Here is a 57,671-nt window from a genome sequence, read left to right on the forward strand (position 1 = left end):
ATGGTTTGGGATGCATTAACAGTTGGGGAGCAAAACCAATGGAGAAATATCGTCTCCACTATGCAGACCGTGAATTTACCTTTAAAGTAAAAGCTAAATAGGAAACACATTTGGCATAAAACAGGACATTAGTATTGGAATTTTAGGTTTATTTTTAGGGTAAAACCGCTTGACCCATCCGCTAAGGACCAGTCAAGCGGTTCTTCTTTTTCCATTGTTATCTTTCTACGTATCCTATTTCTTCCGAATCATGATTTGCCTTGTTGCTATTTGACAATAAAACTAATAAATTTCCAGTACAATACGCTGAAGGAGACACACTATCATTTCTGTTTCCATAAGGGCATACAGCTCCGAATATCACATTTTGGCAATTCTCTGTATTACAAAGCGTTATTGTCACATTCAACGATTCATATTCGGGTTTACCAAGCACCTTTCAAGCATCTTTCAAACACCCAACAATCGTGAGGCATACGTCCACACGTTGTAAACGAATATTATTTTCAGGTTTTTTCAAACCGCTGACAAAAGTATTATCCAACGTTTGATAAAAGTATTATCCAACGTTTGATAAAAGTATTATCCAACGTTTGATAAAAGTATTATCCAACGTTTGATAAGAGTGTTGTCAAACGTTAGACAAGAGCCTTTTCAACGTTAGAAACAAGTGTTGTCAGCTATTGGAAAAGGGTATTATCAAATATTGGGAGCAAGTATTTTATGATATTGGGAAGGGGTGTTATCAAGCGTCAACAACTTCATTTCATGCATCGGTTTCTATCGGGTTTGTAGTTTTGGAATGTTGTCAACAAATAATTTTGGGTGGTCGATGGGTGGTCGAAATCGCCAATACAACACCATCGACCACCCGCCTAAAAACATTGTGCCTCAACATTTTATACCACACCGGTGGTCGAGTGGTCGATTTTTTGCAACATCGCGTGCGCATGCGCGTGAGAGGAATGCACCAAAGCCAACTGATATTTCATTTGGTTATATAATGACTTCAGGCATCTTCGTGTGTTGCAAAATCATTTTCAATTAATGCTTTTGCTGCGTATCCGGCTTTTGTTTGCACGTACCGTATTATAAGAAATGCCCATCGTCTTTGCCACACTTTCATCATTATAGCCAAGACGATAAAGGGTTTCAAAGAACTGGAGCTTTACCGAGAGGCGGTTATAATCAGTTTCGAGATGCAACACAAAGTCTGGATCCTGACTACGATAGTACTCCATAAAATTTTGGAAATCTTTCTTGTCCCACATCACCACGGTATCGCCACGTTTGATATGTTCGTAACAACGGCGTCCGTCAACCATTATCTGGCTGTGCTTATGATGGAGATCGGAAATATTTCGAGTCAGTCTCTTTACTTCTTTCTTCGATTTGATTTCATTCTTTGCCATGACCGTCGCCCGCTCATGCATCTTTTTCATATGCCATTTGCTACGTCGGACTATGACAAAAGAGAGCAACGAAACGGAGATAAGTCCCATCGTTACGGCAATAATGATAAAGAGCAAACGTATCTGTTCATCTACCGAATTCATCAGAGCAAGGTCATTGTCTGCCTTATACTCGGCAGCTTCCGCAAGCGAATGTCTCGACAATTTAGTCAAACTATCATTCAAGGTGATGATCTTAGAAGCCAATTGGTCGGCCAATACCATATTGTTGTCTTGCTGTGCATACTGTCGCAAGGCTTTTTGTATCGTCACTTGCTGTTGCAGGGTGGCATTGTTCTGTGCCTGATGCCATTCTGCCACAGCCTGTTGGGTGTAACCTTGCCTCTCATAGAGTTGTGCCAGAAGAATACGACAACGGGGACTGGATTTGATTTGCAAAGCTCGCCGATAACATTGCACAGCCTGGTCGGGCTTTCCTTCAGAGAGCATTCCCTGCGTGGTCCATAGCAAGGCACGATGCTCATCATCCATTATTTTCTGCTTAGTTTGCGCTCTTTTCTGATAGTATGCAGCACTATCGTTCTTGTGAAGCACAGCATAATTGGCTGCCATACGAGTAAATGTGTGCGCCACCCATTGTGGATTATTCACCTGTTGAGTAAGCATAAGCCGGCTATAATCGTAGGTCAACGAGGTTTTACTATTATCGTTTTCGAAGTGGAAAAGGCTTAATGCAGTCAGTATGCGATATTTCAATCTGTCATCACCAGTATGTCTTGCAAAGTCTTCTGCTATCCTTTCATCACATATAGCATTAAACACATATCCTTTATTATACTGTGCCAAAGCCTCATAATGGTAGGCATAAGCCATAAGACGCTCGTTGGACAACAACAATGTCATTCGGTCACTCAATTGTCTATCATCACATCCTCGTCCTGTTTCGACAGCAGCCGCCACCGTCAACAGTTCATAATATGCAGAGTCTTGGCTACGTTGTATATCACCGATTTTCATCGTAGAAAGCATTGCAACGGCAGAGTCTGTCATACCTTCATCCAATAGGCAATCGACAGCCACAAGTTGTCGATGTTCACTACTCAGACAGCCAACAAGGGTGCCAAACAATGTCAATATACATAGTAACAATTTCATTTATGCTTGCCTATTGTTATTGTTATTTCGGCATCAAAGTTAAGCTTTTTCCGTTAAAATCACAAGGGAATATTACTTCTACATGTTGCAATTTTCGCATATAGTCTTTTCTATTATTCGCTGCAACCACCTCATATTCTGACTTTTACAAACAGATAGCAGATGCAACATTTGATATATTAATATATGTTAAATGCTTTTTCGCTAAAAAAAACACTTATAATTTTGCCACAGCAAGAACATTATTATCGCTTATTTACAAATAAATGATGTACACATCAATAATAATTAACTTAAAACAATAAAAAGAAAATGAAAAAAACATGCTTAATTATGTTAGCAACAATGATAGGTATCATTTTTGCGTGCAAACCTTTTGCAGAGAACATCTCACAGTTTGATCAAAACAAGGTATATCAAAAAGAGCTCAAGTCATTTTATGAAAAACAATGTTCATTATGGAACAAATTCAACACCAAATCCTTCACTAGGACAGGAGACTTAAATAGTGTCATTGGTTATGACGAATTTGAAAATGACGAACTGTTCCAGCAAATCAAAATTGATTTGATAGCATTTTGTAAGGAACACCAAGATATTTTGAACTATAATTTAGAAGAGGAACAACAATATCAGAATATTAACGAACTTACAATTGATGAACGTAATTCTTTATTAAATCAAAGTGCCTCACACGAGTTTTGTCATACTATTCAAAATATAGAAAATAGTGACTATTCAGTTATTGATATTGAGAGCATACTAGCCAATCCGTCGTTAAGCCCTAAAGAGCAATTATGTTTGATTTATATGTCTGCTGTCATTAATAGTAGTACTGACAAGGATATTTTATCTTTTAATTCTAGCAAGGATTGTTTAGGAGTTTTTAATAAAGGTAGAAGGGTTTGTTTAAGAGATTATCTCGTAGGTTGTGCACTGTCATTTTTTGGCACTCCATTCTTGGCTACACTTCAAATTGCATACTCTACATATCAATATATTGAATGTGATAAGACAGGAAAGGCCTTATACAAAGCATGCACCCATAGTTATAGCAATCAAGAAACAGATAGCATAAAAAAAACAGAAAACTAAATCATATAACTAACAGGTTATAATATGAAAATAAATCATTTATCAAAACGGGCGGTATGGTCGTATTTCCTTATATGTTGGATGCTCTTAGGGGTATTGGTAACATCCCACAATATCGACGATAAAGTATTCATCTATACGCTCAATATAGTGTCCGCCCTATTTTTCATCGTGTTCTGCATGTATCTTATGAGCGATATTAAAGAAAAGAAATCATGGTATATATCGGCACTATACTGCATTGCGATGATCCTTGCCTACATCGTAGCAAAGGGGTGGATACGATATTATTGAGCAAATTACAGGATTGGAGCGCTATAAACTACAGACTAAAACTGGAGATTATATCGCTCCTCCCTACCGATAGAAGTCATCGTCGAAATCGATGACGATGGGTTGGTCGGGAGAAGAGGACGGCATGGGAAGCTGATCTTCATCGGCATCATCATCGGTTTCACGGTCGGCAGACTGCTCAACGATTGTTTCGGGACTGTTGAGCAACGGATGGGAATCGGTCTTGACGGGAGCAAGCGTTTCTTGGAAGAAACGGTCGTAGTCGTCGTAACTATACTGTGTGCCGAGCAACGGCAGGTTGTCTTCACTAATGATGATGCGACGACATCCCTTCAACCGAACTGTCATCTGTGGGGTTTCATAAAGATGGCGGGCATACTGCAAAGCCTCATCGTAGGAACGGAAACCGCTAACGGTGAGTCGATGAACGGGATCCTCACTATTGACAGCAATCTCGAAATTGCGCACCAAATAGGAGGTAAAATTATAACGTGCCAATTCATAGAGCAGTTGGTTTTGGTTCACACTATCGGGATGGAACGCTAAAACAAAAGCAAAACGCACATCGCGACGAAGGCTGAGCGTATCAACGACCGTACTGTCTGAAGATTCTGCCAAGGCATGTTGTCGCCAGATATCGTCCTTGGGGCGCATGGCACCCTGTGGTCGGCGGCCCTGCTGAAGTCCACGGAGAATGTGACCAGCCATTGGGCCGACCTCACTATCAGGATAATCCTCTACTACTCGTTTCAGTTGTTGCGCCGACTTATCTACCCTACCCTCGTTGAGCAGGCTCAAAGCTTCTACGAACAAGAACTTGGAACGATGGGCACCATGGGAGAAACGCTGGGCAGAGAGTTGCACATTGGCTGCCACTTCTTGGTAACGTTCCTGACAGAAAGCCTCATAAGTAGCAGCATAGAGCGAGTCTTCTAAATGTTGACCGAAACGCTGGTTGTCGGCATAATAAGGATTGGAGAGCAGTTGGGTCCACTCGCTTTGCGGATACTGACATTGTAATCGCACAAGAGCAGAATCGGCATCAGCCATCCGTCCCTCACGTGCATTCATCAGATAGAGATGATACCATGCCAAATCGTTGAGTGAATCGGTGGGCCATCGATCTACAAGATAGGTAAACATGCGACGGGCCAAGGCGAGATTTTCCACCTTATCTTTCATGATGACCGCAGCAGGCAATAGTGCTTCGCGCATCTTGCGATCGCTCTCAGCTTTTTGTTCGGCGGTGAAAGGCAGCTGTGCCAAATGGTATTCGCGAGTAAAAGGATTGAGCTGGGTGGTATCGCTCTCGGTATCTGTTGCAGAAACTGTCGTTTTTGCAGAATCGGCATCAACCTCTGTTTCATGATCAGCCTCACCATTCAACGATGGTACGACGGAACGATTACTGCGTTGCCAATCGTCTTCGTTGGGGCGTTTGCCCCAAAGTTGTTCAAAACGAATGCGACCTTGACTGACAAGTTGCGGATTGTAGAAATACCAAGTGGAGGCTTTTGTATCATTACCGACAGCCGACATACCATTATTTTTGGGGTTTTGCGTCTCCCATTGACTTTGCATTTCGGCATCCTGCTGTGCGCGTTTGGCCTCTCGTTCGGCATTTTTCAATTCCGCTATATGGCGGTCTATCACCTTGAGGCGATCTGCTTCAGGCATGGCAACCAAGCGTTGCAACGAGTCTTCCAGATGGACAGCATCGGTCAGGGGAACCAACTGGTCAAGAATTTCCGACCTGCGATTCACTTCCTTATAGTATGGGAGGTCGGTATCGATAAGTCCCACAGCCTCACTATAGCATCGGCGTGCATCGGCATAGGCTTCACGCTGCCAATAGAGTTGCGCCAATTGGAGGAGTAAAGCTCCCTTCTCGGTGCCATTTCTGGTAGATCGACGTGCACCTTCTTCGTATGATGCAATGGCTTGCAACGTATCGCGCTGGGCTAAACGAATATTGCCGATGGCATAATGGATTTGGTCGAGATAGTCTTTATTATTGTCTGACGCAGCCATTCGTTGCAACTTACGTATCATACCCTTAGCATCGGCAGAGGCCATCACCTCGGTTTGTGAGATGCGTGCATTAAACTCCAATTCGTAAGGCGGTTGCAGACGAACCACATGGCGATAAGCCTCGAATGCCTGTTGGGAATGACCTTGATGTTGTTCAATCTGTCCCACAATATACCAGAGACGGGCTTTGCGTTGGCGGCGACGCTCATGACGTATGCAACGCATGAGATAACGCGTGGCATCGGCATATTGTCCGGTGCGAAGATAATGGTCGGCAAGGGTAAAATCCCAATCTGCCACAGCCTGACGGGGTATGCTGTCGCGGCGCTGATTGGTGATGAGATCTTCGGTTTCGTAGCGCCATCCCATCTCCGCATAGCATTTGGCTTGCCATGCCCGAGCACGGGCAAGGATGATGGGTTGCGTTTTGTATAACCGTGCCATATAACCAAAGGTGGCAGCAGACTCTTCAAAATTTCCTGCATGAAACTGTGCTTTGCCCAAAAGAAGCCAAGCACGCCAGAGAAACGGATTGTATTCATGGCGATTGAGCCACTCTATATCGGCTTTAGTCTTGCGTCGTTGCTTGTTCCATTCGGGGCGCCGCTTGATGCTATGACGGCGAATGGCTTTCTCCGACTTCTCTATCGTACAGTCAAAATGACTTGTTCCGATACTGCGGCTCTGCTTGTTGCCCACCGCATAGATTGGCAACAACTGGGTATAGTCGTCTCGATTGCCGCGTTCCTGTTCGTCGCATCCTTCGATAAAGGCTTGCGATGCATTGAAATAGGTATTGTAGCGAGCATTGAACGCATGCCACATTCGTGTCTGACTGTTATTTCGCTGTGTAGAACACGAGGCGGCAACGAGTATGGCGAGCAGCAGTATGATGGGAGTAAGTGGCAGACGATCTGTGGCCGAAGGCCTATCGTCTGACGCGTCATCTGTATCCTCGTCTGACTCGTCGCTATGAACATCGGTCACGCAATTGCCGTCATCGCCATCATCTCCATCGGTATCAGCAGATGCAGCGACACGTGCTTTTTCCTCTTTTCGCCGACGAGACTCCTCCATCATACAGGCTATCTTACACGAACCGTCATCGTGGCTTGTGCAGGAAGCGCAGTCGTGATCGCCACGTACCACGGGGCTATCGCTGTCGCCAATAGACAGCAAGGCCGCCAAAAGGCCGAGGGCTCCGATGGCAATGAGGGCGAAGAGGAGAAAGTTCATAGCATATAGCGATTAAGAATTATCGTTGTTGGATTTGGAAACCACAATGGCGAAGGTCGTCCCAATAGTGGGGATACGACTTGGTGACCACCTCTGGATGGTTGATACGCAGACTGGGGAAACGCAATGCGGCAGGTGCAAAGGCCAACGCCATGCGATGGTCTTCGTAGGTATCGATACCGTCGGCATAGTCTGGCTCGCAACGTTCACCGTCCCATACGAGTTCGCTGTCGTTGATATCATAGATGACAAATCCCAATTTGCGCATTTCTGTCTTCAATGCCGATATGCGGTCGGTCTCCTTAATCTTAAGGGTGGCAAGTCCACGGAAATGGAATGGCACACCAAGCAAAGCGCAAGTGACCACAAAGGTCTGGGTCAAATCGGGCGAATTGACAAAGTCGTATTCCAAACGGGGTACGCAACGGCCTGAATGGCGAAGGGTCACCTTGGTGGGAATGTCCTGTTCGGTTGTGGCAAACTGTGTTTTCACACCGAGCAAGCTGAAGATATATCGCACCGAGGAATCGCCTTGTTTGGAGGCATCCATCAGTCCGTTGAGGATCACCTCGTCGTCATCGCCAGTTGCCAGAGCCATCATCTCATACCAATAGGATGCGCCGCTCCAATCATTCTCAATACGGTAGGCACGGTCATGGTATGGTTGGGACTTCACCGTAATAGTCTCATAGTCTGACCATTCGGCATCGGCACCAAACTCGCGCATGGTCCATAGGGTCAGATCGATATAGGGTCGTGAGATAATATCACCTTTCAAGCGGAGCGTCAGGCCTTGTTGCAAGGTCGGACCTATCATCAACAGGGCGGAAATAAACTGTGAACTGATATTGCCTGGCACTTCGAGCAGACCGCCATCAAGGCGGTGACCCTTGACAAGCAGAGGCGGAAAGCCTTCTTCTCCCACATAGGTGATGTCAGCACCAAGGTAGCGCAGCGCATCAACAAGCACATGAATAGGGCGATGTTTCATGCGTTCAGTACCAGTCAGCACGTGTTCCTCGCCTTCTTTCACCGAAAGCAGGGCTGTCATGAAGCGCATGGCAGTACCTGCAGCCTTGATATTGATCTCATAAGGATTATCGCGCAAAGCGGAAATTATCACTTCGGTATCGTCACAATCCGATAGGTTTTCGGGTAAGATAGAGCCTCCAGCCAGCGCATGAATAACGAGCGCACGGTTGGAAATACTCTTCGATGCAGGTAGGATTGCTGTATGTTTTAATTCCTTTGGAGCTGTTATTTCGTATTGCATATATTATAATTAGGTTTGTTTAGAGATACAAAGGTAGTGTTTTTGGGGATAAATACAAAAAAAAGTGAAACAAAAATTTGGATATTACAAATTATAGCTGTACCTTTGCACTCGCTTATCGGGATTTAGCGCAGTTGGTAGCGCACACGTCTGGGGGGCGCGAGGTCGCTGGTTCGAGTCCAGTAATCCCGACTAAGACAAGAGCTGTATCTCTTATGGGATGCGGCTCTTTTTTGTTTTCCGCCATTATTCAAAGCTCCCTCAACCTGCCGTTGACTCATATCGACAAGCCAATAAAAAGAATCTCCCGACACATTACGCAGACATTTCGAATGTACAACAAATGCTATCCCAAAAGCATCAAGAAGATACTCCCAAGGCAATACGAAGACAGTCCCAAGTAAATACGCAGATACTCCCAAGTAAATACGCAGACAGTCCCAAGATTTTCAAAACGAATCCCGAACACATCCCGAAGTCATCCCGAAGGAAGGTGGTGGATTATGACATGATGATTTTATATGGCGCAATTGAATTCAATAGACATACTATTATAAAAGAAATGGCACGTATCCCTACGCACCATTTCTAAAAACCAATTAATCATGATTTTCCTTAAAAACCATAATATCTCCGTTTCGTAGCTCTGGTGGAACACCAGTCAATTAGCTTTAAAAACTATCATTTCTTTTTTTTACCCTAAATAATATTACCAAACTACTAAAACTAATAACTACGATGCAAAGATACGACGTTATTTCGATATACTCTTTGTCGTAAGTACCCTAAACTTTAGTAATACTAAATCAAGTCGCAAAAAGTTTATTTCTTGTAACTTTTTCGACTTTCAGACAAAAAAATGGCCATTTCAACCCACTTTAACGATTATTTTATGTAATTTTGCACCATATTACATAACTAAGACGAAATGCTAAGAACCATTTTTACACTTATCATCAGCCTGTTTCTGATGCCGATGAGTGCACAGATAGGAAAACTATTCGATACAGACAACCAATTGTCGAGCAACTTTGCCAACCAAGTATTACAAGATAAACGCGGTTTTATTTGGATTGCTACACGAAACGGACTCAACCGCTACGACGGCTACAACTTCACCGTGATGAATAGTACCGACAAGAACGGACACAACATCAACAACTACGTGAACTGCATGGGACAGGATCATGAAGGTAACATCTACCTTGGAACCAACAACAATCTGTTCATCTACGACGGTTATGAGTTTAGAAAAATACCTATGCTGGTAAACGGAAAAGAGATTACCACCTATATCCAATATATCTATACACGCAACAATGGCGATGTGCTCGTATGCACTTCTGGCTTTGGTTTGCTGCGTGTAATTGACAAAAACAAGGCGGAAAGCATAGGTGGAGTCATCGACCAATATAAATATATAAATTTTACTTTCGAAGATCATAACGACAGGCTATGGATGGTTTGTTCCGATGGAGACGTACTCAGACAGGAAACCAGTGGAAAAGTGACCATCCATGTACCAGGAACTGCTGGTTTGCAGATACGCGAGATAGCCGAAGACCGACAAGGCAACATCTACGTAGCCACCTTGCGACAAGGGCTATTTGTCATGGCACCACAGACAGACCGATTCACCCATGTGGCTGGTACGGCAGGCTTAGCCATCAACAACATCTATATTGCACGCAATGACAACATCTACATTGGGTGCAACGGCGAAGGACTCTACGTCTATGAACCTGCTACAGGAAAACTGACCAACAATCCGTTTTTCTGCAACCGCATCAATCTGAGTAAAACAAAAGTGACAAGCATCATCGAAGATGCAGAAGGAAACATCTGGATGAGTATGTTTCAGAAAGGTGTATTCATGCAACCCACCAGACCCTACGAGTTCGGATATATGGGATTCCGCTTAGGCTCTCGAAACATGATAGGCGAGAACAGTGTGACAAGCGTGCTACGAAGCGAAGACGGATCAGTATGGGTAGGAACCGACAAAGACGGACTTTACCGACTGCATTTCGGCACCTCAATGCCAATATCTTCAACCCATGTAGTGAAACAACCGTTGGCCATCCTTTCACTCTGCGAAGACTTACATGGCAATATCTGGGTAGGAAACTATGAAGACGGATGCGGATACGTAGATCCATCTGGCAACTACCACAACTTTGATTTGCCTTTAGGAAAAAACTCCAGCGTCTTTGACATAAAAGCAGACCGCAACGGGAATATCTGGATAGGCACTATGGGAAGTGGACTGATATGTCGCCGGCCCGACGGCAGCCTGAAAATATTCAGGCAATTACCAAAAGCCGACAGCGACAGACATATCAATAGTATTCCCAACGACTATATCATGAAACTTGCGCTGTCGCCCGACCATAAATATATCTACGTTGCCACATCGGTAGGTTTGGCGTGCATGGATATTGCCACAAACAACTGGGTAAGCAAATTCTCCACAAACTGCGTCAATTACGGATCGTTCTCACATTGTGTTTTTGCAGACAGCAGAGGCAACGTGTGGTATGGAACAGAAAATGGAGTATATTGCTATTCTAACGGAAGTACAGAAGCAAAGCTCTACAATACAGACAACGGACTGCCCGACAACAGCATTGCCTTTGTGACGGAAGATGCACGTGGCGATATTTGGATCGGCACCATACATGGCTTATGCCGATTGCATGTGAAAACGGGAAAAACCAACAACTATTTCTTAGAAAGCGGACTGCAAAGCAATGAGTTTAGCGACGGAGCAGTTTTTGCCGCTGATGGCGGTCGATTGCTACTGCTCGGAGGAACCGGAGGTCTCAACTGGTTTGATCCACTCAAGCTAAAACTACACTCTTGGAAAGCAAACGTATGTATATCACGCCTCATCGTAGGCAACCGCACCGTATATCCCGGCATGGAATCGGGCAGCTATACCATTACGGAAGAACGCGTATTCTACTCTAAGAAATTTGATTTGGCACACGATGACAACTCTTTCACCCTACAGTTTTCTGCCCTCACCTATAATAATACGGAGCAAATTGCCTATGCCTACAGCATCAACGGAGAAGACTGGCACTTCATGCAACCAGGTATCAACGAGGTGACATTCTCACACTTGCCAGCAGGCACATACAACTTCCGTGTCAAAGCCATCAACAATCAGCAAGAAACTCCCATACGCGAATTTACAGTAGAAATACATCCAGCATGGTATGCCAGCGTTTTGGCACGATTCATCTACTTCATCATTGCCATGTTGCTATTATGGACATACAGGAAGCATCGACGCAAACTGGAGCAGGACCGCATGCTACTACAAAACCACATCCATGCCGAAGAAATGGGCGAAGCCAAACTACGTTTCTTTATGAACATCAGCCATGAGATACGCACACCGCTGACACTCATCATCACTCCGTTGCTCTCACTTATCAAAGACGACAAAGACCCGCAACGGCAAGGTATCTACGAGATTATCAGGAAAAACTCTGAGCGCATCCTACACCTCATCAATCAAATGATGGACCTGCGAAAGATTGACAAGGGACAAATGACCATGCACATGAGTCAGACAGACCTCGTGGCTTTCATCAACGATGAATACAAACTCTTCCTACAACAAGCCACCAACAAAAACATCACCTTCGAGTTTGAACACGACTCGGAAACACTCCCAGTATGGATTGACCGCAACAATTTCGACAAAGTAATCATGAATGTACTGTCGAATGCTTTCAAGTTTACACCCACCGGAGGTCATATTATCATCCGACTTACACATACCGAACACCATGCCTATATTTCTGTAAAAGACAATGGTATAGGCATACCAAAAGATAAAATAGAAACCATATTCCAGCGTTTCTATCAAAGTCCGACCAATCCCAACGACCGCAATATCGGCACAGGAATCGGATTGGACCTTACCCGTTCACTTGTAGAACTTCACTATGGCACCATCGTGGCAAGAAACAACGAAGAGTCAGAGGGATCCGACTTCACCCATGGTAGCGAGTTTACTATCCGTATTCCATTAGGTAATGCACACCTCAAGCCAGAGGAGAAGGTCAACGAAGAAGACATAAAAGACGAGCCTACCCTATTGCAAGAGATGGAACTGGAAAACAATCGGGCAATGACTATGGAGACCAACCCCCAGACGGAGGCAGAAGAACTAACAAATAACACCAAAGGAGGAAAAGCCACACTGGCTATCGTCGAAGACGAAGACGATATCCGAGACTTTCTATGCACACAATTTGCCGATGATTTCAAGGTACTAACCTATCATAACGGCAAGGAAGCGCTACTCGAAATAGTTAAATTGCAACCCGATTTGATTATATCAGATGTGATGATGCCGGAAATGGACGGTATGACGCTCTGCTCAAAAATCAAAGCCAATGTCAATACCAACCACATCCCCGTCATCCTGCTTACAGCAAAAAGCCGAGAAGAAGATCAGTTGGAAGGCCTTGAAACCGGTGCAGATGCCTATATTCTGAAACCTTTCAATATGGACATCTTGCGTCGCACAGTCATCAATCTACTGACTACACGACGCACACTCCGCAATAAATTCAATGGCAACGAAAGTCAGGAATCACGCATCGAAGAGGTTACGGTACAGACACCAGACGAAGCTTTGATGGAACGCATCATGCAAGTAATCAACGAGAACCTCAGCGATTCAGACCTCAGCGTAGATATTATAGCACAGAAAGTTGGTATCAGTCGTGTACACCTGCACCGCAAAATGAAGGAGCTGACCAACCAAACACCACACAGCTTTGTGCGTAACATCCGACTGAAACAGGCTGCTAAGATGCTGCGCACCTCCAAGCGCAACATTACCGAAGTGATGTATCTCTGCGGATTCTCTAATGCTGCAAGCTTCAGCACAATGTTTAAAAACCTATATGGTTGTTCACCACGAGAATACATGAATAATGGAAATGAACAATAGCATAAACTTTTCGTAACAAGGAGTATATGCTAAAAAACAAAAATGGGCAATAGCACAAACTTTCCGTAACAAGGAAAAATGCCTGTGTGCAATGAAATGTGTAACTTTGCAGCATCGATAACTTAATGCTAACAGTTAAACAATATCATAGCACATGAGACGAAACATTATCGCCACCATCGCCATGGCAATAGCCACAACGGCATCGGCACAAACGGCACAGTTTTCCAACTTCCGTTACACCGGCAACGACAGCCGGTTTAGTGAGTCTATTGACCGTACACACCAGTATTACAACCCTATTCTGGCAGGTTTCTATCCAGACCCGTCAATATGCCGTGTAGGAGACACTTACTATCTGGTCAACTCTTCATTCACTTTCTTCCCTGGTGTTCCTCTATCTACCAGTAAGGATCTCGTTAATTGGACACCTGCCGGACACGTACTCGACCGCCCATCGCAGGTTCCTCTGAAAGGACAGAATGTATCAGGCGGTATCTTTGCACCTGCCATCAGTTACAACAAGAAGAATAAGACGTTCTATATGATTACCACTAATGTAGGAGCCGGCAACTTCTTTGTCAAGACCAAAAATCCAGCTGCCGGATGGAGCGAACCTATCTACCTGCCAAAGATTGACGGTATTGACCCATCATTCTTCTTTGATGACAACGGCAAGGGATATATCGTACACAACGGTCCTGTAGTTGGCGGTGCCGACTATGAAGGACAACGGTCAATCCGAATGTTCGAATTTGACGTGAAAGGCGACAGTATCAAAGGTGACTTCAAAGAGATATTGCGCGGAGGAACACATGTAGAAGAACGTCCTATTTGGATTGAAGGTCCACACCTCTTTAAATATAAGAAATACTATTATCTGATGTGCGCAGAAGGCGGCACAGGCCCCTGGCACAGCGAGGTAATTCTCAGAGCCAAAAATCCTAATGGTCCTTGGGAAGAATGTCCACACAACCCCATCCTCACACAGCGCACAGGCCTGAAGGCTGACCGTCAGAACCCTGTTTCAAGTGCCGGACATGCTGATCTTGTTGAGGATGAAAAGGGAAATTGGTGGGCTGTATTCCTTGGCTGCCGCCCCTACGAGCAGGACATGTACAACACAGGACGCGACACATACCTGTTACCTGTAACATGGAAAGACGGATGGCCTACCATTCTTGAACCCAACAAAGCCATAAGCCCTGTGGGAGAAAAAGCAGGTTTGAAACCTACTGAAAACAATTATTTCAGTGGCAACTTTACTTACGAAGACCATTTCGACAAGGCTACTCTCGACAGCAGATGGATGCGCCTGAGAAACTCAGAAGGTTTCTGGAAAACTGGCGACGGACATCTCACATTGACTCTGATGCCGGGCAATATCTACCAGCGTGAACCACTTTCTGCCGTTTGGGCACGTCAGCAACATGGCACATTTACTGCAGAAACTACGCTCGACTTCACTCCTCGCAACGATAAGGACATTGCAGGTATTGCTTTGTTACAGAAAGAAGACCACAACATCGTATTCGGTAAGACACTAGTTGGTGGTAAAACTATGATCACCTTGACACGCAGTGAGCGATTCACCATGCCCATTGCATCAGCTTACATCGGAAACGGGACATTGAAATTGAAAGTGGAAGCCCACGACCGCTACTATGATTTCTTCTATGCTGAAGGCAATGGCGAATGGATGATACTGGCACGCGGTGTTGACGGTTCTAACCTTAGCACCCAGAAGAGTGGCGGATTTATCGGAGCATGCATAGGCCTCTATGCCTCATCGGACAAAGACATGAAGCCAAAAGCCAAGCGCCCGTTCTAAAAAGGACTCATACTCAATCAATAATCAGAAATCAATCATCAGTCATCACTTTTTTCAGTTGTGGAACAAACATCATTATTGACACCATTACGAGAACTACCATTCCCCAGTTGATGATACCGAGGTTGATCACTCCGAAGTTTACGAAGTCGAGGCTGCTCATGCTGACACCAGCCGATGAAGAGCATGACGACATGGTTAGTCCTGCCAGCAGAGTTGTTAAGATAGTGCAGATGGCATTGATGATGGTGCGCCATTGTGAAGGTTGAATTTTGCTCATAATACTTGATTTTTTTAATCGGTGGGAATTTATAGAACCCACCTTAATGGTTAAACAATCTGTGTTTTATTATTAGGAGGTGCGGCATGATGCCGCACCCCCAGCCGTTAGAGAATAGTGCCGCCGCTATCCTGATCGGTGTTAGTGCCATCACCCTCGCTGCCATCTACCATGTTGATGAGACCGTTGAATTTCACCAACTGCACCTTGTCGGGCATGATATGATACTTGCGAGCACCGTTGATAACGGTAAATGATGGAGTGAACTTAGGCACCATACCTTTCACCATGGTGGCATTAGCCTTATCGGAGGTATCAACCAACTTACCTTTGATAAATCGGATTGACAGACGACCGAAACCAAGCAACTCGATGGCATAGCCTTTGGCCAGGTTCTGCTTCACATAGAAGGCATAGCGGTCCAACACGTTCTTGACATCGCCAGGAGTGGCAGACGACTCGGCTGCTATCTGCTCTGCCACCTCGGCAGTGGTCAGAAGACCATAATTCACTGGCACTACGGTGTAACCCTCAATTGGACGAGAAGGGTCAAACATCACCTAACGCTTTACTACTTTGTACGCTTTTGACATAGTTCTAAAATTTTTAGTTAAACAATAATTGATTTAAACGCTGCGCTACTCTGGGGAAGACCCGGGCCCTCATATCTCCCACTTTTCACACTGCAAAGATACGAAATCACAAAAGGGCAAAGTGTCCAAGAGTGTCCAAGAGTGTCCAAGACTGCGAATTTTTTTTCAAAACGTGTCTAAACGCACCTCCATTTCCACACTTTTTGCATAAAAACCCTAACACAATCAAAATAATTGCCTTACCTTTGCACTACAAGAACCCACAATCTCGCGCTTTGATAGCCGAACGATGTGCACCGAATTCCCAGAACTTTGTCGATTACCAGACCCACAAAACGGAAAAAAAACTCACTCACGTGAAATTTTCCCCCAAAAGTAATGATTATCTCAAATTTTTACTTATCTTTGCCATGTCATTGATGATTTTTGCTTGTCTTGAAAAGTTAAACTAAAGTATTATTGAAATTATGAAAAAAAGATTTACTGCATGTTTGACAACGCTTATTCTCTGCGTGTTATTCTCAATTTCGGCATCTGCAGATGTTGTTGTGGTGAATGGTATTTCCTATGACATTTCTGGAACAACCGCCACAGTAAAGTCCTGCGACGTAAACTATTCAGGTGGCTTAGTGATTCCCGAATCTATTACTTTTGAAAATTCAACTTATTCTGTGACAAGTATTGGAGTTGGGGCTTTCTATGGATGCAGCAGCCTCACCTCCGTCACGATTCCTAATTCTGTGACAAGTATTGGAAATCAGGCTTTCTATGGATGCAGCAGCCTCACCTCCGTCACGATTCCTAATTCTGTGACAAGTATTGGAAATAGAGCTTTCTGTAGATGCCACAGCCTCACCTCCGTCACGATACCTAATTCTGTGACAAGTATTGGAAATGCTGCTTTCTCTGGTTGCAGCAGCCTCACCTCCGTCACGATTCCTAATTCTGTGACAAGTATTGGAAATAGTGCTTTCTCTGAATGCAGTAGCCTCACCTCCGTCACGATACCTAATTCTGTGACAAGTATTGGAAATAGTGCTTTCTATAGATGCAGCAGCCTCACCTCCGTCACGATACCTAATTCTGTGACAAGTATTGGAAATGGTGCTTTCTCTGGTTGCAGTAGCCTCACACATCCAATTATTGTAAATGATATGTTTGTCTTTTTACCAACGGGATATGAAGGTCATTATTCTATACCTGAAAATATCTCAACAATAATTGGAGGCGCTTTCTATGGATGCAGCAGCCTCACCTCCGTCACGATTCCTAATTCTGTGACAAGTATTAAAAATAGTACTTTCTATGAATGCAGCAGCCTCACCTCCGTCACGATTCCTAATTCTGTGACAAGTATTGAAAGTTGGGCTTTCTATGGATGCAGCAGCCTCACCTCCGTCACGATTCCTAATTCTGTGACAAGTATTGGAGTTGGGGCTTTCTATGGATGCAGCAGCCTCACCTCCGTCACGATACCTAATTCTGTGACAAGTATTGGAAATAGTGCTTTCTATGGATGCAGCAGCCTCACCTCCGTCACGATTCCTAATTCTGTGACAAGTATTGGAAATGGTGCTTTCAAAAATTGTGGAAATATAGAAAACTTCTTTTGTTACGCAGAGGAAGTTCCATCAGCCAGTTATAATGCTTTCGATGGTTTTAGTAATGATGCTACTCTTTACGTCCCTGCATCTGCAATCGAGGCTTATAAAACAACAGAACCTTGGAGCGAATTTGGAACTATTAAAGCTATCGATACAACCGAAGGTGTTGAATCAGTGAAAGACCGCGTCATCTCCATCCAATCTGCCAGTGGTTTCGTCAACATCTCCGGTCTCAACAACAACGAGACAGTCAGCTTCTATGCTCTTGACGGAAAGGCTCTCGGCACTGCAAAATCGATAGATGGCAACGTTTCGTTCTCTGCCAAGCAAGGCACCATCGTAGTAGCCAGGATTGGTAAAGAGAGTGTAAAAATCGCAGTGGAATAGCATGGTATGACCCGACCCTACAAAAGAAATGAAGATGGATGATACCATCTTCATTTCTTTCACCTCTCTTTATACTCTCGTGTTGCATCGAAGCATGGACATAGTTTGGGTGTTGCTCCGAGCAAGTCTCTATGCCCAACCACCATAGCATTGGGAAAGAGTTTTCGCATCATTATCACCAGTTCCTCCATTCTCTCTTTCTGCTTTGGTGTGCGAGTATCTCTGAATCGTCCCTGTTCATCCCGTCCGCCCTCGTAGCAGATGCCAATAGAGCATCTATTATACGGTTTAGCGTGAGCCCCCACCTCCAAGAGTTTACGATGTTGGGTGGTAGTGCCATCACGTCTGATATAGAAGTGATAACCTATGGTTCGGAATCCCCTATCCAAGTGGTCTCTCATTAGGTGATCCACAGTATAGTCATTTGTCACCTTAGTACCGGTGCAGTGAATAACTATATACCTCACACTCTCAGGCGATTGCATCAAAGTTCCCGACTCATAATACTTTGCCATCTCCATCTCATTAGCAATGGTATGCCCATCGAGATACATCGGAAATTTATCATTTGAACAAATCATAATCAATAATCAATAATCAGTAATCAATAATCAATAATCACTTGCTTTAGTTTGATGAGCTTGCGAATAATAATCAGAAATCAATAATCAATCATCAGTCATCAATTATACACGTTTGACAGGCGACAAATCCAAGAGATACAGGTTTTGCCGCCTGTTTTTTTTACAACTATCAAGATATCCAAATATCAAAGCTATTTAATAAAACCTTTAGGTGAGTTTTCGGTCGTCTGGAGATGATAACTAAAGGTAAGCGTCTCTTCAAGCATTAAACAACATGTTTTCAATCGAAAACGGTCGCGGAAAAGCACGTATATCAAATGAAAACAGCGAATACTTTTGGTCATTAGCACATTTTGTTGTAATTTTGTAGCGAATTGTGTATAGTAACGAAGAATGACAGTAACAGAGTATATCAAACAAAATAACGGAGAGCGCGGATTCTCCTTCGAAGTGCTTCCACCGTTGAAAGGCAACGGCACCGAAGCACTGTTCAGAACAATAGACAAATTGGCGGTATTCAACCCCGGTTTCATCAACATCACAACACATCACAGCGAATATATTTACAGGGAATTGAAAAATGGGCAATTTGAGCGACTTCGCGTCCGCAGACGCCCAGGCACAGTGGCCATTGCAGCTGCCATACAGCAACGCTACAACATTCCTGTAGTACCACACGTGATATGTAGCGGTATGACCATTGAGGACATTGAATATGAACTGCTCGATCTACAATTCCTTGGCATACAAAACCTCATGCTCCTCAGAGGTGACAAAGCAAAAGAAGACAGCCGATTCACCCCCACTCCAGGAGGACATGCGCACACCACTGACCTCATAGAACAAGTGGTACGATTCAACAATGGCACTTTTGCAGACGGCACTACCATCAAACACCCAGGCACCAAATTTGAATTTGGAGTGGCAAGCTATCCTGAGAAACATGAAGAAGCGCCAAACTTGGAACGCGACATGGAGTATCTCAAGCAAAAGCAGGAGCTGGGCGCACAATATGCAGTAACACAGCTATTCTACGACAATGAGAAATATTTCGACTTTGTAGAGAAGGCAAGACAAATGGGAATCACCATTCCCATCATACCAGGTATCAAGCCAATGGCTAAACTCAGCCAGTTGACCGTAGTACCCAAAACATTCCATTGCGACATTCCCGAGGCACTTGCCAAAGAGATTGTCAAATGTAAAACAGACGAACAGGCCCGACAATTGGGTATCGAATGGACTACCGCACAGTGTCAGGAGCTCTACGCTCACGGCATTCAGAATATCCACTTCTATACTGTATCGGCCGTTGACTCGGTGGTAGAGATAACTAAGCGACTGTTATGACAGGATTTGAACAGGTGATAGGACAGCAAGAAGCACAACAGCGACTGCTACAACTGGTGGACGAACAACGCCTGCCGCATGCCATCATGCTCTGCGGACCGATGGGATGTGGAAAAATGGCATTAGCTATGGCTTTTGCCGCACACCTGCTCAGACGCAATGCCAACGATGCTGCCATGTTGGCAAAATGGGAGCATCCCGACTTGCACTTTACCTTTCCTACCATCAAATTGCCATCTATGAGCGCAGACCACAAACCAGTGTCTGACGATTTCATACGACAATGGCACGATATGATTAAAGGCGGACCTTACTTCACCATGACCGAATGGATGGAACACATGGGCGCAGCCAACCAACAAGCCATCATCACCGCAGGAGAAAGCGATGCTCTGTCGCATAAACTCTCGTTAAAATCGAGTCAAGGCGGCTACAAAGTAAGCCTTATCTGGCTACCGGAACGAATGAACATAGAATGTGCCAACAAAATACTGAAACTGCTCGAAGAACCACCGCAACAGACCGTTTTCCTGCTCGTTTGCGAAGCTCCAGACCGTTTGTTGGAAACTATTCGTAGCCGCGTACAACGTATCGACGTGAAACGCATTGCCGACAAAGACATAACAGATGCTCTCATAGAACAGCGTGGACTCATGACCGATAAGGCAGAACGAGTGGCACACATGGCAGGAGGCAGTTGGCTGAAAGCCTTGGAAGCACTAAAGGCTGACTCAGAAAACGAGTTCTTCCTGGATATGTTTCAAACCTTGATGCGTATGGCATACGCTAGACGGGTAAAGGACATGAAAACATGGAGCGAACGAATGGCAACAGCAGGACGAGAGAAACAGAAGCGATTCCTTGAATATGCCCTGCGATTGGTACGCGAAAACTTCATGTACAACTTTGGCGAACGCGACCTCTGCTATATGACAGAGCGCGAAGAAGACTTCGCAAAAAAATTCGCACGATACATTAACGAAGCCAATGTGATAGAAATCAGCGATCTCATCACACTCGCCATACGCGACATCGGACAAAATGCAAATGCAAAAATCGTATTCTTCCATCTCGCCATACAAATGATTGTGCTACTCATACAGAAATAACTATCCGCTCGGAAAAGAACACCAACATATCATCAAGCAACAATAACAAAAGCATTAGCATACATTCAATACATCATATAAAGCATGGAAAAAGCAAAAGACCTCGAAATAAAAACAGGTTGCACACGCGGACTCTGTCACCAGGCTGTGGGGCGTCAAGACCGACAGTTGAATACCTACGACTGGCTCGCTGACGTACCGGGCAATATCGATACTACCGACTTGGTAGAAGTGCAATTCAAGCACACACGTAAGGGATATTACCACAACGTCAACAAATTGGAGCTTAAGAAAGGCGACGTTGTGGCAGTAGAAGCCAATCCTGGACACGACATCGGCGTGGTAACACTAACAGGAAGACTGGTAAAATTGCAGGTGCAGAAGGCACATCTGAAAAGTGCAGATGACATCAAGCGTATCTACAGAATAGCACGCCCGGTGGACATGGATAAATTTAAAGAAGCCAAAAGCCGCGAACACGCCACCATGATTGAGAGTCGTCAGATAGCCAAAAACCTTGGGTTGAAGATGAAAATCGGTGACGTAGAGTATCAAGGCGACTGCAACAAGGCCATCTTCTACTATATCGCTGACGAGCGAGTAGATTTCAGACAGCTTATCAAAGACCTCGCAGCCACCTTCCACGTACGTATCGAGATGAAACAGATCGGTGCACGACAGGAGGCTGGACGCATCGGTGGAACAGGACCATGCGGCAGAGAACTCTGTTGCGCCACTTGGATGAAGAACTTTGTAAGCGTTGGTACCAGTGCAGCACGCTTCCAAGACATCTCACTCAATCCCCAAAAACTGGCTGGTATGTGCGCCAAACTCAAATGTTGCCTTAACTATGAAGTCGATGACTACGTAGAGGCAAGTAGAAAACTGCCTTCAAAAGACATCGTGTTGATTACTCAGGACGCTGAATATCACCTCTTCAAAACCGATATTTTGGCAGGCCTCGTCACCTACTCGACCGACAAAAACTTGGCAGCAAACTTGGAAACCATCACCGCAGAACGTGCCAAACAAATCATAGAAATGAACCGCAAGGGCGAAAAGCCATTGTCTCTCGTAGAAGGCGAACAGAAGCAAAACGATAAAAGATCGCTCGACCTGGCTACTCAGGAGAACATCAATCGCTTCGATAAGAGCAAGAAAAAGAAGAAAAAACCAGCTAAGAAATCTGCTGACAACAGCGCACTTCGGCAGCAAGACCATGCAGGACAACAACCCAACAACAACCAGCGCCCACAAAACGACAACCGACGCGGGCAAGGTAATGTTCCTAAGCCACAAAGCGAAGGTCCACGCCAGCCTAACGGCGAGCAACGCGGCCCTCGCCCTAACCGCCAACAAGGTAACGGCCAACAGCGCCGCAACAAGCAGCAACAGCCTCAACAGCGCAAGCCAAGACCTCAGGACAACAACGAAAATGCGTAAATTGATACGATACACTATGACCCTATCCACCATATTGTTGGTTGCTGCTTGCAACCTCAATATGGTGTATAGTCATTATGAACATGTACCAACAAAAGGATGGGAACGTAACGACACTATTTCGTTTGATGTTTCTCCCCTTGAAATAAGTGGCAATTATCAGGAAAAAGTAGGATTGCGCATCACCGGAGAATACCCGTTTATGGGACTCACACTCATTGTAGATCAAACAGCAGTAAAATCGGGAAAAAACTATAGAGACACACTCAACTGCAAACTTATAGACCATAACGGTAATGTCAAAGGACAAGGCGTGAGCCATTACCAATACGAGTTCAAACTCGCCACAATACCATTAGAAGCAGAAGACTCACTTCACATCACCATACGGCACGATATGAAGCGTGAAATGCTACCTGGCATTACCGACATTGGGGTCACCCTAATACGCCAATAACCAAACACAGAAGTTGTCTATTTGATTTCAATTAGCATCATATGGTTATGAGCGAATGAGATTTCTTCCGGCATCAAGGCGCAGGAAGATAAATAGTAATATGGTAAATCCCCATAGTGAAGAACCACCATAACTGAAGAACGGAAGTGGAATACCGATAACTGGTGTCAGTCCCAATACCATGCCTACATTGATAAAGACATGGAATAGGAATATGCTCAACACGCAATAACCATAAATACGACCAAATCGAAACGGTTGACGCTCAGCCAATTTTATAAGTCGCAAAACAAGTGCAAGAAACAGCAACAAAACTCCTGCAGATCCCAAGAAACCTTCCTCTTCACCTACAGTACAGAAAATAAAATCGGTATCCTGCTCTGGCACAAACTTCAATTTTGTTTGCGTACCATTCAGAAAGCCCTTGCCTTCAAGGCCACCAGAACCGATGGCTATCTCACTCTGATGCACATTATAGCCAGCACCCTTAAGGTCTTCCTCCAATCCCAATAGCACATTGATGCGTGTTCGTTGGTGTGGCTCCATCACATTGTTAAGGATAAAGCTGGCACCATAAAAGAAAAAGACGGAGCCCAAGGTAAAGAGAGCTATGAAATAATAGTTGCGTAAACGTGTGCCCAATGCCTCCCAAACAAGATAACCAACAAGTATGAAGGTCATTATCAACTGGATATAGACAATATCGAAAGGCAAACGTAGCAACATGAGAGAGCAAAGAGTAATGCCAAGACTTATCCATCCAATGCGCCATGCCAATCGTCTGTTATTGCCATAGACCCATACCAAGCCGGCTGTAAACAGTTGGATAAGCAATAACACCACAAACTTTCCGACACTGGTCGGTGAGCCTGCAAGGTAAACGTCTGCATAACGAATGCCTACTACGAAATAGATAACGGCGGCAACACCAGTAAACAGAATAGAACCGGGCATTCCTTCACGATAGAACATCAGGAAGAAAGCAAGATAAACCAATGCTGATCCTGTCTCACGTTGAAGCACGATAAACATCATAGGCAACAGGATGATTGCTAATGTAGCAGCAAAATGTTTCCATTGATGAATGTTGTAACCATAGGTTGACATAAACTTCGACAAAGCCAAAGCCGTGGCAAACTTTGCAAATTCCGCAGGTTGTAAGCGTAGTGGACCTAATACCAACCACGATCGAGAACCTTTAATCTGATGGGGATTGAATATAGTAGCAAAGAGCAACAACAACAATAGCGCATAGATGACATAGGCAAAAGTGTCGTAGAACCTGTCATCGGACATCAATATGACGAAGCCCAACGTAATAGAAGTGCCTATCCAGATAATCTGCATACCCGAACGAGTGCTCAGACTGAAGATGTCTGTGTCACCATAATCATAGCTGGCTCCACATACGCTAATCCAGCCAAACGACAGGAGAGCGATATATATCAATATCGTCCACCAGTCGATGGAACGCAACACACTATTGCCTTGTCTTCTACCTGCCGATGTTGCCATAAGCTATATGTCTATGTTGGAACTCTTCAGCACGCTTCATCGAAGCTTCTGAGAGTTTGCCGTGAATATACTGTTCCATTATCAAGCCACCGATAGGTACACCATATGTGGCTCCCCATCCACCGTTCTCTACATAGACGGCAACGGCAATCTTTGGATTGTCCATTGGGGCGAAACCCATAAATACCGAGTGGTCATGACCTCGGTTCTGTGCCGTACCTGTCTTTCCGCATGCATTAATATCGTAACGTGAGAGCTCACGACATGTTCCACCAACAGCCGATGACCGCATTCCTGCCACTACATAGTCGTAGGCTTGGCGTTTGGCCATGGTATAATGGCGGCGTCTATAGAGTGTGTCAAGAGGTTCGTCTTGTACCTTCCGCACTACATGGGGCACATAGAAGTATCCTCTATTGGCTATTGTAGCACCGAGATTGGCTATTTGTAATGGTGTGGCATTAACCTCACCTTGGCCAATGGATATAGAAATAATAGTCAGTCCGTTCCACGATCCACGATAGGCGTTGTCATAGAAATCTGCATTAGGTATTAGTCCTCGTTTCTCACCTGGCAGGTCGATACCGAGACGGTAGCCAAATCCCATGCTCACCATATAGTCGCGCCAACGGTTCATAGCATTCTGTACAGATCCATATTTACTCTTGGCTCCCATCATATAATAGAGTCCCCAACAGAAGTAGGCATTACAAGATGTGGAGAGTGCAGGAACAAGGCTTAGGGGTGAAGCATGGCCGTGACATCCCACATGAAGTCCTTTGAAGTTGAAGCCATGAGAACAAGGGAATGCGGTATGGGCAGGACTAATAATACCCTCCGAAGCGAAGGTTAGTCCTTGTGTGGTTTTAAAAGTAGAACCTGGCGGATACTGTCCCATAATGCTTCGGTTTAGCAATGGTTTAAGTGGGCTTGCGGTCAAGATTCGATGATTTTTTGAACGTTGACGTCCTACCATGCTTCTTGGATCATAAGATGGCGAAGACACCATGCAGAGCACTTCACCTGTAGAGGGTTCGATGGCAACGATACTTCCTATTTTTCCTTCCATTAGTCGCTCGCCCAAAGCCTGCAAGTCTGCATCAATAGAAAGGGTAAGGTTCTTTCCCGGAACGGGGCGCCTATCGAGTGCGCCATTCTGATAACGTCCTTGTATTCTGCCATGAGCATCGCGAAGCAGGATTTTCATCCCCTTCTCACCTCGCAATTGTTTTTCGTATTTTCTCTCTACTCCCAATTTTCCGATGTAGTCACCTGGGATATAGTAATTGTCTTCTTCAATATCCGATGGCGAAACCTCTGCCACATCTCCAAGTACATGGGCTGCATAAGGATACTGATATTGTCGGATGCTTCGCTTTTGAACATAGAATCCTGGGAAACGAAACATTTTCTCCTGAAAGACAGAGAAGTCCTTGTCTGATAATTGGCTCATGAACATCTGCTGTGTGAACCGACTGTAACCTGGATTTTTTGAGCGGTCTTTAAGATTGTTCATGCGCAAGTCAAACTCCTCTTTAGTAATATTGAGTGCTTTGCAGAGTTCGAGGGTGTCGAGATGGTTTTTCGCTTCGTTGACCACGACCATGACGTCGTATGCGGGTTGATTATAGACGAGCAGTTTTCCATGTCTGTCGGTAATGACACCACGTGATGGATATTCCACCTGTTTGAGGAATGCGTTTGAGTCGGCATTCTTCTTGTAGTCATCACTCATAATCTGCAGAAAGAAGAGGCGTATGATATAGATAACGACGATAAGTATGGCTACTCCGCCGATAACAAAGTGTCTGTAATCGAGTTCGAAATCTTTCATATATTATCCCCTAACGCTCTCGAAAGTCATTATCAGCGCTAAAGTAAATACAGCGCTACCAAATACACACATCATCCATTCCACTATATCAAAATATGAGAATGTTTCAAGCGAGAAGAATACAATACAGTAGGCCAGGACGAGTATGGTGACGTAGTATGCAAACTTAGCTAATCCGATTGTTCGGATGGCTGGTACAAGATCGTCAACAGAATCTCGTGGCACGAAGAGTTGGAAGATATAAGGTTGCAAAGCTCCGATAAGTGTCAGAGCTCCTGCTGCCACCCCGGGAGTGTTGCAGAAGATGTCGATAGCCAATCCAAGCGAGAAACTCCATAAAAGGATTCCCCATTTAGGGTAGTTGCGTGGGAATTTGACCACGAAATAGACATAAAGCAACGGGGTAGCAAATCCGAAGAGATGGATACGCCCGAGTACCATCGCCTGTACCAAGACATAGACGATGAACAGTCCTGCCCGTTTCAACACATCGATAGACATTTGCCTTTTTATTCCTTCACATTAAGTTTGAGGGAATCACGTGCAGCCTGAAGCAGCCGTGTGCGTTCCCCGATGGTTTTATCACTAATGACGACAACGTCGCGAATGCAACCGAAGTCGGTAAAGAGTTCCACCTTGACGCGATATGATAGTCCGTCGGCAGAGTTATAGACTGTGCTAACCTTTCCTACGATAACTCCTGGTGGGAAGATGCTGGAGTATCCGTTGGTTTCCACCTTATCTCCTCGATTAAAACGTGCATGTCGGGGAATATCTTCAAGATAGGCTACGTTAGGATCTTTTCCATCCCATCGTAATACGCCGAAATATCCTCTTCCTCGTATGGCGCAACTGATGCGCGAAGTAGTATTGAGTACTGGGATGAGGACGGAATAATGGTCGGAGACGAGATAAGTAATGCCAACAATTCCCTGTCCGCATGCCACACCCATTCCAACCTCGACGCCATCGGCTGCTCCACGGTCGATGGTCATCAGGTTGTCTGGACGGTTGAGCTCATTGGTAACCACTTTGGCCGGTATGAGCTCATAATGGCTGAGCATTTGGAGTTCCTGTCGTTCTGCTGCGGTTGTATCGCCGGTAAGCTCGGCATATAGTTTTCGCAGCTGTGTCACCTGTCTTTCAAGGTAGAAATTGCGCAAGGTAAGGTCTTTATTGACCTTGGTGAGCGAGAAGAACGATTCCACCCTTGCTCTTTCGCTATTGACATGTCCTGCCACGGCGTTGGCTGATGATAGCCATGCGCTACCTTGATAGCTGTTGTATCGGAACAGCAATACAAGGCTGACGATTTCAAGCAATACGAAAAGAAACCAATGATGGTACTTTTGCAGAAACTCCAGCAGGTTTTGCATTTCGTGTTATCGCATCAAGAATGAGAAACGGTTGATATTCTTCAGAGCGACGCCAGCACCTCTTGCTACTGAGTGTAATGGATCTTCTGCTACGTGGAATGGAATATTGATCTTGTCTGTCAGACGACGATCGAGTCCTCGCAACTGTGCTCCACCACCTGAGAGATAGATACCGTTTTTAACGATGTCGGCATACAGTTCAGGTGGAGTGTTCTCAAGTGCTGAGAGTACTGCATTCTCAATCTTGGCGATAGTTTTGTCAATACAATGCGCAATCTCCTGATAGCATACGGGCACTTCCATGGGCAATGCGGTAATGCGGTTAGGTCCATGCACAACATAATCCTCAGGGGCTTCGCTACCAAGATCGGTAAGGGCAGAACCTACGTTGATCTTGATACGCTCTGCCATTCGCTCGCTGACTTTCACATTGTGCTGACGTGCCATATATTCCTGAATATCGGCAGTAAGGTCGTCGCCGGCAGTACGGATGGAGTTGTTGCTGACGATACCGCCGAGTGAGATTACTGCAATTTCGGTAGAGCCACCACCTATATCAACAATCATGTTGCCTTCTGGTGCCTCAACATCAATACCGATACCGATGGCTGCTGCCATGGGTTCGAAAATCAGATATACGTCACGTCCGTCGGCATGTTCTGCTGAGTCACGAACGGCACGAAGTTCTACTTCGGTGGATCCCGAAGGTACACCGATGACCATACGGAGTGAGGGTGAGAAGAGTCTTGAACCAGTATGCACCATTTTGATAAGTCCGCGCATCATCTGCTCACAGGCAGAGAAGTCGGCAATCACACCGTCGCGCAAAGGACGGATGGTGCGAATATTCTCATGAGTCTTCTCATACATCATCTTGGCCTCATTGCCTACGGCAATCATCTTGTCGGTACGGCGATCGAGAGCCACTACGGACGGCTCATCAACAACGATCTTATCATCACTGATAATGATGGTGTTTGCCGTTCCAAGGTCCATGGCTATTTCCTGGACAAAGCTAAAAAATCCCATATTAGTCTGTTTCGTTCGTTAAATTGTAGTATGCTTATTTCTCGAACCACGCATGAATAGCGGTGTCGTAATGGCTGCTGACGCCGAAAGCACGAGTAGCGAACATGCGGCGCTGCTCCTTGGTGGTCTCTGCACCCTGCTTGTTGAGGATGTCGAGCAGCACACTATATTCTGCCTTTGAAGGCACGATAACTACGTCGTTGAAATTCTTGGCTCCTGCACGGATGAGCGAAATACCGCCTATATCAATCTTCTCGATAATATCGGCATCGCTTGCGCCACTGGCTACAGTCTGCTCGAAAGGATAGAGGTCCACAATAACGAGGTCGATCTCGGGTATCTCATATTGTGCCATTTGCTCGCGGTCACCTTCATTGTCGCGACGACCAAGGATTCCACCAAACACTTTAGGATGCAAAGTCTTGACACGTCCGCCAAGAATAGAAGGATAGGTTGTTACGTTTTCTACCTTATCACATGCATAGCCGAGGCTTTCGATAAAGGTCTGTGTACCGCCAGTAGAGAGGAACTTTACGCCCTCTTCGTTGAGTTTTTTAAGCAGTTCTTCGAGTCCATCTTTATGGAACACGGAGATCAGCGCTGTCTTAATTTTCTTTGAATCTGCCATAAAATGATATAACGTTATAATGTTTGTCTAAACCTGCGTTTCTCAAAACGCTCTGCAAAATTACAAAAAAGACGCCACATTGTATCTTGTTTTATGAAAAAAATCGGGTTTTATCGCATTTTACTGATATGGAATAGGTCACGAGCCATTTACATAGACTCCAAAGAGAAGCGATTTACTGTCTGCAAACATATTGCAACCAAGGTTTTTCAAACTGAAGGGCAATCTCTATTTTCATCAATCTATTAGCGCACCGATGCGTTCGGGATGCGTTCGGGACTAATCGTCAATAAGCCAACATCGATACTTTCGCAATATGTCCGAAGCAAGTCCCAAGTAAGTCCCAAATAAAGTTCCAAAACTTGCGAACAAGAATGGGAGGACATTAGGAGAAGATTTATCGGGTGAGCCGAAGAAAGGATGACAAGAGCGAGTTGCGCTCACTTAGAATTGAAACAAAAAAACCTTTGCAACCATTACAATTGCAAAGGACAATTTAAATTATTCAGTAGCGGGAGGGGGACCCGAACCCTCGACCTCCGGATTATGAATCCGACGCTCTAACCAGCTGAGCTACCCCGCCATTGGCTGTTAAGCGGGTGCAAAGGTAATACAATCTTTTTAAATACCAAAATTTTTTTCAAAAAAAACATTGCTATTTCAGTGTTTTTTTGTATTTTTGCAACAGAAACAAACCAAAAAACGAAGAAACCATGCATATTCTAAAGAAAGAATACTCCGTTTCCGCAAAATCGCCAAAAATAGTTTGGGACATGATTGGTAATGCAGCAGGCATGCAAAAATGGCTTGCAGACAGCGTGACGGAAGACGGAAACCACTGGACCTTTACCTGGGGAAAGCCCTGGACTGAACGCGACACAAAAGTCTCAGAAGTATTGGAAATCGTCAAGCCCTGTTATATCCGACTAAAATGGGACTATCAGGAAGTAGACCCACAGGCATACTGGGAAATACGCATCGAACAGAGCGAATTGACCGGACACATCAATCTTGTCATTACCGACTATGCCGACGACGAGGACATCGACGACCTCAGCAACCTTTGGGACGACAACATGGAGCGCCTGCACCGTGTCAGCGGACTATAGTCGCACACCCTTCACGACGACCATAAAACCATGGCCATACATTATATATGCGCCTGAAACGATAAAAAAAACGAAATTATTGCCGTGCTCTGACATTTTTATAGTAATTTTGCAGTCTGAAAGCACATTCATGAATGTTTCGAATTAAGAAATTAGACATATTTATCGCTAAGCAGTTTGGACTGCTATTCGTAGGAACCTTCTTCATCTGCCAGTTCGTGCTTATGATGCAGTTCTTATGGCGATACGTGGACGAACTGATCGGAAAAGGACTGTCGCTCGATATTCTGGCACAGTTTTTCTGGTATATGGGACTGATGCTCATGCCTCAGGCCTTCCCTCTTGCCATTCTTCTAAGTTCACTCATTGCCTTCGGAAACCTCGGTGAGAGCTCAGAACTTACCGCCATCAAAGCTGCCGGAATCTCACTCATACAGTCCATGCGGTCACTCATCGCCATTGTCTGCTGCATCAGTTGCATTTCGTTCTATTTCCAAGAAGTAGTGGGACCAGAGTCGTTCGTGTCATTCCGACAACTGCTCATGTCGATGAAGCAGAAAAACCCCGAAGTGGAAATCCCAGAAGGAATCTTCTATGATGGCGTAAGCGGTTCAAATATCTACGTTCAGAAAAAAGACCTCAACACAGGAAAACTCTACGGACTCATGATATTCCGCATCAACGGCGGCTACGACGACCATGCCATCATCCTGGCAGACTCAGGCACCATGCAATCCACCGCAGAGAAGAAACACATTCTGCTGACACTCCACAGCGGCGAATGGTTTGAAAACATGAGACAACAAGACATTGCCGGCCCTGCCAATGTGCCCTACCGACGAGAGACATTCTCCAAGAAGCGCATCCTACTCGACTTCGACGGCGACTTCAATATGGCTGACGCAGGAGGCATAGCCACCGACGCACGCTCAAAAGGCATGCGCCAGATACTCCACGACTTAGACTCCATTAGGGAATTCAACGATTCGGTAGGACACGCAGTCTTTCACGAAGCACAAAACAACTACCTGCGACTGCCTTCGTTCAACAAGAAAGACTCTCTCAAAGTCATGGCAGACATCAGTAAAGGACAACTCAATTTCGACTCAGCCTTCACAAAGCTACCGGTTGACGTCAAACAGAGTGTCATCAAGCGAGCTGCCGACAATGCACAAATGGCAGCAATAGACCTCGATTTCAAAGCCGACTATTCTACTTATCTCAACCGAAACGAAAGATTGCACGAGATAGAAGCCATCAACAAGATCACACTATCACTATCGTGCCTCATATTCTTCTTTATCGGAGCACCGCTCGGAGCCATCATCCGCAAGGGTGGACTGGGAATACCGGTAATCATATCAGTCATCGTGTTCATCATATACTTCATACTCGAGAACACAGGAATGAAAATGGCACGTGACGACAACTGGACAGTATGGTTCGGAAAACTCATGGGAACAGCAATCCTCACCCCCATCGCAGTATTCTTCACCTACAAGGCCAACAACGACTCGGTAGTATTCAATATCGACCTCTACAAATCAATTCTCATGCGCATACTCGGCCTGAGATCCAAACGACACATCAGCAGTAAGGAGGTCATCATCGAAGATCCATCCTACATCAACGATGCACAGCTGTTATTACACATCAACAACGAAATACAACAGTATAACACCGAACACAGGCTGCTGCGCCTACCCAACCCTATCAAGGTATTTTTCCGTCCAGGCAACGACCAGAACATCGAGCGCATCAACGAAATGCAGGAAAACATCATACGAGATTTGATGAACACACGAGACCGTGCCATCATTACCTACCTCAACAGATTCCCCATCGTTGCAACCCATGCACACACTCGGCCCTTCCGGCGCAAATGGCTCAACGCCATCACGGGAATATTCTTACCAACAGGCATCATATTCTACCTCCGCATGTGCCAGTTCAGGTTCCGATTGTATAAAGACCTCACGGCCATCACAACAAACAACGAACTCATTGTCAAACGAATAGCCGAAATAACAGGTACAGACTATAATAGTCTGAAAAAAAACCTAGACAATCACGACAAAACAGGAATTCAATAACCATAAGAAACATAATATTTATATATAAATAAGGTATAAAAAGAAAATTACAATATGGAGAAACTCAAAGTAAATACCGTAGAGGAAGCCATTCACGACTTCCGCGAAGGCAAATTCGTCATCGTTGTAGATGATGAAGACCGCGAGAACGAGGGCGACCTCATCTGTGCAGCAGAGAAAATCACTCCAGAAATGGTGAACTTCATGCTGAAATACGCACGTGGCGTACTCTGCGCACCTGTCACCATCAGCCGTAGCATCGAACTCGACCTGCCACACCAAGTACAGGACAACACCTCGCTGCTCGGCACTCCATTCACCGTCACCATCGACAAGATCGAAGGATGCTCGACTGGCGTGTCTGCACATGACCGCGCTGCCACCATTAAGGCATTAGCCGACCCCAACGCCACACCACAGACTTTTGGACGCCCCGGACATGTCAACCCACTCTATGCACAAGACAACGGAGTACTTCGCAGATGCGGACACACCGAAGCCGCCATCGACCTTTGTCACATGGCAGGACTCTATCCCGCCGGAGCACTCATGGAAATCATGAACGACGATGGTACCATGGCTCGTCTGCCAGAACTTATAGCATTTGCCAGAAAGCATGATTTGAAGGTTATCACCATCAAAGACATGATAGCCTACCGCCTGCAAAAAGAATCTATCATCGAAGTAGGCGAAGAGGTAGATATGCCCACCGAATACGGACATTTCCGACTCATCCCATTCCGCCAAAACAGCAATGGGCTGGAACACATGGCACTCATCAAAGGCGAATGGAAAGAAGACGAACCTGTACTCGTACGCGTACACTCATCATGCATGACTGGCGATATCCTCGGTTCCATGCGATGCGACTGTGGAGAACAACTTCACAAAGCCATGCAAGCCATTGAAAAAGAAGGCAAAGGCGTGGTAATCTATATGCAGCAAGAAGGTCGCGGTATCGGACTGATGAACAAGATTGCAGCCTACAAACTGCAAGAAGAAGGCCTCGACACAGTAGATGCCAACCTACACCTTGGCTTCAAAGCAGACGAGCGAGATTATGGCTGTGGCGCACAGATGCTCCGCCACCTCGGCGTACGCAAGATGCGACTGCTCACCAACAACCCCGTAAAACGCGTCGGTCTTGAAGGTTACGGACTGGAAATCGTTGAAAATGTCCCCATTGAAGTAACTCCAAACAAGTTCAACAGACATTATCTTGAAACGAAGAAAAACCGCATGGGACACACCCTGCACCTCAAATAATAACCAATTCATTGTATTTTAATACGAAAAAGGTAAAAATCAACTAATTTCTTTCGTAAAAAAGAAATAATTGACTAATTTTGCAAACAATTCTACTTATACAAAAATAACATGGCACAACTATCAGACCGACTCCAACGGTTGGCTCCTTCTGCAACACTCGCAATGTCGCAGAAGAGCTCAGAGATGAAAGCGCAAGGCATCGACGTTATAAACATGAGCGTCGGAGAACCTGACTTCAACACACCGGACCACATCAAAGAGGCCGCAAAAAAAGCTATCGACGACAATTACTCCAGATACTCACCAGTACCTGGATACGCTGATTTGCGCAAGGCCATCGTAGAAAAACTCAAAAACGAAAACGGACTTGACTATACCGTCAACGAGGTACTTGTATCAAACGGTGCCAAGCAGAGCGTCTGCAACACCGTCATGGCACTTGTCAATCCCGGCGACGAAGTTATCATACCTGCCCCATATTGGGTAAGCTATCCGCAGATGGTAAAATTGGCAGGAGGCACACCTGTCATCGTAGAAGCTGGATTCGAGCAAAACTTCAAGATGACTCCCGAACAACTTGAAGCTGCCATCACCCCCAAGACACGCTTGCTCATCCTCTGCTCACCAAGCAATCCAACAGGTAGCGTATATACCAAGGAAGAACTTGCAGGACTTGCAGAAGTTATCAAACGTCACGATGACCTCTTCGTATTAGCAGACGAAATCTACGAGCACATCAACTACGTAGGACACCACGAGAGCATCGCCCAGTTCCCCGGCATGAAAGAGCGCAGCATCATCGTCAACGGAGTATCAAAAGCATACGCTATGACAGGTTGGCGCATCGGTTACATCGCCGCACCCGAATGGATTGTCAAAGGTTGCAACAAGTTGCAAGGACAATACACCAGCGGTCCATGCTCCGTAAGTCAGAAAGCAGCAGAGTTCGCATACACACAAAGTCAGGAATGCGTAGAGCAGATGCGTCAGGCCTTTGAACGCCGCCGCAACCTTATTGTCAAGCTCGCGCAAGACATACCAGGACTCGAAGTCAACGTACCGCAAGGTGCATTCTATCTCTTCCCCAAATGCAGCAGCTTCTATGGAAAGAGTTACGAAAGCACCACCATCAACAACTCCAGCGACCTCGCCCTCTTCCTCCTCGAAAAAGGTCACGTGGCAACCGTTGGCGGTGACGCATTCGGTGATCCAGACTGCTTCCGCATGAGCTATGCAACAAGCGACGAAAATATCATCGAAGCCATGCGCAGAATCAAGGAGACATTAGCCCTGCTGAAATAAAAAAAAGAATTATTAACTAGTTAAAAGTTCTTAATTATAACAATTGTACGGCGCAAATGATTATCTTTGCTTTCAGTTATAGAGGCAAAACTGCTTTTTTACGACTGTCTAGAAACCGCAAAGTACGCTAAATCAGAAAGATATATAACTTTATTTAATAACTAAAATTACATTCAAAATTATGGCAACTACAAAAAAAGCAGCCCCCGCCAAGAAGGGCCAGGGCTTTCAGGGAGTAAAAGGAGCATTCTGGATTATCGCTGTCTGCTTCGTTCTCGCAGTATGTTTCTTCAAGTACTTCCTCGGTAATGCAGATCACATCAACCCTGCAAACGGTGAAGTTATCGACGGTAACATGTGGGGTACCATCTACAAAGGTGGTGTCGTTGTACCTGTGATCCTTACCCTGCTGTTCTCAGTAATCGCTCTGTCTATCGAGCGTGGTCTGGCTCTGAACACCGCTTTTGGTAAGGGCAAACTCCCTAAGTTCGTGGCTAACATCAAGGCTGCTCTTAACGCTAATGATTTCGTAAAGGCTCAGGAGCTCTGCGACAAGCAGCGCGGTTCTGTTGCTAACGTAGTAGGTGCTTCTCTCCGTGCTTACAAGGAGATGGAAGCTGTTTCTGGTATCAAGAAGGCTCAGAAAGTAGCTAAGATCCAACAGGCTCACGAAGAGGCTACTCAGCTGGAGATGCCTACTCTGACCATGAACATGCCTATCATCGCTACTATCGTTACCCTCGGTACTCTGACCGCTCTGTTCGGAACCGTTGTAGGTATGATCCGTTCATTCGCCGCTCTGGCCGCTGGTGGTGGTGCTGACTCACAGGCTCTGTCACTCGGTATTTCTGAGGCCCTGGTTAATACCGCATCTGGTATTTTGACCTCTTGGGTAGCTGTTGTAGCTTACAACTACTACACCAACAAGATTGACAAGTTGACATTCGCCCTCGACGAGGTTGGTTACTCAATTGCTCAGACTTACGAAGCAAACCACACAGAAGAGGCTTAATTTTTGCTAACCCTTTAAAATTTTATCACTATGGGTAAAGTAAAAATTAAGAAAAGCGACGTCTGGATAGACATGACCCCAATGTCTGACGTGATGGTGCTTTTGCTGACGTTCTTCATGATGACATCTACATTCGTGAAGAATGAACCAGTAAAGGTCAACACACCACAGTCAGCCGCTAAGGTCAAGGTTCCAGAGAACAATGTTCTGAACATCACCATCAACCCTCAGGGTAAGGTGTTCATGAGCATGGACAATGTGAACTATCTGAAGACAACGCTGTTGGATATGACCGACAAGTTCGGTGTAAACCTCAGCCCAGCCCTTCAGCAGAAGTTCTTGGAAGAGACACAGTTTGGTGTACCCATGAACGAGTTGGAACAGTATCTCTCACTGCCTCAGAGCAAGTTGGCTGAGACACTGGCCACCAAAGGTATTCCCACCGACAGTATCGCCAATGGTGACGGTACAAAAGGCATGAGTGAATTCCAGTTGTGGGTAAGAACTGCGCTCGACGCAGGTGAAGACATGAAGATCTGCATCAATGCAGACTCAAAGACACCTTATAAGGTTGTTAAGACCGTCATGTCAGAACTGCGCTCTATGGATGAGAACCGTTATCAGTTGATTACATCGTTTAAAGAAGCGGAGGAGTAAAGAATGGCAAAGCAAAAAGCAAGTAAACAGAAGAAAGTCAATGTACGCGTCGATTTCACGCCGATGGTGGACATGATGATGCTTCTTATCACGTTCTTCATGCTCTGTACGTCTTTGAGCAAGCCGCAGGCCATGCAGCTGACCATGCCAAGTAACGACAAGAACATCAGCGATGCGGATAAGAACGCAACCAAAGAGTCACACACCATTACTTTTTATCTTGGTGGCGACAACAAAATCTACTACATCAAGGGTATTCCCAAGTATGACGATCCAACCTGCATGAAGGAAACTACATGGGGTAAAGATGGTATCCGTAAGATCATTACCGAGCATCGTACAGAGGAAGGTATCATTCCTGTAGCAAAGATTCGCCTGGCAAAACTTGAGTTGGACAAGAAGAAGAAGGAGACAGAAATGCCCGATTCTACTTACAACAATGAGTTGTCAAAGATTCGTAACGGTGAACTGCTCAATGGCGAGAAAGTTCCTACACTGACCATTATTATCAAGCCGACCGATGCGTCAAGCTACGAGAACATGGTCACTGCACTGGATGAGATGCAGATTTGCAGTATCGGTAAGTACGTCATCGACGAGATTAGCCCCGACGACATGAAGCTTCTCAAAGCTAAGGGTATCAAGTAAATGACATTAAGTAACATCTAAAAGCAAGAAACTATGTCTAAAATAGATTTGATTGACAATGGATGGGTTGACCTTGTCTTCGAAGGAAGAAACAAGGAATACGGTGCTTACAAGCTGCGCAAGAACACAGGATCACGTAACGTGTATTCAATTATCATCATGGTGATCCTGGCTGCTGCCATCGGTCTTATCGTAGGTGTCAACGCCATCATTGAAGCAAACAGCAAGGAAGAGATTTCAGCAGATGTCGAGCTCTCACAGATTGCCAAGAAAGAGGTAAAAGTTGAAAAGAAAGCACCTGTGAAGATCGAGGAAGCCAAACCTGTTGAAAAAGTAAAGAGTTCGGTAAAATTCGTTCCTCCTGTCATCAAGAAGGACTCCGAAGTAAAGCCTGATGAAGAGTTGAAGTCACAGGATGACCTCAACAAGACTAAGACTGCTATCGGTTCTTTCGACGTGAAAGGTAATGACGATGCTGCCGGTGAGGTGCTGAAAGCTAAAGAGGTTATCGCACAGCCAGAGCCTCCAAAGGAAGAAGTAGCCAAGGTGTTCGACGTTGTTGAACAGATGCCTTCTTACCCTGGTGGTCAGTCTGCCCTGTTCGAGTATCTGAACAAGAGCATCAAGTATCCAGTAGTAGCTGAGGAAAACGGCATTCAGGGTCGTGTAATCGTATCGTTCATCGTTGAGCGCGACGGTTCTATCACGGACGTGAAAGTTGTGAAGTCAGTTGACTCTTCACTCGACAAGGAAGCCAAGCGCGTTGTGCAGAGCATGCCACGCTGGATTCCTGGTAAGCAGAATGGTTCGGCTGTACGTGTAAAGTACACCCTTCCTGTAACCTTCAGACTTCAGTAATATGAGAAGAAACACATTCAACATTTTCGTTGGATTAGCACTAATTATTTTCGGACTTGCTGCCTGCAAAGACAGCAAGCCGAAAAAATTTCGTGCAGATACTATATCATCAGGGGCGATTAGTTTCGCCTCTGATAATAGTTTCGCACCCATTATCGATGAAGAGGTAGAGATGTTCAACAACGACCATCCTAAAGCCAAGCTTACTGCCATCTATACAAATGAGCAAGATGCCGTAAAAATGCTGATGGAGGAAAAGATATTTCTCGCCATTACCTCTCGTCAATACACCAAAAACGAGTTTAACACACTCAAAAACTTAGGATACAAGTCGATGAAGTCTGCTCCCATTGCTTACGATGGTTTGGCACTAATCATCAACAGATCCAATCCCGACACCTGTATCACCGTCAAGGATATAGCCCGCATACTCCGTGGTGAAGCCAAGAAGTGGAGTGATATCTATCCTGGTTCGAAGCAAGGCGATATAGAAGTGGTATTCGACCATCCGAAATCCAGCACCGTTCGCTATTGTCAGGATTCCATATTGGGAGGCAAGCCCATCAACAGTCCTAATATTCAGGCTGTAGAGAAATCTGCCGAAGTCATCAACTATGTGGAAAGCACCAAGAATGCCATTGGCATCATCGGTTCAAACTGGTTGAACGACAAACGTGACACGACCAACGTCACCTTTAAGAAGAATATCCGTGTGATGTCTGTCAGCCGTATGGAGACAGCCACCCCAGAAAATAGCTACAAGCCCTATCAATACTACATCTATGATGACAGCTATCCATTGATACGTACCATATATTGCTTGCTGAATGATTCCTATCGCGGTCTGCCTTTCGGTTTCAGCAATTATATCGCATCGCCCAAGGGTCAGCTTATCATCTACCACTCGTCAATTCTGCCTGCTTATGGCAACATGACAACACGTAGTGTGATAGTGAAATAACAAGAAAAAACAAATTTATGTCTAACTAACATAATAAAAAAAGAGATTATGAAGACAATTAAATACCTATTGATGGGTGCGCTGATGATAGGATTCAGCACACAGGCCAACGCCCAGGATGGCACCGCAGCCGACGTAGCTGCAGTAAAACAGATGATTAGTAGCAAACCTGCCGACTTCGACAAGCAGATGAAGAACTACTATAAGAAGAACAAAAAGAACGTTGCCAACCTGTTGGCTTTCGCCAAGGCATTCTATGCAGCCAAGGATACAGCTAATGCTCGTACTTTTGCTAACTACACTCTCGCAGCCAGCAAGAACAAGAATGCGGAGGCATTCATCATGCTGGGTGATATTCAGGCATTGGGTGACAATGGTGGTGAAGCAGCCTCTTACTACACACAGGCTCGCTATGCTGATCCTAAGAACCCTGAGGCTTATTTCAAGTATGCCAACGTGTATCGCAAGATCAGTCCCTCTGAGGCAATCAGCGTACTTGAGGAGCTCCGCGCACAGCGTCCTGATGTAGCTGTTGATGCTATTGCAGGTCGTATCTACTATCTCGCCAACGATTTCGAGAAGGCTCTTGAATACTACAATAAGGCTGATATGACGAAGATGGAGGATAGCGACTTGAGCGACTATGCCATGTCTGCATTCTTCAAACAGCAGAATCAGAAGAGTCTTGAGATTGCTCAATATGGTCTGACCCGCAAGCCACGTAGCGCTGCTTTCAACCGTCTGGCATTCTTCAACAGTACAGACCTTAAGGAATATGATCAGGCTCTGAAATATGCAGATGCCCTCTTCAACCAGTCAGACTCGGCAAAGTTCTCTTACTTCGACTACACTTACTATGGCAATGCCTACAACGGTGCTAAGCAGAGTGACAAAGCCATTGAGATGTACGAGAAGGCGCTTGCCCAGCCCGACATGGACAACAAGGATAAGCGTGCTGGTATCATTGAACAGATTACCGAGGCATATCTCAACAAAGATGACTTCGACAACGCCATCAAATACCACAAGGAGTACATTGCAACTGTAGAGAAACCAACAGCCAACGATTTGGCAAAACTCGGTCAGCTTCACACCCAGAAAGCAGGAACCTTGGAAGGTGATGCTCAGAAAGAAGAACTGAAGAACGCTGATGTAGCATATGAAGAATTGCAGAACCGCTATGAGAATGCCATCGAATATGCAACGTTCATGCGTGCACGTGTAAACTCATATCAAGACCCCGACCAGAAGCTGGGTCTCGCACTTCCCTTCTATCAGAAGTTGGAAGAGATGATTGCACCTAAAGAGACAAAAGACAAGGCAGACAATGCCCGTCTGATCGAGGCATATCGCTATATGATCTCTTACTACTATGTAGCTAAGGACGATAAGGCAAAAGCAACAGAATTTGCACACAAGCTGTTGAAAATCGATCCAGAAAACGATATTGCCAAACAAGTACTTGGTGTTAAATAAGCAACCCCAATTTTTCAAGGACTAAACTGGGAGGAAGGGCCAATCGCAAGATGGTTCTTCCTTTTTTTCCAGACATTCCAACTATTTATGATAGAAGACGTAGTGCAAATAGCACGCCGTTATGCATAGGGTATCACAAGAAAATTTAAATTATGAATATCATTAGTTTGATAACATCAATTACTAAGATGCGGTATATCTGAAAAAGTTTTCATCTGACGGAATAAGACGAGCGAGCTATTGTGCAATTCACTTTTTATGCCTACTTTTGCACCATCAACAATACACATCGTTATGTACAAGACAAAAGGAATACCCAATACCCGTATTGACGTGGCTGACGCCTTACGCGGAATAGCCGTGGCAGGTATTATCATCTATCATGCTGTGGAGCATTTCAACATCTTCACGTCACAGCCCATTTCAAACACATTGCCAATCGACCAACAGGTTGCCGACACATTGGCATGGCTACTATCTGGTAAGATGTATGGTATCTTTGCCATGCTTTTCGGTTTGAGTTTCTTCATCATGAACGACAACCAGCAACAAAAGCATCAGTCGTTCGACTGGCGTTTCTCGTGGCGTATGTCCCTCCTACTCTGTTTTGGCATCGTCAATGTAGCCTTCTATGATGGTGACATTCTCATCATTTATGCACTCATTGGCTTATTACTCATCCCCATCAGCCATCTATCATCGCGCTGGGTATGGACTATCATTATCTTCCTAGCGCTTCAACCGATAGAACTCATGTGCCTATTGTCAGGATATGAAATAGACCCTACTCACCTTTGGGAGATGTTTGGGACAATGAGTGAAGTACACCAATATGGCAGTTTTTGGCACAATACGCTCATCAATTTGAAGTTGGGTTTCCCTACCGACGTATTCTTTTTCGTCTATACAGGCCGGTTGACACAAATACTCTGCCTATTCATCCTCGGCATGCAGTTGGGCAGACATCGGTTGTTCTACAACGAAGGTCAACACCTGTATTATTGGTATCAGGTGCTGATTGTTTCCGTTGGGATTACTGTGTTGATGAGTCTGACACCGTTTGGTTCATTGGAAAAATGGCTATCTCCTATCTACAATCTCGTTATCCTGTCAAGCATCGTCTCTACCATAGTCACACTCTGGTATGCATATCCAAGATTTCAACGCGTAATGCATCATCTCTGTCTGTTTGGTCGCATGAGCCTGACCAACTATTTGCTGCAATCCATTATAGGTACCATTATTTTCTGTGGTTATGGGTTTGGATACTACCACAAAGTAGGAACCACTTATGCAGCACTTATCGGCATCGTTATGGTCATCGTTCAATATTTATTCTGTCAATATTGGTTCAGGCATCATAGCCGAGGACCTTTAGAAGAGTTATGGAAACGACTGACTTGGCTGTAAGAGTCTGCCATGGTCTAACACGAAAGCTACTGTCGAGCAAAGATAGAGGGATTGTTGGACTATTATAAACGCAAATCGGTCATTGGACATATAATACTGTCATGCATGTAATAAACGGCCGGTTTCGGATAGAGTCGTAGGCGAATAATCTGTTTTATTTGGTATAAAAGGAACGAAAGCACCTCAACAAACGTCTGTAATTTCGGGGTGTTCAAGCCTTTCAGCCTTTTTGAGTTTTCTCACCACTTCACGATAACTATGTCGTATGAGCGACCGTATCAACTCATCGTCAAGGTGGCCATAGAGATTGACTTGGTTCCAGTATTTTTTGTTCCAATGCCATGCCCCTTCAATCTCAACGTATTCTTCTCGTAGTTCAAGTGCACGGTCTGGATTACATTTCATAGTTACCCACTCAGGACGTTCCATATCCATGCACGCAAATATTCTGTCCATGATACGAAACGCAAGCGTCTGGTCATCAAAAGGGAAGTCTTCTGTGACAAGCGGAAGTGACAGACAATAGTCTCTCACCGTTTCAATATTCATAGTCTTTGAAAGGTTAGTTTTCTGAATGTGATGAAATAAAAAAACCCTTCAAAATAAATGAAGGGTCTTATTTCTTTATTGACTTGTATTGTCTTATGCAGGCAGGCTGATAGCCTCTGAAGGACAAACACCAGCGCAAGTTCCACACTCGGTGCAAGCATCTGGGTCAATTGAATACTTGTCGCCCTCAGAGATAGCTCCTACGGGACACTCATCGATACATGTACCGCATGCGATACAGTCATCACCAATTACGTATGCCATAATCTTAATATTTGTTTAGTTAAATGTAAATACTAAATGTTGATGATGCAAAGGTATATATTATTTTCGAAACTACCTAATTTTGATGATTGTTTTTTAGTTTTTTTTGTATTGTAGAAAGCCCAAAACAAATGATCACGACATGGCGATAGGGAAAGAAAAAACATGGAGAATACAATAAATCACTAATAATGAGCGTTATTGTGAATATGAAGACAAGAATCACGATACTACTGACGATATTTCTGACCACAACGCTTACAGGCTTAGCCCAGCAGCGTAGAGTACAGAACAAACCCTATATCGATCAGCGCCCATTGCATTTCGGCATACTGGTAGGCACCCACCTGCAAGACATCGAGATGGATAACGTGGGGCTTCAAACCATCATGAGCGAGGACGGAACACCCCACGAGCGTCTCATCGTGACTGATGCTGACCGATGGAATACCGGTTTCACCGTCGGTGTACTTGCCGATTGGCGCTTACACGAGCATTTGTCGCTCCGTTTATCTCCTGCCCTCCACTTCGGTTCCAACCACATCACATTCCATGATCTGAAGGATACCGATGCAGAAGGGCATCCCCACCCATATACGCAAGACTTGAAAAACACGTATCTGGCAGTGCCTGTAAGCCTCAAGTTCAGTGCCCAGCGTTGGAACAACTATCGTCCCTACCTTACCGCCGGCATCAGTCCGATGGTGAATCTGACGAGTCCTTCGAGCGACTATATCCGTTTGAAGCGCTTCACCACCATGATCGAAGTGGGCTTGGGCTGTGATTTCTACTTACCCTACTTCAAGTGGATTCCCGAACTCAAGTTCTGTTATGGTTTGGGCAATAGTCTTGACCGAGGGCATAAAGACCGTCTGCGCGATGCCAACAAGCAGGCTTTCGCCGGCAGTGTCAGCAGCGCGCAGACAAAGATGGTGGTGCTCACCTTCTATTTTGAATAGAATCCGTCGTCACCGGGTCAATATCTCTGCCAGCCCGATTACTTCAGATTCATCACAATGCGTCCCACGTAGATGGCATGTTTACCATTCTGATCTACAGGCACGTCATGTCCGTCAAGGTCCTTGACATATTCCAAATGTTTCATATAGGTATGGGTATGTCCCCCCAGTACGAGGTCTATATAGCGTGACCCTTGTATCACGTTGGCATCATATTCCTTTCCGTCAGCCCATCCCATGTGTGACACGCAAATCACCACATCACACTTTTCTTTCTTCTTCAGCACCTCAGCTGTTTTGCGTGCTGTTACTATAGGGTCGAGATATTTCACCCCTTCACAGTTTTTGTCAGCCACAAGCCCCTTCATCTTCGGTGACAGTCCGAACACCCCAATTTTCAGTCCGTTGCGATGAAGAACGACATAGGGTTTCACCATATCTTCACAAACCGTACCGGTGAAGTCGTAATTGGCACACACGATAGGGAAGTTCGCCATACGAAACAGTCGTGCCATATTCTCCAGTCCGAAATCAAACTCATGGTTGCCTATCGTAACGGCATCCAGTCCCATGAGATTCATCAGACCGATTTCCACATCCCCCTTAAACATGGTATAGTATGCCGACCCCTGACTGAAGTCTCCACTATCGAAATAGAGGAGGTCTGGATTGCGCTTACGCTCTTCTTTGATCATAGCCACACGTCTCACAAAGCCGCCACGTCCCGCCTTCATCGTATCGGGCAAGTGCTCGCTGACGGGCAGAATGGTGGAATGGGTATCATTGGTATGCAGAATGACAAGTTTCTTAGGTTTCTTTGCCATTGTCTCTGTGGGCACAGCAAAGCACAGGCAGACAGGAAGCATCACAGCCACCAGCATCATCACCTTATTATATAGCATATCTTTCTTATCCATGATATTCATCTTTTTTACGGGTTAGTCTTTTACCGTCACACGGCCTTCAATCTTAGCATCCACTTCACGTCCGAGTCGTGTCTGTTCGCGGAAATAGTTCATAATCACAAACCGCGAATTGTTTTCCGCATTCTGTGGCGAATTGATATTGCGACACTTCTTAAACGCCGTCATATTATCCGTACCGCCGAGGAGGTAGTCGATAGTGGTGATGCGATAGTCCTTAGCCGGATCTATGGGTTCGCCATTGATGGTGGCATCGAGCAGTTCGCCCTTTCTGCTGATAACCAACCGCACAGAATGGCTCAATCCCTCACCGCCCACTCGGGCAATCTCTCTGAAGAGTTGCAACACATCAGCGCCCGACAACGTGGCAAACGCAATCTTATTTTCAAAGGGTGCCACATCGAGGACATCACCGTAAGTCACTTCCCCTTTAGGCAACGCAGCTCTCACACCACCCATATTATATACGGCAAATACAGGTTGCTCACCATAGCTCTCGCCTGCCCACACCAGGATGTCAGCCAGCAGATTAGAGAGGTCACCCTCTGGACGCTGCGCCGTCATATAGTGGGAAGAACGTCCCACGACAGGTCCCATCACGCTATCCACCGTCTGTTTGTAGGGAGCCAGAAACCCCACAGCTTTTTTGTCAGGATGCACATCATAGCGAGCATCCACTAAGATACGCTGTCTTTCTACCGATGCCACCTGATAGCCAGTATGGCATGCAGACACCATGATTGTGGCAGCTGCAAAAGTAATTAAAATTTTCTTCATAACGAATCTGTCTTTCCTGCAAAAGTACGAAAAAGCGGATAATTAGCAAAAAAGAAGAACTAAAAATTGCAAGTGTCGTGAAAAAGCCGTAACTTTGCAGTCGCTTTCCACGTAATCGCTGGCAGGAAGTAACGAGTTGCCTGTTATGTTGCGTAGGAACGATACAACAAATTTAATTTAAAAAACAAAATGGATTTAATTAAAATTGCTGAAGAAGCATTTGCAACCGGCAAGAAGTTTCCAGAGTTCAAGGCTGGTGACACGATCACTGTCGCTTACAAAATTATCGAGGGTTCAAAGGAGCGCATCCAGCTCTACCGTGGTGTTGTAATCAAGATCAACGGTCATGGTGACAAAAAGCGTTTCACTGTTCGCAAGATGTCTGGCACTGTAGGTGTAGAGCGTATCTTCCCTATCGAGTCGCCCAATATCGACAGCATTGAAGTGAACAAGGTTGGTAAGGTTCGCCGCGCTAAGCTTTACTATCTGCGCAAGCTCACTGGTAAGGCAGCACGCATCAAGGAGAAGCGTACCGCTATCGCAAAATAAGACTTTGCGACAAAAGAAAGATAAGGAGAGAGACATCCTGCCATCAGGCAACGGTGTCTCTCTCTTTTTTAGTCCTCATAGTTGGAAGTCCCATCATCATCCCCATGAAGTGCATCTTGAAACGACTGCCAGTCCTGGAATCCTGCCAGGAGCGCCAGTCGGTCAAGCGTCTTACGGTTGGGCTTCTTCACCAACTCCTTCTCCACTGCCTCCAGCAGTTTTCGAAGCGCATGTCTCTTTTTCTCCATAACGGCTGCAAAATTACAAGAAATGTTTCTGACGACCAAACGAAACATCCCCCAAAATGTGTCATTCGGTAAAGAATATCGTTCATTCCGTAAAAATCTGCCGTTAACATCTTGACATCAACAAAAAAATGGTCAACAAGGGTTGTGCATCTGAAATATAATGTTTAATTTTGCAAATACTACAACTCAAAACTGACACCACGCTTTATGATACGCAACCTCATCGTCACCATTCTGTCCTTTGCCGTTGCAGGTCTGTTCGCCCTCTTTGCGTTCAACCTTACGGTATTCAATCCCATAGCCCAGGTGGTAACCGACTTCGAGATGACCGACGTCTATTACCACATCCTCCAGGATGGTGACATCCTCGAAGACAGTCCCGACATTGTCATTGTCGATATGTCCGACCTTTACAGCCGCCGTGAGATAGCAGCCACACTCGATGCCATCGGCAAGCAGAAACCCCGCGTGGTAGGCGTCGATGTGGTGTTTGAAGGACTGAAGGAAGACACTTTGGGCGATGCCATGATCTTTGAGACAGCTGCCAAATACGACAACATCGTCTATTCCTACAAACTGCTCGACTATCAGAACGACAGCATCGGTTATGCCGAATCGGTCCACTCCTTCTTTGCCGAAGCCGTTCCCGTCATGGAGGGCTTCACCAATATGCAGCGCAACCTCTACGGAGGACTGAAGCGCCAACTCAGTCTTGGGCGCCGCTATCAGGGCAAGCTCCAGCCCTCGTTCATCACCAAGGTGGTCAACACCTATCAGGGAAAAGAAATCTACAAGCCCCTCGACAAAGACCTGAACATCAATTTCTCGCCCCGCCACTATCGCGTGATCAATCCCGAAGATGTGAGCAAGAGCGGCGATTTGATCCGCGGCAAGGTGGTGCTCTTCGGCGCCATGAAAGACGAGTACGACATGCACTACACTCCCCTCGGCAAGATTGCCGGAGTGGAACTGTTAGGTTATGCCATCGACACCCTCATCAACCAAACAGAAGTGAAGAGTGCCAGCGGATGGCAGCAGTGGATCATAGCCTTCCTCCTGGTCTTCTTCACCGAGACGATATTCTCCTTCTATAAGAATCGTGTCAGCCGCATCGGCAATCGCTTCTGGCGCTTCCTGCTCTCTGCCACCTTCTTCCGCAGCTATCTCATGTTCCTCTGGATGGCAGTATGGGTATGGCTCGGCTTCATCCTTTTCTTCAAATACAATTTCAGTCTCAACTTCGGATGGGCATTCTCCGCCATAGCCTTCCTGGTATTGGCCGAGGGCATCATCAAAGAAAGTATTGAGGCATACAACTCAAAATAATGCGATATGATGACTCAAAGAATCACCACCCTACTGGTTGCACTTGCCCTGATCACCCTTGCCGCCACGGCGCAAAATGCTCAGAAGAGCACCTCCAACGGCAAGAAATCCACCATCCAGCTCACCCAGCAGTATATCAACTTTCTGAAGAAGAAGGCACAGGGCAAGCAGCAGATAGCCCAGAAGCGGTCGAGCGACCCTGCCACCGTGACGCGCGAGCAGAAAGTCAAGGAGGCTGAAAGTACGCAGGAGAACGATGCCGATGAGTCGTTCGATGATTTCATGGGCGACCTCAACGCCAACTTCGACGATTTCAACCAGTCGATGCAACAGGACTTTGAAAACTTCCGCAACCAGATCAACGAGGCTTATGCCAATTTCCTGCGCGAAGCCTGGAAGCAGTTTGATGCCGATGCCCCCATCCCGCAACCCAAGGAGAAAGACGTGCCGCCCGTCATCAAGCCACAGGAGGACAAGCCGCAGCCGCGACCCCAGGAAGACCGCGTGCTGCCCATCAAGCCCGTGGTGGTCACCATCCCTAAGGCTGAACCGCAGCCCGAACCCATCGAACCCATCGAAGAGCAACCCAAGGGCGACGCACCACAGTATGTCGATTTCACCGTCTTTGGCACCCAGTGCCGCATCCGCTTCGGCGACGAGGAGCGCTTCCGCCTGCCTGCTGTCAACAAGGATGCCATTGCCGACCTGTGGGTCAGGCTCGCCACGCCAGCCTACAACAACACGCTCCACGACTGTCTCCAGCTCCGTCGCGACCATCAGTTCTGCGACTGGGCATACCTCCACCTGCTCGACAGCGCCTCACAGGCCTGTCTGGGCAAGGGCAACGAAGCCACCCTGCTCATGGCGTATCTCTACTGTCAGAGTGGCTACAAGATGCGCATGGGCATTGCCGACAACCGCCTCTTCATGCTCTTCGGCAGCAAACACGTGCTCTTCAACCGGTCCTACTATACCATCGGAGACTGCTACTACTATCCCTACGGCGGCAACGCTGAGAAACTCTACATCTGCGAAGTTCCCTTCCCACAGGAGCAACCCCTCTCCATGCTCCTGCCCCAAGAACAGCGCTTCGACTACGAAGCCTCGGCGCCACGAAGCCTGAAATCGGCAGCCTTCCCCAAGGTACTCGTCGAAGCCACCGTCAACAAGAAAGCGCTCTCCTTCTACGCCAGCTATCCCCCGTCGATGATCAACGAGAATCAGCAGACCCTCTGGGCGATGTATGCCAACATGCCGATGCCCAAAGCCATCAGCCAGACCTTCATGGCGGCGATGAAAGAAAAGATAGCAGGACTCAGCCAACTCGAAGCCATGGAGCGCCTGTTAAACTTCGTCCAGACTGCCTTCGTCTATGAGTACGACGACAAGGTGTGGGGCTGCGACCGCGCCTTCTTCCCCGAAGAAACCCTTTACTACCCCTACTGCGACTGCGAAGACCGTTCCATCCTGCTCTCGCGCATGGTGCGCGACCTGCTCGGCTTGCGCTGCGTCCTCATCCACTACCCCGGCCATTTAGCCATGGCAGTACAGTTCACCGATGATGTCAAGGGCGATTGCATCATGCTCCAGGGCGAGAAATTCACCGTTTGCGACCCCACCTATATCGGCGCCCATGTAGGCGAAACCATGCCGGGCATGAATAATGCCGAGGCCAAAGCCATCTTGCTCGAAAACAAGTAAGCAGACCTCCCACGCTAAAAGACGCCGTAAGATGCAACTTTCTGCCACATTTTTAGTAACTTTGTGGCCGGAAACAAGGAATATACACACTACACAACAATGAAAGAACTACAACTCAAGTACGGATGTAATCCGAACCAAAAGCCTTCGCGCATCTTCATGACCGAGGGCGAACTCCCCATTGAGGTTATCAACGGCCGCCCTGGCTACATCAATTTTCTGGATGCCTTCAACGCCTGGCAACTTGTCAGAGAACTCAAGGCAGCCACCGGTCTGCCGGCAGCCGCTTCCTTCAAGCACGTATCTCCTGCTGGCGCTGCAGTAGGTCTCCCTCTGAGCGACACGCTCAAAAAGATCTATTTCGTTGACGACATTGCCGGACTCGACGCGTCGCCCGTGGCTTGCGCCTATGCCCGTGCCCGCGGTGCCGACCGCATGTCGTCCTATGGCGACTTCGTGGCGCTGTCCGACACCTGCGACGCTGTCACCGCCACCCTGCTGAAGCGCGAAGTCAGCGACGGTGTCATCGCCCCCGACTTCACCCCCGAAGCCATCGAGATTCTCAAGGCCAAGCGCAAGGGCACCTATAATGTCATCAAGATAGACCCCAGCTACGTGCCCGAACCCATCGAGCGCAAACAGGTGTTTGGCATCACCTTCGAGCAGGGCCGCAACGAGATCAAGCTCGACGACCCCGCACTCTTTGAAAACATCCCCACGCAAAACAAGACCTTCACTGCCGAAGCCAAGCGCGACCTCATCATCGCCCTCATCACGCTGAAATACACCCAGAGCAACTCCGTATGCTACGTGAAAGACGGACAGGCCATCGGCATCGGAGCCGGTCAGCAGAGCCGCATCCACTGCACCCGTCTGGCTGGCAACAAGGCTGACATCTGGTGGCTGCGCCAGCATCCCAAAGTCATGGCGCTCCCCTTCAAGGAGGGCATCCGCCGTGCCGACCGCGACAACACCATCGACGTCTATCTCTCAGAAGACGAGCACGACGACGTATTGCGCGACGGCGCCTGGCAGCAGTTCTTCACCCGTCAGCCCGAAGTGCTGACTCTTGAAGAGAAGAAAGCCTGGATTGCCCAGAATACCCGCGTGGCATTAGGTTCCGATGCCTTCTTCCCCTTCGGCGACAATATCGAGCGCGCCCACAAGAGCGGCGTAGAGTATATCGCCCAGGCTGGCGGTTCCGTTCGCGACGACCATGTCATCATGACCTGCGACAAATACTCCATCGCCATGGCATTCATCGGTGTACGCCTGTTCCACCACTAAATCACCCATTGCCCTATGAACATGAACGACGACGATTTCTCTCAGATCCTTGAGCGAGGCATCAGCTTCAAAAAGGGCGGCGGTCCGAAAGCCGACGACGGCAAAGTAAAGACCAAGGCTAAGAAGAAAAAGTATATCACCGGCGCCCATGGCAGCGGTTCAGCGCGCCAGAAGGCAAAATACCGTGAGCAGCGCGCCAACCGCCACAAGAAATAATCGCCCACCGTCGGGCACTGTCACATACCATCAAGCGCAGCAAAACTGCGAAATTCCTTCGGAGTTGCTGCGCTTGAGGGTGTTTGTTATATGGGAAGAGGTCTTGGCCTCTCCATCTTATAAGTCCATCGTCACCGCCTGCCATGGCGACATCAACGTAGAGAGTGAAGTCGGTAAAGGTTCTAAATTCTGGTTCTGGATTCCTGTGGAGATTATTGAAAAGGAATAGAGGGAACGGAGGCTTCGCCCTGTTCTCACATACCAAAATTATATTTTTAAAAATCGAATTATCAGTATATCGCCACAGGAGAGAATATATAAAGTTACGTTAGGAATTGGGAAAAAAGGAACATAATACGAACAATAAAGAACTTATGGCATATTACGGCAACATATTAGAAGAGGAACTAAAAAACAAAGTGGCTCACGACCTCTTTGAAGGTTTCGACACCACTCAAATCATTGGACGCATAGATTTCTGTGTGGCTATTCCAGCAGACCCTCTCGGACTGAACGAGACAGAGCCATTGCTATGGGCAGAAGCTAAAAAGGGTACAAGTCACGATATTTACGAGTCTTTTATCCAGTTGATACTTACATTAGGCAAAGAGCGTCCGCAAAATAAAATCCTACCTCCTACTTTTCTTGGTGCTTTCGATGCCGAGAAGATGGCATTTCTGCCTTATAATACCATCTTGGATGTTCTTCATCAGAACGACTTCAATTGGAATGTTGCTCCAAGTGACCATACTACAAAAGAGTTCAAGCAACTCCAAGAACTGTTGAACGATGCGCTACATCATGGACTTGAAATCTACAACTACGAGAAAGATGCCAAGGAGCTGGTCTATTTCATCAAGAAGAATTTCGCCCTGCGAAAAATAGGAGTGCGCCATATTCGCATCAACAAGAATAACTTTACCCATATCTATCAAAAATGGCTTGAAACAGTAAAGCCAACCATCAATATCGATTGGGAGATGGCCAAGAAAGCCGGTATCATTGATGCAGACTTCTATCTGGCAGATATCCTCTCAAAAGAGAATCATACACTTGTCGAAAAGTTGTTCGTGTTGTTGCAAGATGATCACTATCTGTTAGACCGTAGCATCAACGACTTTGGACTGGAGAATTACACCAAAGCACAATTCAACGACAAACAGCAAGCACATAACCTGTTCTGGAATCGCTATGCCCGCCCGCCACGCCGTGAATATTGGGACGATATCATAAACCGTCGGGATCTGCTTGTTCCTCAAGATGTTCGAGAAAGGAAAGGCTCGTTCTTCACTCCAGCCCCATGGGTAGAACTTTCCCAACAGTATATTGCAGCAGAACTTGGCGAAAACTGGCAAGAGGAATATTACGTATGGGATTGTTGTGCAGGGACAGGAAACCTTTTAGCAGGTCTTACCAATAAGTACAATATTTATGCCTCTACGCTTGACAAGGCTGATGTTCAGGCTATGCTTCAGCGTATTGAAACAATGAATGCTGCGGCACGAGATAAAGATAATGGCGGTGCGAACTTGTTGGAAAATCATGTCTTTCAGTTCGACTTCCTTAATGACCCATTTTTAGATGAGGTGGACAAAGACGGAAACATTACCAAAAAGTCCAAACTCCCCCAGTCATTGCAGGACATCATCAGCGACCCAGAAAAACGGAAAAAATTGGTTGTCTATATCAATCCGCCTTATGCAGAAGCCAGCAACGCCAGAACTGTCACTGGAAGTGGGCAAAACAGGGCAGGTCTTTCAAAGTCAGCCATACAAGAACGATATAAGAATCGATTAGGAAGAGCCGGGAATGAACTGTTCGCACAATTCTATGCACGAATTGTAGATGAACTCCCTACAGCGGTGCTTGCACAATTTTCAAAGTTGAAAATTGTGCAAGCACCCAACTTCCGTGAGTTCCGCATGGCATTCCGGGCGAAGCCCGGTCGATTTTTTTTGGTTCCAGCCAGCACCTTCGATAATGTCAAAGGCGACTTCCCCATTGGTTTCCAGATATGGCATACAGGAACAGAAGAGTATTTCAAACAGGCAGAAGCAGATGTTTACGACACGAAGGGAGAATATATAGGAAAAAAAAATCTGTACTCTTATGATGAAGATTTATTTATAATAAACTGGCTACGTCAATATTACAATAAGAAAGAAAAACATTATGCCTATCTACGATATTTAGGAACAGACTTCCAAAACAACAAAGGTGTCTTTATTACTCTTAAGCCCTCTGATAATGATCTCAAACAAGTTAAAGGGAACTGGATAACTCCGAACAATATAATTCCAATGCTTATTTATTTTGCAGTTCGGCTTTGTATTGAAGCAGATTGGTTAAACGATCGCGATCAATTCCTTTATCCCAATAGTGACTGGCAGACAGACACAGAGTTTCAGGCAGATTGTCTCGTCTATACCCTCTTCCACGGGCAGAACCGTATCAGTAGCGAACACGGCACAAATCATTGGATACCCTTCACAGAAGATGAAGTTAATGCAAAGGAGAAATTCGAGAGCCATTTCATCAGCGACTTTATTCACGGACGAATCAAAAAGACAGTCCGAACAGAAGAAGAGCAAAAGGAATTTGAAAAAAACAGCAAGAACTATCATGTGGCAGATGTCTTTGAAGAGCCAACAACGACAACAACTCTTCTGGATGGCACCACACCACTAAATCTTTCTGATCAGGCAAAAGCCGTGATGGATGCAGGTCGTGAACTTTGGCGCTACTACCATCAGCAACCTATCGCCAAAGATAAGCCCAATGCATCATTCTATGATATCCGTTTTTACTTCCAGGGTATGAAAACCACCAAGAACGGCAAGCAACAGATGAATACAGAAAGTAATGACCCGAAATATACAGCCCTCATCAATGACCTCCGCCAAAAGCAAAAAGAACTGGCAAAACAAATAGAGACAAAAGTTTACAAATACGGTTTTTTAAAGAAATAAAAAAGAGATTATATACTCATTCACTTTGCCTGTTATCTCATAGCTTTATGGATGGTATGCGAAGTGTGGCTACATCATTTGCTGACAAGTTGCAAGTTGCAAGTTATCTGAATATACTAAGCTGTATTTGGCTGGTTCGCAGTTTTTTACTATCTTTGCCCCTAAATGATAGAATATATGAAGAAACTACTATGTATTATTGCGTTGGCATTGGTAATGCTGACAGCATGCGAGAAAGAACTTCAATTTGAGTTCTATGTTGAACTTGCGCTTCTGCAAACTTAGAGTGGGATCTGTAATTCGTATGATAATTTAACATGATGTAAAGTTATAGAATGTGCCATGTGTTATCATTGTAAAGTAATTATTCTTGTGTTTGGTAAAATGATGGAGATGAGGTTTTTGTGTGACTCAGGATGGTGGTTTCATTTTATGCACCTTTTTCGCCATGGCAGGGTTAAAATGCACTCAACTCTGCTCTTCTGACTTTACGAAAACGCTGTATTTAGCCTACTATTGAGGCTGTGAAGGGTTGTGTTTAGGTGCTTGTGGGAGGATGTTTAGGACAGATAGGGTGTGTCTTTGGTGGTTGTTAGGCCGTGTGGCGGCGATGTATTTTTAGAGCCTGCGAGGGGCTTTTGCTGTGGGTGGAATGTGCAGAATGGGTAGAAAAGGCTTGATTCGCCGTGAGAATGTCCTAAGTGGGGCTTTAGTGCTGCTATCTCCCTCGGCAGGAGCAGGGTGTGGGGCAGCATGCTGGTTTGTGGTTACAGAAGGGTATTCTGCCAGCCATGACGGTGGCAAATCGTCGAGTTGCCGATAGTTTCTCGTCGGCATCTCGATCGATATTCGTTGCTCTTTCGTTCGTTTTTTGCTTGTTCCTCGTTCGGTCCTCGATAGGTCTTCGATAGACTAACGAATAACGAACGAGAGAACAACGAGAGACGAACGAGGACCTAACGAGAAGTTAACGGGAATCGAACGAGAAGCGAACGGGAAACCGTGGTCTCTCTGTCGGGACCAGATAACGTGTTGAATTACTTGTTTTGTAAACATAAGTGGTGTTTTAGTTGTAAATTATTTGTTTGACTTTTGGTTTGAAGGTTTCTTTCTTGTTTTTTGAAATCATCCTCGGCTTGAAATACAAATATACAACATGGCACCCCCGGAATGCAAGAGTTTTGGCACATTATGCATAGAGATTTAATTTTATTTAACGCTAATATAGATAATTTTACTTAAAATTATTAAACGCGCACACGGTCACACGGTTTAAACGGATTTTTTGGGTAGCCTGAAGGCTAGATGTTTAGGAGTAGCGAAGACAGAGAGAGAGCTCGGTTTCACTATGCTGAGTCACGACAAAACAAACCATAGGTAAATCTTGGAGGAAATCTTTAATTAGATGTTGCTTCGCAAGAAATATTGTGTATTCGTAGATTATCTCCCAACAAAATCTTTAACTATAATCCTGACTGAAAATGCGTTTGTTTTCTTTGTTTTCTGATCAGAAATCTGCGGTTGCGTCTTCATCCCCCCTACCCCAACTCGACACTGTCAATGCGGAGCCGTACTGTGCCGGCAGGCACGCGCACCGTGACCTCATCGCCAGCCCGATGGTTGAGGAGCGCCTGTGCGATGGGCGACTTGATAGAGATTTTGCCCTCTGCCATATTGGCCTCGTGGGGGCTCACTACGGTATAGGTCATGGAGCGGTTGTTGCCGATATTGGTGAGGGCAACACGGCTCAACAGTCCTACGCTGTCGGTCTTGAGCAGGGCAGGGTCGATGACGCGTGCATTCTCCAGCACGCGCTGCAGGAAACGGATGCGCCCCAACAGGCGACCCTGCTCGCGCTTGGCGGCATGGTACTCGAAGTTTTCGCTGAGGTCGCCCTTGTCGCGCGCTTCTGCAATGGCGTCGCGCACACGGGAGAGTTCTGTGGTTTCAAGGTTGTGGAGTTCGTTGGCTATCTTGTCGAAGCCTTCTTGTGACATGTATTCCATAATAGATAATAAAAAGGGGTTGATGACGGAGGGGCTGATGCACCCTCAAAACTGCAGGGGCTTGCCACGGTAGAAATCGAGGAGGGCTGTCTGGTAGAGGTACTCGTAGCGCGCCTGCACCAGGTCGCTCTCTGCCTTGAGGAGCTGGCTCTTGGCCTCGTTGAACTCGGTGACGGTGGCTTTGCCGTTCTCGTATTTCGCCCGGGTAAGGGTGAAAGCCTCGCTGCCCGACTGGCACGCCAGCAGGCTACTCTCGTATTTGGCCTGTGCTGCCACGGCATTGTAATACACCTGTTGGATCTCCTTATAGAGGCGCTTCTTCACGAGGTCGAGTTGGAGGGCTTGGTTGTCGCGGTCGAGACGTGCCATCCTCACGCTGTTGCGCGTGGTGAAGCGGTTGAAGATGGGGATGCTGAGACTGATTCCGATATACTGAGCGAAATTGTTTTTCAACTGTTTGCCAAACCCGTCGGCAGCCAATCCGCTCGTCTTGTAGTAATTGGTCTGCAGTCCGCCGTTGAGCGACAGCGTGGGGTAATAGCCTGCCTGCGCAATGCGGATGCTGCGGTCGGAGGCATGGAGCCGCAGCTGTTCTGCCTGAACCTCCGGCTTGAGGGCAACAGCCTCGGCAAACACCACTTCGGGACTGGCGGGAATGGCAGCAATCGCCGTTGTCGCCGGGCGCACAATCTGGAAACCGTCAGGCGAAGGGAGTTCGAGCAGTTGGGAGAGGTCGAGCAGCGCCAGTCGGACGTTGCCAGCTGCCTGGGTAGCCGTGGAAAGCGCCTGTCCGAGGGTGGCCTGCTGTTGGGAGAGCTGTGCGATGCTCGCCTTGCCGTGATCGACAAACGACTGGAGGCGCGCCACCTGCATGGAGTCGATAGTCACCTGGCGTTGAGCCACATCGGCAATCTCCATGTTGTAGAGGATCTGCACGTATGCCTGAGCCACCTGCATGCGGATATCGTTTCGGGCTTTCTCCAAATCCTGTGTGGCGGCTTCGAGGTTGAGTTGTCGGAGTTTGACGGTGTTGGGGATTTCAAACCCCGTAAACAGCGGCACGGAGGCAGAGAGCGCCAGCGAGGTGCTACTGGTATTGCGGTCGGCATAGGTATTCTCCATGGTCAGTCCGCGACCGAAGGAGAACGATTCGCTTGCCGACGCATAGAGGTCGGGCAAGCGGCGGTGCTTCGCCGTATGGAGCTGTACCGCCTGTTGGCTGCACTGGTTACGCTGCTGACGGATGCTGATATTGTGTGCCACGGCATAGTCGGCACATTCGCGGAGCGTCCACTGGCGCTGTGACGGAGTCTGCGCCGGCATGGCGGCAGCAGTCAGCAGGGCTGCTGCCATGAGAGCTGTGCGAGAAATGATCTGGTGTTTCATACGCTTATTCCTCCTTGTTATCATCGGCAATGATCTGCGGACCGCGCACCCTGTCTTTGAGGGAGAGTCCCTTCTTAATCTCGATATTCACGCCGTCGCTCAGTCCGGTGACCACAGCCTGGCGGGTATAGGTCTTCTTGTCGGCAGTACCGCGGACGAGATAGACGAAGGTAGAGTCGCCACTGAACTCGATGGCACTCTCCGGTACGGCGATGACCTTTGACG

The 57,671-nt window shown here is 46.2% G+C and carries 50 protein-coding genes and 2 tRNA genes (2 of these 52 cut by a window edge); 30 read left to right on the forward strand and 22 right to left on the reverse strand.

The window, feature by feature from the left end:
• Positions 1–101 carry the final stretch of a glycoside hydrolase family 2 TIM barrel-domain containing protein gene (locus CIK93_RS03275; protein ID WP_094446565.1) on the forward strand. Its footprint begins 3,043 nt before the window's first position, so 101 of the gene's 3,144 nt are visible here — the last part of the coding sequence; its start codon lies off the left edge, out of view; its stop codon occupies positions 99–101.
• Positions 102–1,040: 939 nt separating this feature from the next.
• On the opposite strand, the gene CIK93_RS03280 is transcribed toward CIK93_RS03275, so the two are convergent.
• A complete protein-coding gene (locus tag CIK93_RS03280; RefSeq protein WP_094449276.1) occupies positions 1,041–2,567 on the reverse strand; it encodes a hypothetical protein in 1,527 nt (508 codons plus the stop codon).
• Positions 2,568–2,912: 345 nt separating this feature from the next.
• On the opposite strand from CIK93_RS03280, the gene CIK93_RS03285 reads away from it, so the two are divergent.
• The gene (locus tag CIK93_RS03285) at positions 2,913–3,662 is read left to right on the forward strand and encodes a hypothetical protein (protein ID WP_094446567.1); all 750 of its coding nucleotides are present in this window, start codon (positions 2,913–2,915) and stop codon (positions 3,660–3,662) included.
• 24 nt (positions 3,663–3,686) lie between these two features.
• Positions 3,687–3,956 carry a hypothetical protein gene (locus tag CIK93_RS13375; protein WP_144007603.1) on the forward strand — a complete coding sequence of 90 codons (270 nt, stop codon included), beginning with the start codon at positions 3,687–3,689 and terminating at the stop codon, positions 3,954–3,956.
• Between the two features lie 63 nt (positions 3,957–4,019).
• On the opposite strand, the gene CIK93_RS03290 is transcribed toward CIK93_RS13375, so the two are convergent.
• Both CIK93_RS03290 and CIK93_RS03295 read right to left on the reverse strand, forming a co-directional pair.
• Complete coding sequence (locus tag CIK93_RS03290) at positions 4,020–7,223, reverse strand: tetratricopeptide repeat protein (protein ID WP_254046724.1); 3,204 nt, start codon at positions 7,221–7,223, stop codon at positions 4,020–4,022.
• A gap of 19 nt (positions 7,224–7,242) precedes the next feature.
• Positions 7,243–8,496: a 3-phosphoshikimate 1-carboxyvinyltransferase gene (locus CIK93_RS03295; RefSeq protein ID WP_094446568.1), complete on the reverse strand. Its 1,254-nt coding sequence runs from the start codon at positions 8,494–8,496 to the stop codon at positions 7,243–7,245.
• Between the two features lie 119 nt (positions 8,497–8,615).
• On the opposite strand from CIK93_RS03295, the gene CIK93_RS03300 reads away from it, so the two are divergent.
• The 3 genes from CIK93_RS03300 to CIK93_RS03315 all read left to right on the forward strand — a co-directional run bounded on the left by CIK93_RS03300 (position 8,616) and on the right by CIK93_RS03315 (position 15,302).
• Positions 8,616–8,688, forward strand: a tRNA-Pro gene (locus tag CIK93_RS03300).
• Between the two features lie 736 nt (positions 8,689–9,424).
• The gene (locus CIK93_RS03310; RefSeq protein WP_094446570.1) at positions 9,425–13,471 is read left to right on the forward strand and encodes a two-component regulator propeller domain-containing protein; all 4,047 of its coding nucleotides are present in this window, start codon (positions 9,425–9,427) and stop codon (positions 13,469–13,471) included.
• Positions 13,472–13,625: 154 nt separating this feature from the next.
• A complete protein-coding gene (locus CIK93_RS03315) occupies positions 13,626–15,302 on the forward strand; it encodes a glycoside hydrolase family 43 protein (RefSeq protein ID WP_094391248.1) in 1,677 nt (558 codons plus the stop codon).
• Between the two features lie 31 nt (positions 15,303–15,333).
• Here CIK93_RS03315 and CIK93_RS03320 read toward each other — a convergent pair whose 3' ends face one another.
• Together CIK93_RS03320 and CIK93_RS03325 are read right to left on the reverse strand one after the other, a co-directional pair.
• On the reverse strand, positions 15,334–15,582 hold the full coding sequence (locus CIK93_RS03320) for a hypothetical protein (protein ID WP_094446571.1): 249 nt from the start codon (positions 15,580–15,582) through the stop codon (positions 15,334–15,336).
• Between the two features lie 107 nt (positions 15,583–15,689).
• The gene (locus CIK93_RS03325) at positions 15,690–16,139 is read right to left on the reverse strand and encodes an HU family DNA-binding protein (RefSeq protein ID WP_094446572.1); all 450 of its coding nucleotides are present in this window, start codon (positions 16,137–16,139) and stop codon (positions 15,690–15,692) included.
• 503 nt (positions 16,140–16,642) lie between these two features.
• Here CIK93_RS03325 and CIK93_RS03330 point away from each other — a divergent pair.
• Positions 16,643–18,166: a leucine-rich repeat domain-containing protein gene (locus tag CIK93_RS03330; protein ID WP_094446573.1), complete on the forward strand. Its 1,524-nt coding sequence runs from the start codon at positions 16,643–16,645 to the stop codon at positions 18,164–18,166.
• A 59-nt stretch (positions 18,167–18,225) separates the two neighbouring features.
• Here CIK93_RS03330 and CIK93_RS03335 read toward each other — a convergent pair whose 3' ends face one another.
• Positions 18,226–18,720, reverse strand: coding sequence for an N-acetylmuramoyl-L-alanine amidase (locus CIK93_RS03335; RefSeq protein ID WP_094446574.1), 495 nt, complete (start codon positions 18,718–18,720; stop codon positions 18,226–18,228).
• 423 nt (positions 18,721–19,143) lie between these two features.
• Here CIK93_RS03335 and metF point away from each other — a divergent pair, with 423 nt between their 5' ends.
• From metF to CIK93_RS03355, 4 genes are all read left to right on the forward strand, one after another.
• Positions 19,144–20,100, forward strand: a complete 957-nt coding sequence (gene metF / locus CIK93_RS03340; protein ID WP_094434486.1) for a methylenetetrahydrofolate reductase [NAD(P)H] — start codon at positions 19,144–19,146, stop codon at positions 20,098–20,100.
• Positions 20,097–21,209 (forward strand): DNA polymerase III subunit delta, encoded by a 1,113-nt coding sequence (locus CIK93_RS03345; RefSeq protein WP_094434484.1) that lies wholly within the window; start codon positions 20,097–20,099, stop codon positions 21,207–21,209. The genes metF and CIK93_RS03345 overlap by 4 nt, the downstream gene beginning before the upstream one ends.
• A gap of 84 nt (positions 21,210–21,293) precedes the next feature.
• Positions 21,294–22,652: a regulatory iron-sulfur-containing complex subunit RicT gene (locus CIK93_RS03350; RefSeq protein WP_094440516.1), complete on the forward strand. Its 1,359-nt coding sequence runs from the start codon at positions 21,294–21,296 to the stop codon at positions 22,650–22,652.
• Entirely contained in the window at positions 22,645–23,109 is a 465-nt protein-coding gene (locus CIK93_RS03355; protein ID WP_094391244.1) for a gliding motility lipoprotein GldH, read from the forward strand. Before CIK93_RS03350 ends, CIK93_RS03355 begins: the two co-directional genes overlap by 8 nt.
• A 45-nt stretch (positions 23,110–23,154) precedes the next feature.
• Here CIK93_RS03355 and rodA read toward each other — a convergent pair whose 3' ends face one another.
• The 7 genes from rodA to CIK93_RS03390 all read right to left on the reverse strand — a co-directional run bounded on the left by rodA (position 23,155) and on the right by CIK93_RS03390 (position 30,074).
• Entirely contained in the window at positions 23,155–24,624 is a 1,470-nt protein-coding gene (gene rodA, locus CIK93_RS03360) for a rod shape-determining protein RodA (RefSeq protein WP_094391243.1), read from the reverse strand.
• Positions 24,605–26,458 carry a penicillin-binding protein 2 gene (gene mrdA / locus CIK93_RS03365; protein ID WP_094391242.1) on the reverse strand — a complete coding sequence of 618 codons (1,854 nt, stop codon included), beginning with the start codon at positions 26,456–26,458 and terminating at the stop codon, positions 24,605–24,607. Before mrdA ends, rodA begins: the two co-directional genes overlap by 20 nt.
• A 3-nt stretch (positions 26,459–26,461) precedes the next feature.
• Positions 26,462–26,959: a rod shape-determining protein MreD gene (gene mreD / locus CIK93_RS03370; protein ID WP_094446575.1), complete on the reverse strand. Its 498-nt coding sequence runs from the start codon at positions 26,957–26,959 to the stop codon at positions 26,462–26,464.
• 8 nt (positions 26,960–26,967) lie between these two features.
• Positions 26,968–27,834 (reverse strand): rod shape-determining protein MreC, encoded by an 867-nt coding sequence (mreC, locus tag CIK93_RS03375; RefSeq protein WP_094391240.1) that lies wholly within the window; start codon positions 27,832–27,834, stop codon positions 26,968–26,970.
• A gap of 6 nt (positions 27,835–27,840) precedes the next feature.
• Positions 27,841–28,863: a rod shape-determining protein gene (locus CIK93_RS03380; protein WP_094391239.1), complete on the reverse strand. Its 1,023-nt coding sequence runs from the start codon at positions 28,861–28,863 to the stop codon at positions 27,841–27,843.
• A gap of 34 nt (positions 28,864–28,897) precedes the next feature.
• Entirely contained in the window at positions 28,898–29,491 is a 594-nt protein-coding gene (locus CIK93_RS03385) for an IMP cyclohydrolase (RefSeq protein ID WP_094446576.1), read from the reverse strand.
• Positions 29,492–30,000: 509 nt separating this feature from the next.
• Positions 30,001–30,074: transfer RNA gene (locus CIK93_RS03390), tRNA-Met, on the reverse strand.
• A 130-nt stretch (positions 30,075–30,204) separates the two neighbouring features.
• On the opposite strand from CIK93_RS03390, the gene CIK93_RS03395 reads away from it, so the two are divergent.
• The 11 genes from CIK93_RS03395 to CIK93_RS03445 all read left to right on the forward strand — a co-directional run bounded on the left by CIK93_RS03395 (position 30,205) and on the right by CIK93_RS03445 (position 42,286).
• Positions 30,205–30,600 (forward strand): START-like domain-containing protein, encoded by a 396-nt coding sequence (locus tag CIK93_RS03395; RefSeq protein WP_094391237.1) that lies wholly within the window; start codon positions 30,205–30,207, stop codon positions 30,598–30,600.
• 134 nt (positions 30,601–30,734) lie between these two features.
• Entirely contained in the window at positions 30,735–32,693 is a 1,959-nt protein-coding gene (locus CIK93_RS03400; RefSeq protein WP_094446577.1) for an LptF/LptG family permease, read from the forward strand.
• 54 nt (positions 32,694–32,747) lie between these two features.
• Positions 32,748–33,959, forward strand: a complete 1,212-nt coding sequence (locus CIK93_RS03405) for a bifunctional 3,4-dihydroxy-2-butanone-4-phosphate synthase/GTP cyclohydrolase II (protein WP_094391235.1) — start codon at positions 32,748–32,750, stop codon at positions 33,957–33,959.
• 111 nt (positions 33,960–34,070) lie between these two features.
• Positions 34,071–35,264, forward strand: a complete 1,194-nt coding sequence (locus CIK93_RS03410) for a pyridoxal phosphate-dependent aminotransferase (protein WP_094391234.1) — start codon at positions 34,071–34,073, stop codon at positions 35,262–35,264.
• Between the two features lie 181 nt (positions 35,265–35,445).
• Positions 35,446–36,276, forward strand: coding sequence for a MotA/TolQ/ExbB proton channel family protein (locus tag CIK93_RS03415; protein ID WP_094391233.1), 831 nt, complete (start codon positions 35,446–35,448; stop codon positions 36,274–36,276).
• A 30-nt stretch (positions 36,277–36,306) separates the two neighbouring features.
• Positions 36,307–36,933 carry a biopolymer transporter ExbD gene (locus tag CIK93_RS03420; protein ID WP_094391232.1) on the forward strand — a complete coding sequence of 209 codons (627 nt, stop codon included), beginning with the start codon at positions 36,307–36,309 and terminating at the stop codon, positions 36,931–36,933.
• Positions 36,934–36,936: 3 nt separating this feature from the next.
• A complete protein-coding gene (locus tag CIK93_RS03425) occupies positions 36,937–37,581 on the forward strand; it encodes a biopolymer transporter ExbD (RefSeq protein WP_094391231.1) in 645 nt (214 codons plus the stop codon).
• A 33-nt stretch (positions 37,582–37,614) separates the two neighbouring features.
• Complete coding sequence (locus CIK93_RS03430; protein WP_094391230.1) at positions 37,615–38,439, forward strand: energy transducer TonB; 825 nt, start codon at positions 37,615–37,617, stop codon at positions 38,437–38,439.
• 1 nt (position 38,440) lies between these two features.
• Positions 38,441–39,400, forward strand: a complete 960-nt coding sequence (locus CIK93_RS03435; protein WP_094391229.1) for a PstS family phosphate ABC transporter substrate-binding protein — start codon at positions 38,441–38,443, stop codon at positions 39,398–39,400.
• A gap of 48 nt (positions 39,401–39,448) precedes the next feature.
• A complete protein-coding gene (locus CIK93_RS03440) occupies positions 39,449–40,876 on the forward strand; it encodes a lipopolysaccharide assembly protein LapB (protein WP_094446578.1) in 1,428 nt (475 codons plus the stop codon).
• Between the two features lie 294 nt (positions 40,877–41,170).
• Positions 41,171–42,286: a DUF418 domain-containing protein gene (locus CIK93_RS03445; RefSeq protein ID WP_094391227.1), complete on the forward strand. Its 1,116-nt coding sequence runs from the start codon at positions 41,171–41,173 to the stop codon at positions 42,284–42,286.
• A gap of 183 nt (positions 42,287–42,469) precedes the next feature.
• Here CIK93_RS03445 and CIK93_RS03450 read toward each other — a convergent pair whose 3' ends face one another.
• Positions 42,470–42,835: an MmcQ/YjbR family DNA-binding protein gene (locus CIK93_RS03450; protein ID WP_094391226.1), complete on the reverse strand. Its 366-nt coding sequence runs from the start codon at positions 42,833–42,835 to the stop codon at positions 42,470–42,472.
• Between the two features lie 93 nt (positions 42,836–42,928).
• Positions 42,929–43,099 (reverse strand): 4Fe-4S binding protein, encoded by a 171-nt coding sequence (locus CIK93_RS03455; protein WP_094391225.1) that lies wholly within the window; start codon positions 43,097–43,099, stop codon positions 42,929–42,931.
• A gap of 209 nt (positions 43,100–43,308) precedes the next feature.
• Here CIK93_RS03455 and CIK93_RS03460 point away from each other — a divergent pair, with 209 nt between their 5' ends.
• Complete coding sequence (locus tag CIK93_RS03460) at positions 43,309–44,058, forward strand: porin family protein (RefSeq protein WP_094434502.1); 750 nt, start codon at positions 43,309–43,311, stop codon at positions 44,056–44,058.
• A gap of 38 nt (positions 44,059–44,096) precedes the next feature.
• Here the strand turns inward: CIK93_RS03460 and CIK93_RS03465 are convergent, their stop codons facing one another.
• Together CIK93_RS03465 and CIK93_RS03470 are read right to left on the reverse strand one after the other, a co-directional pair.
• On the reverse strand, positions 44,097–44,924 hold the full coding sequence (locus CIK93_RS03465) for a bifunctional UDP-sugar hydrolase/5'-nucleotidase (protein ID WP_254046725.1): 828 nt from the start codon (positions 44,922–44,924) through the stop codon (positions 44,097–44,099).
• Between the two features lie 72 nt (positions 44,925–44,996).
• Positions 44,997–45,758, reverse strand: a complete 762-nt coding sequence (locus CIK93_RS03470; RefSeq protein WP_094446579.1) for a 5'-nucleotidase C-terminal domain-containing protein — start codon at positions 45,756–45,758, stop codon at positions 44,997–44,999.
• Between the two features lie 189 nt (positions 45,759–45,947).
• Between CIK93_RS03470 and rplS the strand changes: the two genes are divergently transcribed.
• Positions 45,948–46,307, forward strand: a complete 360-nt coding sequence (gene rplS / locus CIK93_RS03475) for a 50S ribosomal protein L19 (protein WP_094391223.1) — start codon at positions 45,948–45,950, stop codon at positions 46,305–46,307.
• A 68-nt stretch (positions 46,308–46,375) separates the two neighbouring features.
• Here the strand turns inward: rplS and CIK93_RS03480 are convergent, their stop codons facing one another.
• Positions 46,376–46,603 carry a hypothetical protein gene (locus CIK93_RS03480; RefSeq protein ID WP_371327193.1) on the reverse strand — a complete coding sequence of 76 codons (228 nt, stop codon included), beginning with the start codon at positions 46,601–46,603 and terminating at the stop codon, positions 46,376–46,378.
• A gap of 159 nt (positions 46,604–46,762) precedes the next feature.
• On the opposite strand from CIK93_RS03480, the gene CIK93_RS03485 reads away from it, so the two are divergent.
• The 6 genes from CIK93_RS03485 to CIK93_RS03505 all read left to right on the forward strand — a co-directional run bounded on the left by CIK93_RS03485 (position 46,763) and on the right by CIK93_RS03505 (position 54,054).
• Positions 46,763–47,881 (forward strand): CHASE2 domain-containing protein, encoded by a 1,119-nt coding sequence (locus tag CIK93_RS03485; RefSeq protein ID WP_094446580.1) that lies wholly within the window; start codon positions 46,763–46,765, stop codon positions 47,879–47,881.
• Between the two features lie 6 nt (positions 47,882–47,887).
• On the forward strand, positions 47,888–49,582 hold the full coding sequence (locus CIK93_RS03490; protein ID WP_094446581.1) for a hypothetical protein: 1,695 nt from the start codon (positions 47,888–47,890) through the stop codon (positions 49,580–49,582).
• Between the two features lie 63 nt (positions 49,583–49,645).
• The gene (locus CIK93_RS03495) at positions 49,646–50,869 is read left to right on the forward strand and encodes a phosphoribosylaminoimidazolecarboxamide formyltransferase (protein ID WP_256387571.1); all 1,224 of its coding nucleotides are present in this window, start codon (positions 49,646–49,648) and stop codon (positions 50,867–50,869) included.
• A gap of 15 nt (positions 50,870–50,884) precedes the next feature.
• Positions 50,885–51,085, forward strand: a complete 201-nt coding sequence (locus CIK93_RS03500; protein WP_371327192.1) for a hypothetical protein — start codon at positions 50,885–50,887, stop codon at positions 51,083–51,085.
• Positions 51,054–51,314, forward strand: a complete 261-nt coding sequence (locus CIK93_RS13380; protein ID WP_144007602.1) for a HAMP domain-containing histidine kinase — start codon at positions 51,054–51,056, stop codon at positions 51,312–51,314. Before CIK93_RS03500 ends, CIK93_RS13380 begins: the two co-directional genes overlap by 32 nt.
• 145 nt (positions 51,315–51,459) lie before the next feature.
• Positions 51,460–54,054: a hypothetical protein gene (locus CIK93_RS03505; RefSeq protein WP_094446597.1), complete on the forward strand. Its 2,595-nt coding sequence runs from the start codon at positions 51,460–51,462 to the stop codon at positions 54,052–54,054.
• A 618-nt stretch (positions 54,055–54,672) separates the two neighbouring features.
• Here CIK93_RS03505 and CIK93_RS13385 read toward each other — a convergent pair.
• The 4 genes from CIK93_RS13385 to CIK93_RS03520 form a co-directional block, all read right to left on the reverse strand.
• Complete coding sequence (locus CIK93_RS13385) at positions 54,673–54,891, reverse strand: hypothetical protein (protein WP_144007601.1); 219 nt, start codon at positions 54,889–54,891, stop codon at positions 54,673–54,675.
• Between the two features lie 701 nt (positions 54,892–55,592).
• Positions 55,593–56,060, reverse strand: coding sequence for a transcription elongation factor GreA (greA, locus tag CIK93_RS03510; RefSeq protein ID WP_094434460.1), 468 nt, complete (start codon positions 56,058–56,060; stop codon positions 55,593–55,595).
• Positions 56,061–56,105: 45 nt separating this feature from the next.
• A complete protein-coding gene (locus CIK93_RS03515; protein ID WP_254046310.1) occupies positions 56,106–57,446 on the reverse strand; it encodes a TolC family protein in 1,341 nt (446 codons plus the stop codon).
• A 4-nt stretch (positions 57,447–57,450) separates the two neighbouring features.
• Positions 57,451–57,671 carry the end of an efflux RND transporter periplasmic adaptor subunit gene (locus CIK93_RS03520; RefSeq protein ID WP_094391214.1) on the reverse strand. 895 nt of this gene lie beyond the right edge of the window, so 221 of the gene's 1,116 nt are visible here — the last part of the coding sequence; its start codon lies beyond the right edge, outside the window; it ends in the stop codon at positions 57,451–57,453.

This window comes from Prevotella sp. P3-92 (assembly GCF_002251205.1).
In the GTDB taxonomy this organism is placed as follows: domain Bacteria; phylum Bacteroidota; class Bacteroidia; order Bacteroidales; family Bacteroidaceae; genus Prevotella.

What these genes read in the sequence shown, in the direction of transcription:
- CIK93_RS03280 (WP_094449276.1), bottom strand. Translation starts at nt 2,567, where the DNA reads ATGAAATTGTTACTATGTATATTGACATTGTTTGGCACCCTTGTTGGC.
- CIK93_RS03285 (WP_094446567.1), top strand. Translation starts at nt 2,913, where the DNA reads ATGATAGGTATCATTTTTGCGTGCAAACCTTTTGCAGAGAACATCTCA.
- CIK93_RS13375 (WP_144007603.1), top strand. Translation starts at nt 3,687, where the DNA reads ATGAAAATAAATCATTTATCAAAACGGGCGGTATGGTCGTATTTCCTT.
- CIK93_RS03290 (WP_254046724.1), bottom strand. Translation starts at nt 7,223, where the DNA reads ATGAACTTTCTCCTCTTCGCCCTCATTGCCATCGGAGCCCTCGGCCTT.
- CIK93_RS03295 (WP_094446568.1), bottom strand. Translation starts at nt 8,496, where the DNA reads ATGCAATACGAAATAACAGCTCCAAAGGAATTAAAACATACAGCAATC.
- CIK93_RS03310 (WP_094446570.1), top strand. Translation starts at nt 9,425, where the DNA reads ATGCTAAGAACCATTTTTACACTTATCATCAGCCTGTTTCTGATGCCG.
- CIK93_RS03315 (WP_094391248.1), top strand. Translation starts at nt 13,626, where the DNA reads ATGAGACGAAACATTATCGCCACCATCGCCATGGCAATAGCCACAACG.
- CIK93_RS03320 (WP_094446571.1), bottom strand. Translation starts at nt 15,582, where the DNA reads ATGAGCAAAATTCAACCTTCACAATGGCGCACCATCATCAATGCCATC.
- CIK93_RS03325 (WP_094446572.1), bottom strand. Translation starts at nt 16,139, where the DNA reads ATGTTTGACCCTTCTCGTCCAATTGAGGGTTACACCGTAGTGCCAGTG.
- CIK93_RS03330 (WP_094446573.1), top strand. Translation starts at nt 16,643, where the DNA reads ATGAAAAAAAGATTTACTGCATGTTTGACAACGCTTATTCTCTGCGTG.
- CIK93_RS03335 (WP_094446574.1), bottom strand. Translation starts at nt 18,720, where the DNA reads ATGTATCTCGATGGGCATACCATTGCTAATGAGATGGAGATGGCAAAG.
- metF (WP_094434486.1), top strand. Translation starts at nt 19,144, where the DNA reads ATGACAGTAACAGAGTATATCAAACAAAATAACGGAGAGCGCGGATTC.
- CIK93_RS03345 (WP_094434484.1), top strand. Translation starts at nt 20,097, where the DNA reads ATGACAGGATTTGAACAGGTGATAGGACAGCAAGAAGCACAACAGCGA.
- CIK93_RS03350 (WP_094440516.1), top strand. Translation starts at nt 21,294, where the DNA reads ATGGAAAAAGCAAAAGACCTCGAAATAAAAACAGGTTGCACACGCGGA.
- CIK93_RS03355 (WP_094391244.1), top strand. Translation starts at nt 22,645, where the DNA reads ATGCGTAAATTGATACGATACACTATGACCCTATCCACCATATTGTTG.
- rodA (WP_094391243.1), bottom strand. Translation starts at nt 24,624, where the DNA reads ATGGCAACATCGGCAGGTAGAAGACAAGGCAATAGTGTGTTGCGTTCC.
- mrdA (WP_094391242.1), bottom strand. Translation starts at nt 26,458, where the DNA reads ATGAAAGATTTCGAACTCGATTACAGACACTTTGTTATCGGCGGAGTA.
- mreD (WP_094446575.1), bottom strand. Translation starts at nt 26,959, where the DNA reads ATGTCTATCGATGTGTTGAAACGGGCAGGACTGTTCATCGTCTATGTC.
- mreC (WP_094391240.1), bottom strand. Translation starts at nt 27,834, where the DNA reads ATGCAAAACCTGCTGGAGTTTCTGCAAAAGTACCATCATTGGTTTCTT.
- CIK93_RS03380 (WP_094391239.1), bottom strand. Translation starts at nt 28,863, where the DNA reads ATGGGATTTTTTAGCTTTGTCCAGGAAATAGCCATGGACCTTGGAACG.
- CIK93_RS03385 (WP_094446576.1), bottom strand. Translation starts at nt 29,491, where the DNA reads ATGGCAGATTCAAAGAAAATTAAGACAGCGCTGATCTCCGTGTTCCAT.
- CIK93_RS03395 (WP_094391237.1), top strand. Translation starts at nt 30,205, where the DNA reads ATGCATATTCTAAAGAAAGAATACTCCGTTTCCGCAAAATCGCCAAAA.
- CIK93_RS03400 (WP_094446577.1), top strand. Translation starts at nt 30,735, where the DNA reads ATGTTTCGAATTAAGAAATTAGACATATTTATCGCTAAGCAGTTTGGA.
- CIK93_RS03405 (WP_094391235.1), top strand. Translation starts at nt 32,748, where the DNA reads ATGGAGAAACTCAAAGTAAATACCGTAGAGGAAGCCATTCACGACTTC.
- CIK93_RS03410 (WP_094391234.1), top strand. Translation starts at nt 34,071, where the DNA reads ATGGCACAACTATCAGACCGACTCCAACGGTTGGCTCCTTCTGCAACA.
- CIK93_RS03415 (WP_094391233.1), top strand. Translation starts at nt 35,446, where the DNA reads ATGGCAACTACAAAAAAAGCAGCCCCCGCCAAGAAGGGCCAGGGCTTT.
- CIK93_RS03420 (WP_094391232.1), top strand. Translation starts at nt 36,307, where the DNA reads ATGGGTAAAGTAAAAATTAAGAAAAGCGACGTCTGGATAGACATGACC.
- CIK93_RS03425 (WP_094391231.1), top strand. Translation starts at nt 36,937, where the DNA reads ATGGCAAAGCAAAAAGCAAGTAAACAGAAGAAAGTCAATGTACGCGTC.
- CIK93_RS03430 (WP_094391230.1), top strand. Translation starts at nt 37,615, where the DNA reads ATGTCTAAAATAGATTTGATTGACAATGGATGGGTTGACCTTGTCTTC.
- CIK93_RS03435 (WP_094391229.1), top strand. Translation starts at nt 38,441, where the DNA reads ATGAGAAGAAACACATTCAACATTTTCGTTGGATTAGCACTAATTATT.
- CIK93_RS03440 (WP_094446578.1), top strand. Translation starts at nt 39,449, where the DNA reads ATGAAGACAATTAAATACCTATTGATGGGTGCGCTGATGATAGGATTC.
- CIK93_RS03445 (WP_094391227.1), top strand. Translation starts at nt 41,171, where the DNA reads ATGTACAAGACAAAAGGAATACCCAATACCCGTATTGACGTGGCTGAC.
- CIK93_RS03450 (WP_094391226.1), bottom strand. Translation starts at nt 42,835, where the DNA reads ATGAATATTGAAACGGTGAGAGACTATTGTCTGTCACTTCCGCTTGTC.
- CIK93_RS03455 (WP_094391225.1), bottom strand. Translation starts at nt 43,099, where the DNA reads ATGGCATACGTAATTGGTGATGACTGTATCGCATGCGGTACATGTATC.
- CIK93_RS03460 (WP_094434502.1), top strand. Translation starts at nt 43,309, where the DNA reads ATGAAGACAAGAATCACGATACTACTGACGATATTTCTGACCACAACG.
- CIK93_RS03465 (WP_254046725.1), bottom strand. Translation starts at nt 44,924, where the DNA reads ATGCTTCCTGTCTGCCTGTGCTTTGCTGTGCCCACAGAGACAATGGCA.
- CIK93_RS03470 (WP_094446579.1), bottom strand. Translation starts at nt 45,758, where the DNA reads ATGAAGAAAATTTTAATTACTTTTGCAGCTGCCACAATCATGGTGTCT.
- rplS (WP_094391223.1), top strand. Translation starts at nt 45,948, where the DNA reads ATGGATTTAATTAAAATTGCTGAAGAAGCATTTGCAACCGGCAAGAAG.
- CIK93_RS03480 (WP_371327193.1), bottom strand. Translation starts at nt 46,603, where the DNA reads ATGTTTCGTTTGGTCGTCAGAAACATTTCTTGTAATTTTGCAGCCGTT.
- CIK93_RS03485 (WP_094446580.1), top strand. Translation starts at nt 46,763, where the DNA reads ATGATACGCAACCTCATCGTCACCATTCTGTCCTTTGCCGTTGCAGGT.
- CIK93_RS03490 (WP_094446581.1), top strand. Translation starts at nt 47,888, where the DNA reads ATGATGACTCAAAGAATCACCACCCTACTGGTTGCACTTGCCCTGATC.
- CIK93_RS03500 (WP_371327192.1), top strand. Translation starts at nt 50,885, where the DNA reads ATGAACATGAACGACGACGATTTCTCTCAGATCCTTGAGCGAGGCATC.
- CIK93_RS03505 (WP_094446597.1), top strand. Translation starts at nt 51,460, where the DNA reads ATGGCATATTACGGCAACATATTAGAAGAGGAACTAAAAAACAAAGTG.
- CIK93_RS13385 (WP_144007601.1), bottom strand. Translation starts at nt 54,891, where the DNA reads ATGCCGACGAGAAACTATCGGCAACTCGACGATTTGCCACCGTCATGG.
- greA (WP_094434460.1), bottom strand. Translation starts at nt 56,060, where the DNA reads ATGGAATACATGTCACAAGAAGGCTTCGACAAGATAGCCAACGAACTC.
- CIK93_RS03515 (WP_254046310.1), bottom strand. Translation starts at nt 57,446, where the DNA reads ATGAAACACCAGATCATTTCTCGCACAGCTCTCATGGCAGCAGCCCTG.